The organism is Pseudarthrobacter sulfonivorans (assembly GCF_014712225.1).
GTDB classification, from domain to species: domain Bacteria; phylum Actinomycetota; class Actinomycetes; order Actinomycetales; family Micrococcaceae; genus Arthrobacter; species Arthrobacter sulfonivorans.
In genome coordinates this window covers 1-57,235 of record NZ_JACXBW010000006.1, presented here as the reverse complement: position 1 = coordinate 57,235, position 57,235 = coordinate 1, and the positions used below count along the sequence as shown (strand labels likewise).

The following is a 57,235-nucleotide window of genomic DNA, read 5'->3' as shown; positions in this document are numbered from 1 at the left end:
CGGATGACCTCGCGTCCTTCTGGGCGGGGCCGTATTCGCAGGTGAGGTCAGAGATGCGCGGACGCTATCCGCGGCACCCCTGGCCGGAGGACCCCTGGACAGCGCAGGCAACCGCCCGGACCAAAGCCAGGATGTGACGCCGGCCGCTTTTTTCCAAGCCGCAGCCGCTATTGCCGAACTGGGGCACTTTGACACGGACACGCAGCGCATTCAGCCGCTTCGGGGTCGGGTCACGGTCAATGTGCCCCACGACGGCGCTCCTTAGGTGGAGTGGAGTGCCGGGGCGGTCCAGCTGGCGAGTATCCGCATGGCGTCGGCGGTCGTGGATCCGGGTTCCACGGTGTAGACGAGCATGACGAGGCCTGGGTCTGTGGAGAGTTCGAATGATTCGTAGCCGAATTCGAGGTCGCCGACGGCCGAATGGGTGAGCATCTTCTGCCCGGACCCGTAGTTGAAGCGGTCGCGGGATCCGTCGTCAGGCAGGGAGTAGAGCGCCCGGCCGATTTTGTTGGATGCGAGGCGGTCAAGCCGCGCGTTCTGTACGAAGGCGGGGGCGTCGATGGAGGCCAGGACACTCTGGATACCTGCCCTGACCGTGGTGCGGTTGGAGGGTTTCCGGCGCGGGGCGCGCCGGAGTGTCATCCGGGCGAGGTCGATCAGGTGGTCGCGTTCGTCTTCGTCGAGCTGCAGGGCGCGGGCGATTGCTTCGATGACTTCGCGCGACGCGCCGGATATTTTGCCCCGTTCGAGGCGGGCGTAGTAGTCGGCGCTGACACCGGCCAGGTGTGCGACTTCTTCCCGGCGCAGGCCGGGTACTCGGCGTGCTCCGCTGTAGAGCGGGACACCGGCCTTCTCAGGGGTGAGCTTGGCGCGTCGGGAGGTGAGGAAGTTGCTGATCCCGGACCGGGAATCCATATCACCAAGGGTAGGCGCGGCGGTGGCGTTCACTGAACGATCTTTCGGCAGGAATGCACCATGTCAGTACCAGGCCGGACCGTGATTGACGTACGGGGCTTCGAGGTCCTTGACTTCCTCATCGCTCAGTTCCAGGGACAACGCCTCGACGGCCTGCTGAAGGTGGTGCGGCTTGGTCGCCCCGACGATGGCGGCCGAGACGTTAGGATTGCGCAGCACCCAGGCTAGGGCGATCTGGGCCATGGTGACGCCGCGGGCACCGGCCAGGGCCTGAACTGCATTGATGACGGGCTCGTCGTAATCGTTGTCGAATGCCTGGACTACCTTGTCCGTGGTGGAACGGTCGCTCTGTTCGCCCACCGGCCGCGCGAGCCGGCCTTTGCCGTTGGGCGAGTACGGCACCAGGCCAACGCCCATGTCTTCACACATCGCCATCAGCTCGCGCTCGTCCTGACGGCGCAGCAGGTTGTATTGGTTCTGCATGGACACGAACCTGGTCCAGCCACCAAGGTCCGCTGCATGCTGTAGCTTCGCGAACTGCCAGGCATACATCGAGGAAGCTCCGATGTACCGGACTTTGCCGGCCTTGATGACGTCGTGGAGGACTTCCATGGTTTCCTCCACCGGAGTCTCATCGTCGAAGCGATGGATCTGGTACAGGTCGATGTAGTCCGTGCCGAGGCGGGCCAGTGACGCGTCGATCTGTTCCAGGATGGCCTTACGGGAGAGACCTTCGCCCCCAGGACCGTCGTGCATCCTGCCACGAACCTTCGTGGCGAGGACGATGTCTTCACGCCGCGAGTACTGCGTCATGGCCCGTCCAACGAATTCCTCAGAAGTACCTGCCTGGTACACGTTGGCCGTGTCCCAGAAAGTGATGCCCAGTTCGACAGCCTGGCGAAAAAATGAACCGGCGTTTTCTTCGGTCAATGCCCACGCGTGCGCGTTCGGTGTGGTGGGGTCACCGTAGCTCATGCAGCCCAGGGCAAGCCGGCTGATCTTCAGTCCTGTGCTGCCGAGTCGGGTGTATTCCATGACAGGGGTCCTTCTTTCTGGCGGGTGTGCCGGCATCGTCTCTTCGACGCTACGAGGATCGGAAGCGGTGAAACAGGACCTGTCAGACCATGTCACAATGAGTCCTTCTCCGCGCAGGGCAGATACGGGATCGTCGAAGGGACGGAACAGGCTGGTTCCGGCGTTCAATTCCAGCGAAAGAAGCATTGCGCGAATGGTTCTCCGGTGATGACTTGGTGACCCTCCGTCTGCCGCGGCGCGATCATAGGAACCAACCTTGCCGGACGGTATGCCGACAAACACCCGGTCGCCACCTTTGCCACAGCCACGGCAGGGACCGTCGGGCTGATGGGGATGCTTTTCCCCCAGGGCGCCCACGCTGGCTGTCGCAGTTTCCGTAGCCGCCTTCAACGGTGGAACGGCAATCGGCACCTGGTCTGGCGTGTCTGCGCTCGGATCGACCCTGGGCGTCCTTGGCCCGCTGACCGTCGCAATCATCATGGCGGTCCTCGGTCGGGAGTACTGCGTGAGATGTCCGATACCTGGCCGAAACGTAGCGTCGACCCCCTGAAACATCCCGCCGTTAGGCTCGTTCCTACTTGGACAACGTGGTCCAGACACCATACGAAGGGATGCACCAATGTTGCTTTTGAGTAGCCTGAACCTCCTGTTAGATGCTGGACGCCGCGAGCGTATCGACGGGAGCGGGCAGAACGAATTTCCCACCGGACAGCTGACCTCCACGGCCTGGGAAGGCTGGTGGCACGAGGACGCGGCATAACCCGCGCGTCGGATCTACTGCTGCCTTGGGACTTGGGGGGACGTGTTCAGTCGCGGGTCCGCATTTCAGCCCCGGGTCCGAATAAAGTCCGCGACCGCCGGCGCCAGGGAAGCGCCAATCTCGGCCGCGTCACGCTTCTTGCCTGCCACGGCAAAGGAATGGTCGCCGCCGTCGATCCACTGCAGCACCGCTGACGGGCCGATCCGTGACACCACACCTTCCAGCAGCTCCGGCGTTGCGAAGGTGTCGCGCGATCCCTGCAGGAACAGCATCGGCAGCGTGAGGCCATAGAGGTGCTCGTCGCGGAGCTTGTCGGGCTTGCCCGGCGGGTGCAGCGGGTACCCGAGGTAGATGAGCCCGGCGGTGTCCATTCCCTCCGCGACAGCCATGGAAGCCATCCGGCCGCCGAATGACTTGCCCGCGGCCCAGACCGGGCCGGTGTCTCCGTGGGACTGTGCCTGCCGTGCGGCTTCGTCCATGGCAGCGCGCCAGGTGGCGATGGCCGCCGGCGGGCGGTCCGGGAACTTCCGCCCCGCCTCGCGGTAGGGGAAGTTGAAGCGCAGGGTGGCGACGCCGTCGTCGTTCAGTCCGCGGGTGAACCCGCTCATGAAGGGGTGTTCCATGCCCGCGCCAGCCCCGTGTGCCAGGACGAGCGTGGCGACGGGGTGCTCCGGGCGGGCGTAAACCCCGGAGACCTCGAGGTCGCCGGCGCGGATGGTGACAGGGGATTCAACTGCGGGCATAGGTCCATGATGCCGGATCAGCAGCTGTCCCGCGCGCCGGGTGCTGACGCGGCGGTTGGTGCAGGGTAGGTTGTCCCCATGGCGAGCGAACAGACCACCATCACTGTCCCAGGACCCAACGGCGAGCGCGAGATGCGCATTTCCAGCCCCAGCAGGGTTCTGTGGCCGGAGCTGGGACTGACCAAGCTTGACCTGGCGCGCTACATGGTTGCAGTGGGGGAGGCGTTCATCGCTGCCAACGGCGACCGGCCCGTTGCCCTTCAGCGGTACTCGGACAACGTCGAGGGCGAACAGTTCTTCTCAAAAAACCCGCCCAAGGGAACCCCGGACTTTGTCCGGTCGGTCAAGGTAACCTTTCCCAGCGCGCGCTCGCATCCCATGCTGGTCCTGGACGAGCCCGCCGCGGCCGTCTGGGCCGTCCAGATGAACACCGTTGTGTTCCATCCGTGGCCTTCGCGTGCGGGAAACACGGACAACCCGGACCAGCTCCGCATCGACCTTGATCCCCAGCCGGGCACGGACTTCGACGACGCTGTTCCCGCCGCGCTGGCGCTGAAGGAAGTACTGGCGGAGGCAGGCCTGGAGTGTTTCATCAAGACCTCCGGAAACCGCGGGCTCCACGTCTACGCGCCGATTACGCCGGCGCACGAATTCCTGGAGGTCCGGCATGCGGTGATCGCCGCGTGCCGCGAGCTGGAACGGCGCATGCCTGAGAAAGTCACCACGGCCTGGTGGAAGGAGGAACGGGGCGAGAAGGTGTTCCTGGACTTCAACCAGGCCAACCGCGACCGGACCATCGCCGGCGCGTACAGCCCCCGTGCCCTCGCCCACGCGCCCGTGTCCTGCCCCATCACCTGGGACGAACTGGAAAGCATCAGCCCGAAGGACTTCACCATCCTCACCGTCCCGGACCGGCTGAAAACAGTGGGCGATCCCTGGGCGGACATCAACGCGAACCCCGGCACCCTTGACACGTTGCTGGGCTGGTGGGACCGCGACGTGAAGTCCGGACTCGGTGAGCTGCCGTTCCCGCCCGACTATCCGAAGATGCCGGGCGAGCCGCCCCGGGTGCAGCCCAGCCGCGCCCGCAAGCAGGACTAGGGGCTATTCGAACCGGGACGGGTCGCCGGTGCCGCGGCGCACCACCTCGGCCACCCCGCTGGAGAAATCAACAACCGTGGTGGGCTCGGACCCGCAGTCGCCCGCGTCAATCACGGCGTCCACTTCATGGTCCAACCGCTCCTTGATCTCCCACCCCTGGGTCAGCGGCTCCTCTTCGTCGGGGAGCAGCAGGGTGCTGGAGAGAATCGGTTCGCCAAGCTCTGCCAGCAGGGCCTGCACCACACGGTTGTCCGGGATGCGCACGCCCACCGTCTTCTTCTTGGGATGCAGCAGCCTCCGCGGAACTTCCTTGGTGGCCGGCAGGATGAACGTGTAGCTGCCGGGCGTGACGGCCTTGATGCTGCGGAAGACATCGTTGCCGATGTTCACGAACTGGCCCAGCTGGGCGAAGTCCTTGCACACCAGCGTGAAGTGGTGCTTGCCATCCAGCTTGCGGATGGTGCGGATCCTGTCCAGTGCGTCCTTGTTGCCCAGCTGCGCGCCGAGCGCGTAGCAGGAGTCCGTAGGGTAGGCGATCAGGCCGCCGTCGAGCAGCATGCGGACAGCCTGCGTGATTGCGCGGGGCTGCGGATCGTGGGGATGAACATCAAAGTATCGGGCCATGCTCCTGAGCCTACGTCCCGGCACCGGATTAGTGCATCAAATGGTGCGAGGATGGGCTCATGACGCTTGATGGGGAATCGCTCCTGGAGGGACCTCGGGGCCGGCGGCTGTGCCTTGAGCTGGCGATGGACCTGGACCCGGACATCAGGGTGATGGTCTTCCAGCTTGGATACGATCTTGATTCCGGCCGTGGAACCTCCCGGGTGCTGCTGACCGCCGCTTCCTCGGACGACGCCGGCACTCCTCCTCCGGCTGCACCGTCACCTGAGGAGGTGGCAGTCGCCCTCGGGGACCTGAACCCTGCAGGCCTGGATGGTTCGCGCGTGCAGGCTGCCTTGGAGCGGGCGGTGGACGCCGCAAGGTACTGGCAGCCGCCCGATGGCGAAGATGTTCTGGTGGCGCTGCCGCTGGTCCGCGCCGCCCTCCGGCCTCTGGCTGACCGGGTTCCCGGGACCCAGGGCCTGCAATGGTGGGGCGACTCCCGGGGCGTTGAACAGTGGGCCGTCGACTGGCGGTCCGCGGAGGACCCGGCCCCGTTGAAGTTTCCGCAGCCAGCTCTGGCCGAATGGGCGAGGCGGGAACGCGACGGGGAGGAACGGGCGGCGCACGAACTCCCCACCGACCCGTACGCTCCCGTGTCCGGAGGCTGGTGGTCCGTTCCGCCCGGCCCCGTCCGAACTCTAGGGCGCATCCCGGCGGCCCTGAACCTCGTGGAGGACTCGCTCGGCTGGCAGGTTGCAACCACGATTCCTGTCCGCGGCGCGGGCCGGACACTGGAGATCCGCACGCCGGCCGACTGGACCTCGCTGTGCAGTGAATTTCCGCTCGACGTCACGGCGTCCCGGCGCCATGACTGGTTCCGCACGACCGGCCGCGATGGGCGATGGGTGATCCCCGATTGGGAACGTGTGGCGGAAGAGTGGGACGCCGTGCATTTGACGGTCCTCGGCTACCTCAGTGGAGCGGGGCGCGCGCTTCCGGTCAGTCCCGACACGGCGACAGTCATCGCGGGGTGGGACCCGGACAGCACCATCTGGCTCACGGATGTGGCCCGCGAGTGGGAGGGTCCGCGGCAGTCATGGCATCGCGCCCCCCACGACCGGTCCTGGCGCCATATGCATTAGCCCTTCCGGCGCGAAAAGCACCCTGTAAACCCGACTGGAATTGCGGCAGGATGGGGACTGTTCCAACACCCTTTTCGTCCAGTCTGCAAGGAGAACCGGCCATGCCCACGACCCTCAATCCTTACCTTGGTTTCCGCGACAACGCCCGGGAGGCCATGACCTTCTATCACTCTGTCTTCGGCGGCGACCTGGCCCTCAGCACGTTCGGGGAATTCCACGCAAGCGAAGATCCTGCCGAAAAAGACAAAATCATGCACGGCATGCTGACCACCACCGGCGGCCTGGTCCTGATGGGGGCTGACACTCCCAACAGCATGGACTACTCGCCCGGCAGCACCATTTCGGTCTCGCTCAGCGGCGATGATGAAGCTGAACTGCGCGGCTACTGGGACAAACTGGCCGGCGACGGCGGCACCGTGACCGTACCGCTGGAGCCCGCGCCCTGGGGCGATGTCTTTGGCATGTGCACTGACAAGTTCGGGACCGCCTGGCTGGTCAACGTCAACGGCGCAGGTGCGGCTCCCGCGTCCTAACCATGCATGAACAAGGAAGGCCCCCTCGGTTGAGGGAGCCTTACTTGTTAATGCTTGGTCCTAGATCCATTTCGGAGCAGCTGGAACGGTGTCCAGGGGTGCTCCGTCCTGGGTGGCCGTAACGCCGTCGGTACCCCTGCCGGTGGCCCACCGGGTGACTCCCGCCAGCGGGCCGGAGACCACCAGGGGAGCGTCCGGACCGGCGCTGCCGAATTCAAGCGCCGGCTGCCGGTCAGTGACCCGGACGAGCAGTCCGGTGTCGGTGCCGCGGGTCTTCCACGCTCCGGTGATGTCTTTCAGGAGACGTTCGAGCACCGGGGCGGGGATGTCGGCGAAGGTTGCGCCGTTGTCCAGGTCCACGGCGTGGGTCCAGACTTCGCGGGTGCGCATCCAGACTGTTTCCTCGGCCGGGACGATACGTCCTTGGGCGGTTTTGACCTTGTGGTGCCAGGCGTCTGCAGGAAGGTCGCGCCATTCGACGTTCAGGTGCACCGCTGAGTGGTCAAAGAGGTGCCGCAACGCGATCGGAGGGAGGGTGGCCCCGAAATTGATTTCGTGGTCCCTGATCTCCGTGGACGCGTACATGGGGGTTTCCACCCCGGTCGCGGCCCACTCAATGAGCCGGGCAATGGCCCGCGCGTTGTAGCCGATGTGCGCGGTCACGTGGCGGCGGGTCCAGCCCGGCAGCAACGACGGGCCGTCGAGGTCCGCGTCGGAAAGCTCGTTGAGCTTCCGCGCGAAGAACGCGGTCCCACGCCGGGCCTGCAGCAGCGATTCGAGCAGCTGCGGGTCCGACGTTTGGTCGTGGCGTGCGACCATCAGGATTCCTTGACCACGCGGTTGTTCAGCTGGCCCAGGCCCTCGATGGTGGTGACCAGGAGCTGGCCTTCCTGCAGGTAGCGCTTCGGGTCCTGCGCGTGGCCGACCCCGCCGGGGGTGCCGGTTGCGATGACGTCGCCCGGGTTCAGGGTGATGATGGTGGAGATGTAGGAGACCAGGAACTCCGGCGTGAAGACGACGTCGTTGGTGGGCGTCTGCTGCTGGACTTCGCCGTCGACCGCGGTGGTCATGAGGCCGCCGCTGAACTCGTCCTTGGTGACCAGGGCGGGGCCGAACGGGGTGGACTTCTCCCAGGTCTTGCCCTGCAGCCACTGGATGGTGCGGAACTGGTAGTCGCGCATGCTCACGTCGTTCAGGACGGCGTAGCCGGCGATGTGGTCCGCGGCGTCGGCTTCGGAAATGCGGCGGCCCTTCTTGCCGATGACGACGGCGAGTTCGGACTCCCAGTCGACGGTGTCCGATTCCTGCGGCAGGGCCAGGTCATCGTTCGGGCCGATCAGGGATTCCTGGTACTTGGCGAACAGGGTGGGGTACTCGGGAACTTCCCGGCCCATTTCCTTGATGTGGTTGCGGTAGTTGTGGCCTACGCAGATGATCTTGCCCGGGAACGGGACAACAGCTTCGAGGTCGGCACCTTCGAGGGGGTGCGTTGCACCGGAAGCGGCCTGCGCGATGGACTCCCAGGCAGCCTCCTTCAGGAGCGCTCCGACGTCGGAGAACCCGTCAATCTCGGTGAGGGTGTCGCCGTCCTGGCGGACAGCCTTCGTGCCTTCAGAGGTACGGAGGGTGAGAAGTTTCATGCGTTCTTGCGTCCTTCGGTGTAGGTGCGGTTAAAGTTCAGCCGTTCAAAGATGGGGGCGTCACTGAAGCGGAACAGGTCGAACTCTGTCTCGGCCTGCAGTGACCAGGAGGCCCAGGACGGGACAACGAAGAGGTCGCCCTTTTCCAGGGTCCTGGTTTCGCCGTTGAGGACCACACTGCCACGGCCTTCGAAGACCTGCCACACGCTGGAGCCGACCTCATGCAGGGGTTCGGTGGACGCGCCGGCCCGGAAACGGTGGAATTCCGCCCGGATGGTGGGCATCACGTCCCCGCCGGTGGTCGGGTTGGTGTAGCGGACGGCCGCGTGACCCTGGGAGACGGTGGCCGGGTGGCCCTCATCTTCGAGGAGAAGCTGCTCGCGAAGGGCACGGTCGGTGTGTTCCCACCGGTACGCCGCGATGGGCGAGCTGGTGGTGTCGTCCAGGCCGGAGAGGGGGCGCAGGCCGGGGTGGGCCCAGAGCCGCTCGGAGCGGGAGATGTCCGGGGTCGCTTCGTCGGTGACGCGCTCGGTGCCGAACTCGAAGAACCCGGCGTCGGCGTAGTGCACGAACGGAATGTCCAGGCCGTCGATCCAGGCCATCGGCTCGTCGGTGTCGTTATGGTGGCCGTGGAAGTTCCATCCCGGGGTCAGCAGGAAGTCGCCGCGGGACATCCGGACCGGGTCCCCGTTAACGACCGTCCAGACGCCTTCACCCTCGACCACGAAACGGAAGGCGTTCTGGGAGTGGCGGTGCTCCGGGGCGGTCTCACGGGCGCCGAGGTACTGAATCGCGGCCCACAGCGTCGGAGTCGCGTAAGCAGTCCCGGCCAGGCCCGGGTTGGCCAGGGCGATGGCGCGGCGTTCCCCGCCGCGGCCCACGGGAACCAGGTCACCGGCGCGGGCGGCCAGCGGGTACAGATCACTCCACCGCCAGACATGCGGCACAGCCTTCGGGGACGGGACCATCGGCATCAGGTCCGCGATCTGCGTCCACAGCGGGATCAGGTTCTCCCGGTCAAAATCCTTGTACAGCTTTTCGAGCTGCGCCGCCTCTTCCGGCGTGGGCTCAGGGACAGTGTGCCCCGCGGCCACTGATTCATGGGTCGTGTTCTCGGCGCTGATGGACACGTCGGCCTCCTTTAAGGTCAAACACTATTTCTGCGTAGTCAGACTCTACGGATGCGGCCTTGTGACCCCCAACATATTCTGCCAGTCAGAATTAGTGCCTCAGGTTTGCGCCCGGGTCAGTCCGGATCGGCCGGATTGGCGGCAATGTCGATCTCAAGCTGCCGGCAGGTTTCCCGCAGTGCGGGGACGAGGCCGGCGTCGAAGACCTTGCGGAAGCGCGTGGCGGGAGTGGCCACGCTGAGTGCACCGACCACGTGCCCGTGCCGGTTGTGCAGGGCCATTCCCAAAGCGCTCACACCCTCCTCGGTGCCTTCGAAATTGGCGGCAAAGCCGTTGGTGCGGATGGACTCGAGCTCCCGCAGAAATGCCGGGTAGTCCTCGGCGGCAATGGTGTCGCCGCCGATCTCCGCGTTGTTGCTGCGGAAGAGCTGCTCGATCATCTGGGGTTCAAGCTCCGCGAGCATGACCTTGCCGCCAGAGGTCTTGTCGGCCGGCATCACAGTTCCCTGCCGGTCGCCAATCCGCAACACATTGTGTCCCTCCACTGTGGCCAGGAAGCGTACCTTTGTCCCCACGCGCACCATGAGGTTGACAGTCTCGTTGAGGCGGGACGAGAGCAGTTCCATGTGCGGCTGGGCAAGCGAGCGGAGCAGCCGGGTCCAGCTCAGCCCGGCCGGACCAACCCCCATGGCGGGACCGGGAACGTACCGGCGGGTTTCATCCTGGATCGCAAAACCCCTGTAGACCAGCATCGCCAGCAGGCGGTGGGCAGTGGACGGCGCGACGCCCAGCTCCGCGGCGGCGTCCTTCAGGCGCAAGCTCCCGCCGTCGCGCAGCAGCTGCAGCAGCAGCAAAGCATTGTCGACCGCCTCGATGGAGTACGTGGGCCGCTTCTGCATGGGCTTCCGGGCTGACCTGGCAGCTGGACTGGACGCTGACCGCGCGGTGGGGTTGTTCTGCACATCAGAATTGTATTGTGGTTCACCTTTGGGTGCCATGACAGTAGTGGGATGAATCACACACTTCCCGCTGCGGCGCCGCAACGGCCTTCGCCGGGGGCCTCCGGCCTGCCTGCGGCCGACGGTCCTGTCACGCGGTTCTCCAAAGGTTCGGCCGCGGCCGTCCTCGTCTGTTGGCTTCTGGTGGTCTTCGATGGGTACGACCTCATCGTGTACGGCACCGTCCAGTCCTCCCTGATCTCCGAGACCGGCTGGGGCCTGACCAAAGCCACCGCCGGAACCATCGGGTCCATGGCCTTCGTCGGCATGATGATCGGGGCGATCTTCGCCGGCCGCATGGCCGACTCATGGGGCCGCCGCCGCACCATCCTCGGCTGCGCTGTGGTCTTCTCCGTCTTCACTGTGCTCTGCGCGTTCGCCCCCAGTGCGGCCATCTTCGGCGTCCTCCGGCTCCTTGCCGGCATCGGTCTCGGTGGCCTGGTGCCTTCCGCCAACGCGTTGGTTGCAGAACTCGTCCCGGCCAAATGGCGGTCCATCATCGCCACCTTGATGATGTCCGGTGTCCCGATCGGCGGATCCATCGCCGCCCTCGTGGGAATCCAGCTCATTCCCGCCTTCGGCTGGGAATCGATGTTCCTTGTGGCCGTGCTCGCCCTGCTGATCGTGGTGCCGCTGGGGCTGAAATACCTTCCGGAGACCCTGGCCCCGGCCAGCGCAGCGGAGAAGGCTGCCCGCAAGGCGGCCGGCAAGGACAACGCACACCAGCAGCCGGCCGGCTTCTCCTCACTGCTCCGCGCCCCCTACCTGGGCATCAGCCTGCTGTTCGCCGTGGCAACCATCGCCACCTTGTTTGCCTGGTACGGATTGGGCACCTGGCTGCCGAACCTCATGCAGCTTGCCGGCTACAACCTGGGTTCCGCACTGACCTTCGCCCTGGCCCTGAACCTGGGTGCGGTGGCCGGTTCGGTGATCACCGCCTGGGCCGGAACCCGGTTCGGGCCCGTACCCACCGCCATCGCCGCCGCCGGCGTCGCCGCCGTCGCGCTGCTGGTCCTGGTCACCGGGCCGCCAGTCGCCGTCGTGTATCTCATGCTGGTCCTCGCCGGCGTCGGAACCCACGGCACGCAGTGCCTCATCATCGCCGCAGTCGCCAGCCACTATCCCGGACACCTCCGGGGAACGGCGCTTGGCTGGGCACTCGGCACCGGCCGTATCGGGGCCGTCGCAGCTCCCCAGATCGGCGGCCTCCTGCTGGCTGCCGGGCTGGGCGTCAATTCGAACTTCCTGGCCTTCGCCGGTGCAGCCGCCATCGCCGCGGTCCTGCTGGCCGCCGTCGGCATCAATCTCAAGTCAAAAGTCGCAACATCTCAAGGAGCAAACAATGTCTGAGCACGCCACATCCACTGATGTCCTGGTCATCGGCGGAGGAATGGCCGGGCTGGCCGGCGCCCTCGCGCTGCGTGAAAACGGCGCCGAGGTGACCCTGGTGGAGCGGGCGCCTGAATTCGGTGAGGTGGGCGCGGGGCTCCAGATGGCCCCCAACGCTTCCCGCGTTCTCCAGCGCTGGGGGCTCTTGGAAAAGGCCCTTGAGATCGGTGTCCAGCCCAAGCACCTGGTGTTCCGCGATGCAGTCACCGGCGAGGAACTCACCCGCCAGACCCTCGGCGGCGAATTCGCGGAGCGCTACGGCGCCCCCTACGTCGTTATCCACCGCAGCGACCTCCACCGTGTCCTGCTCGAGGGCTGCGAGGCTGCGGGCGTCAAGCTCATCAACGACGTCATGGTCGAAAGCGTTGAAACCGTGAACGGCCGCGGCGTCGCGCACACCTCCGCAGGCGTTGACTACGAAGCTGACGTGGTGATCGGCGCCGACGGTCTCCGGTCAACCCTGCGCCCGCTCGTGGCCAACGACGAGCCCGTCTCCTCGGCCTACGTCGCCTACCGCGGCACCGTGCCGATCACCGACAACACCCCCAAGGCCGACCTTGAAGATGTCATCGTCTACCTCGGACCGGACTGCCACCTGGTGCAGTACCCGCTGCGCAAGGGCGAACTGCTGAACACCGTGGCCGTCTTCAAGTCCCCGTCCTTCGAGGCCGGCGTCGAGCAGTACGGCGGAGTGGACGAACTGGAGGCAGCCTACAAGGACTGTGTTCCGGCCGTTCAGGAAGCCCTCAAGAACCTGGCCACAGGCATCCGCTGGCCCATGTACGACCGCGACCCGATCGAGAACTGGGTAGCCGGCCGTATGGTCCTGATGGGCGATGCCGCTCACCCGATGCTTCAGTACCTCGCCCAGGGCGCCTGCCAGGCCCTCGAAGACGCTGCCGTGCTGCAGGACGCCACCAACGGAACGGTCTTTACCGCCGACGGCGTCAACCCCGAGGCCTGGGACACGGCCATCAAGGAATTCAACGGCATCCGTGCCGGCCGCACCGCCCGGGTGCAGCGGACCGCGCGCGTCTGGGGCGAGTCCTGGCACGTCTCCGGCCTGGCCCGGACGCTGCGCAACCTGCTGTTCAAGAGCCGCAAGGACGGGGATTTCCAGTACAACGACTGGCTGTACGGCCAGGACCAGCCCGGCACTCCGGAGCGCCGCGAGGCTGCCCAGCCGGCCACGGCTTCTGCCTGAGCTGAGACGCTCCCGCTGAGCTGAGCTGAGCTGAGCTGGACGAGCTGGGCCGGGCTCCGGCCAGCCGGACAGGCCGGCCCGGCGGGTCATGAGTCCTTGAGAAGGGGCTGCACGCAATGCGACCATTGATGCGTGCAGCCCCTCCTGCATTTAAGGGCCGCGTCAGGAATCTGACGGCTGGCCTTGAACGGCCGGTAAGGGGTCTTTATGAAGGGGAGTCCCCTTGCTGAATGTCACCTTGTATTTGGACGTCGACGGCGTGGTGTGCCCGTTTGGCGCGACCGGCACCACTCCGTGGGGTTCCGCCTGGAGTGTCGCGAACGCCGGCATGCTCGAAGTAGCGTACGCCGGGGAGCTGGTGGCCGGACTGAACGGCCTTGCCCGGCTTCCGGGCCTGCGCTGCGTCTGGTTGACCAGCTGGGAGGACATGGCTCCGCGGTACCTCTGCCCGGCTATCGGCCTGGCCGGCGGCCGGTGGCCCTGGCTGGCAGCCGAGGGCTCCGGCGCGGGGGAGGGCTGGTGGAAACTTGCCGCCCTTCAGGAGGATGTTGCGGCCACCACCCCGAATGGGATCGTGTGGATTGATGACCAGCTGCGGTATGAGCAGGAGGCCCAGGCCTGGGCGGGCATCCTGGGGGCGCGCATCCTTGCCATCTCGCCCGATCCGCGCCGCGGAATTTCGCCCGCCGAGTTGAACGCCATCAGCGCCTTCGTCGCGGAGCCCGTGTTTTGACGTGATGCCGCAGGCGCGTACGATCGGTAGGGTTTCAAACCGGTCCTGTTTAACACCGCACCTCACTCCACGTGAACTTCAGGTGAAATATGCTGTGCAGGGCAGGCGGGGGTTAAGGAACTGCTGAACGTCGACTCTGCAGATTGGGCAACAGGTGGATATCACCTTAATGGTGGCGCTGGTCATCGCACTGGCACTATTTTTCGACTTCACGAACGGCTTCCATGACACCGCCAACGCGATGGCCACGCCCATCGCCACCGGTGCCATTAAACCGAAGACCGCCGTGACTCTGGCCGCGATCCTGAACCTGGTGGGTGCTTTCCTGTCTACGGAAGTGGCCAAGACGGTCTCCGGCGGCATTATCCGGGAAGGTTCCGACGGCGTCCTCATCACCCCGGACATCATCTTTGCCGGCCTGATGGGTGCCATCCTGTGGAACATGATCACCTGGCTGAAAGGCCTGCCGTCGAGTTCCTCCCACGCGCTATTCGGCGGCCTGATCGGCGCAGCCATTGCAGGAATCGGCTTCCATTCCGTGAACCTGGAGACCCTCCTTCAGAAGGTCATCCTGCCGGCCGTCTTCGCCCCGCTGATTGCCGGGATTGTGGCTTATATCTGCACCAGGCTCGCCTACGCACTGACGTCCCGCCACGACCCCGAAACCGGCAGCAAGCTCACCCAGAAGCGCGGTGGTTTCCGCACCGGCCAGATCTTCACGTCCAGCCTCGTGGCCCTGGCCCACGGCACCAACGACGCCCAGAAGACCATGGGCATCATCACCCTGGTGCTGATTTCCGCCGGCACGCAGGCCCCGGGCTCCGGCCCGCAGCTATGGGTCATCGCAGCCTGCGCCCTGGCGATCGCCATTGGCACCTACGCCGGCGGCTGGCGCATCATCCGCACCATGGGCTCAGGCCTCACCGAGGTCAAGCCCGCCCAGGGCTTCGCGGCCGAGACCAGCACCGCCTCCGCCATCCTGGCATCCTCACACCTGGGCTTCGCCCTCTCCACCACGCAGGTGGCCTCGGGTTCAGTCATCGGGTCCGGCATGGGCCGCAGGGGCACAACAGTGCGGTGGAACATGGTGGGCAAGATCGCCCTCGGCTGGCTGCTCACCCTGCCGGCCGCCGGCATCGTGGGTGCGCTGACGGCGCTGCTCGTGAAGACCGGGGTGGTGGGCCTGGTGATCGCCGCCGTCGCAGGCACAGCAGCCGTGTTGTTTATGTTCGTCTATTCCCGCAAGTCCCATGTGAGCCACCACAACGCAGTGGAGGTCGAGGAGGCAGGGCAGGCCGTCCGGTTCGCCAGGAAGAAAGCCCTGGCCCGTGCACGCGCAAAGGCAAAGGCTAAGACAGAGCCTAAGGCAGAGGCCACGGACACGGCCGATGAGCAGAAGGATACTCAGCGATGAAGTGGTTGGAACTCCTCACCGTGGGCGGCGCCACCCTCGTGGCTGCAGTGACCGTGGTGGTCCTGTATTCGCTGGGTGTCCGGCTGACGGCCATTGCCGGGGACGCCCGGCAGGCCTCGCCCCGCAGCAAGCGCGCCTTTGCCAACATCTGCTTTGGCCTCTGTGGCCTGGCCGTGCTGTTCGGGCTGTACCTGATCATCCCGTACTTCAGCGCCTAGGACTCCCGTAGCAAGGCACCACCGGCACGGCTACGCTGGGTCCATGTCCAGGATCCAGTATTTTGTCGCGGCCTCCCTCGACGGCTTCATCGCCACAGCCAAGGACGATCTCGCCTGGCTGCTTGAGTTTGACGGTTTCGAGGGCGGCAAGGAAAGCTACGCGTCCTTTATGGACGACGTCGGCTGCATCGTGATGGGCGGCGAGACGTTCGCGTGGCTGATGGAGCATGAGCCCGGCAACTGGCCCTACCCCACCACGCCCTGCTACATCTTCACCCACCATGAATTCGCGGCCCCGCCGGGTTCGGACGTGACGTTCGTCCGCGGCCCGGTGCAGGAATTCATCGCAGACTTCATCGCCGACGCCGGCACGAAGAACGTCTGGGTGGTGGGCGGCGGCAACCTCGCCGCGCAGTTCGCCGCCGCCGGGCGCCTCGATGACATCATCCTGTCCGTCATCCCCGTGGTGCTGGGTGACGGCAAGCGCCTGCTGCCTGTGGAAGGCCCGACGCCGCCGCTCCAGTTGACGGCGTCCCGCACCTTGGGCCGGGGGATTGTGGAGCTCCGCTACAGTTTTGGTTCCCGGGAGGAGTCAGCCGTCTGAAGGCGGGTTGTCCCGCAGCATGTTGGTGATGCGGGCCGTCGAGAGGCGCCGGCCCTGTTCGTCGGTCATCACAATCTCATGCGTTGTCAGCGTCCGGCCCAGATGGATGGCGGTGCAGGTGCCTGTCACGGTGCCTGCCGCAACGGCGCGGTGGTGGGTGGCGCTGACTTCGATGCCCAGGGCATGCCGCCCCGCTCCCGCGTGCATCCCGGCGGAGAAGGAACCCAGGGTTTCAGCGAGGACCACGTGGGCGCCGCCGTGCAGGATGCCGGCCACCTGCGTGTTGCCGTCCACCGGCATGGTGGCCACGGTCCGTTCCGGGCTCATCTCCAGGAAGTGGATCCCCATCTTGACCACCAGGGCGCCGATGCCGAACGGGCCAAGCCAGTCATGGAGGTGCTCCGGGACGCCCGCTGTGACTAATTCCTCAGTGAAGGGGCCGGGCGTGAAATTGTCCATCATGGGAACTAGGCTGGCACCTGTGAGTGAAACTACCAAACCGGCCCCTTTCCCGTCTGAAACCGCTGTGCTTGACGCAGACGCTGCCTTGCAGGGCATCAGCGTCCCGCCGTCGGCCGGGGGCCGGGTTTCCGCCACCGAAGCTCCCGTCATCCCCCTGACAGACCAGCCACGCCTGCTGGTGCTGGATGGGCACTCGATGGCCTTCCGTGCTTTCTTCGCCCTGCCGGCGGACAAATTCTCCACCGCCAACGGCCAGCACACCAACGCGATCCACGGCTTCACGTCCATGCTGATCAACCTGATCAAGGAACAAAAGCCCACCCACGTCGCCGTCGCTTTCGATGTCTCGGATGACACCACCCACCGCAAAGCCGAATACAGCGACTACAAGGGCGGCCGCAACGAAACGCCGCGCGAGATGAGCGGCCAGATCGACCTGATTGACAAGGTCATGCAGGCCTGGGGCATCACCACCATCAAGATGCCCGGCTACGAAGCTGACGACATCCTGGCGACCCTTGCCACCATGGGTGAAAAGGCCGGCTTCGAGGTGCTCCTCGTTTCAGGCGACCGTGACGCCTTCCAGCTCATCACCGAGAACGTCTTTGTGCTCTACCCGCGGAAGGGCGTCAGCGACATCCCGCGCATGGACGCGGCGGCCATCCAGGAAAAGTACTTCGTGACCCCGCCGCAGTACTCGGACCTCGCGGCGCTCGTCGGGGAAACGTCCGATAACCTCCCCGGCGTTCCCGGCGTCGGGCCCAAGACCGCGGCAAAGTGGATCAACCTCTACGGCGGCCTCGAAGGCGTCCTTGAACACCTGGACGCGATCGGCGGCAAGGTAGGCGACGCCCTCCGCGAGAACGTCGAGGACGTCAAGCGCAACCGGCGCCTCAACAGGCTGCACACGGACCTTGAGCTTCCCGTGACGCTGGAGGACCTCGCGGACCCGCGGCCGGACGAGGCCGCGCTCGAGCAGTTGTTCGACGAGCTCGAGTTCAAGACCATTCGTGCCCGGTTGTTCGCCCTCTACGCCAGCGAGGATCTGGAACCGGCCGAACGGGAAAGTGTGGACATCCCGGAGTATGTGACGCCCTCCGACGCGGCGGAACTGGGGGCGTTCCTGGCCGCCGGAGACGGGAAACGCTCGGCAGTCGCCGTCGACCTCGTGCCGGGCAGGATCGGCGAGGACGCCGCAGCCATCGCCATTGTCCGTGACCACGCCGGTGTTTACATCGACTTGGCGGCCCAAGACGCTGAAGCCGAAAACGTCCTCGCGGGCTGGCTGCGGAATCCTGCCTCGCCAAAGGTCATGCACGGCTACAAGGCGGCCCTGAAAGCCCTGTCCAGCCGTGGCCTTGGCCTGGAAGGCGTGGTGGATGACACCTCCATATCCGGATATCTCATCCAGCCTGACCGCCGGACTTATGAGCTGGCCGAACTGGCCCAGCACTACCTCAACGTCAGCATCTCGGCCGAGACGTCCAAGGCGGGCCAGCTTGAGCTGGCGTTCGACGGGGACGACGCCGCAGCCGCGGACGCCCTGGTGCAGGTAGCGGCAGTGGTGCAGGCCCTCAGCCGGCATTTCGAATCGGAACTGATCGAGCGGAAGGCGGGCGACCTGCTCACCACGCTCGAGCTGCCCGTCAGTCGCGTTCTTGCCGACATGGAGACCGCCGGAATCGCCGTCGACATGCAGCGCATGGACGAGCAGCTCGCTGATCTGGCCAAGGTCATCGACAACGCCCAGGAGTTGGCCTTCGCTGCCATCGGCCACGAGGTCAACCTCGGATCGCCCAAGCAGCTGCAGACGGTCCTCTTCGACGAACTCCAGCTGCCCAAAACCAAGAAAATCAAATCCGGATACACCACCGATGCGGCCTCGCTGAAAAACCTGCTGGAAAAGACCGGACATGAATTCCTGGTCCAGCTGATGGCGCACCGGGAATCCTCGAAGCTGCGCCAGATGCTGGAGTCGCTCAAGAAGTCCGTGACGGAAGACGGCCGGATCCACACCACCTACGCGCAGAATGTCGCGGCGACGGGCCGGATCTCCTCCAATAACCCCAACCTGCAAAACATCCCCATCCGCAGTGAGGAAGGCCGGCGTGTCCGTGGCATCTTCGTGGTCAGCGATGGCTATGAATGCCTTCTGTCCGCGGATTACTCGCAGATCGAAATGCGCATCATGGCACACCTGTCCGGGGATGCCGGCCTGATCCAGGCGTACAGGGACGGCGAAGACCTGCACCGTTTTGTGGGCTCCAACATCTTCCACGTGCCCACGGACCAGGTCACCAGTGCCATGCGCTCCAAGGTCAAGGCCATGTCCTACGGGCTCGCCTACGGTTTGACCTCCTTCGGGCTGTCCAAGCAGCTGGAAATTTCCGTGGACGAGGCCCGCACGCTCATGAAGGACTACTTCGACCGGTTCGGCGCCGTGCGTGACTACCTTCGCGGTGTTGTGGACCAGGCCCGTATTGACGGCTACACAGCCACCATCGAAGGCCGGCGCCGCTACCTCCCGGACCTCACCAGCACGGACCGTCAGCTGCGCGAAAACGCCGAGCGCATCGCCCTGAACTCACCCATCCAGGGCTCGGCCGCAGACATCATCAAACGCGCCATGCTGGGAGTGCAGGCTGAACTGGCCGCCCAGGGCCTTAAATCGCGGATGCTCCTGCAGGTCCACGACGAACTGGTGCTTGAAGTCGCGCCCGGGGAACGGGAAGCGGTGGAGAAGCTCGTCACCGCACAGATGGGATCCGCAGCTGACCTCAGTGTCCCGCTGGACGTCCAGATCGGCGTCGGACCCAGCTGGTACGACGCCGGCCACTAGCACCGGGAGGGCGGGGCGCAGCGGGGGAGGTCGGCGTGTTGCTGCTGGCCAGGCGCCGGATTCATTGGTTAGGCTCGGCGTTGTGCCTGAACTGAGTGATGACTATGAAATCCGGCGTTTCCCCGCGGCAGTCAAGGGGGAGCCCGGCTTTCCGGAAGCGGAAAAGTGGGCCGGGGCTGTCTCGTTCGGCTTCCATGAATCCACGCGGACACCGGAACATGTAGCCAAGTCCCTGGCCACCTACCGCGCAGACCGGCGGATACTGACCGGGGCCTATCAAACGCAGGACGTCGCGCCTGGTTCCCTGCCCGCGGACGTGCCTGTGGCCACCTTCGGCACCTTGCGCAAAACTCTCAACATCGGCTTCGGCAGGATGCTGGAAACCCAGATGGTCACCGCCGTGACGGTGCGGACGTCACATCGGCGCCGCGGCCTGCTGCGCCGCATGATGTCCGAGGACCTGGCACTGGCCAAGGGCGACGGCCTGGCGATGGCCGCCCTGACAGCCTCCGAAGGATCCATCTACGGCCGCTTCGGTTACGGGGTGGCCAGCTTCGAACGCACCGTCAAAGTAGACACCACAGCCCGGTTCCGCCTCAACCACCAGGCGGTCGGCAGGGTGGACGTTGCCGAGCCAAAAGTACTTCTTGACGTCGCCCCAAGAGTTTTCAACCGCGTGCACCGGCTGACGCCAGGGTCGATCGGCCGCCAGGAGTGGTACCGCCAGATGGCCTCGGGCTCCCTTGCCCGCGACGGAAAGGAAGATCCCGCCGTCAAGGTGGCCCTGCACTACGGCCCGGACGGCGCCGTGGACGGCTACGTGTCCTACAAATTCCTGGGCTGGGAAACGGAACCCCCCACAATGCACGTCGTGGACCTGGTGGCGGCCACCCACGGGGCTTATTTGGAGCTCTGGCAGTTCCTGGCCGCCATCGATCTGGTCGAACGGATCACCTGGGAGGAAGCTCCGCTGGATGACCCCCTGACCTGGGCATTGGCCGATCCCCGCTGCATCGACTCCTCAGACAGCCGGGACATGCTTTGGCTGCGCATCCTGGACGTGGCCGAGGCGCTGGAAGCGCGGCGCTATCCCGTGGACGGCCGGCTGGTGCTGGAAGTCCTTGACCCCCTGGGCCTGACGGCAGGAACCTTCGCCCTCGCAGTCAGCGGCGGTGAGGCCGCCGTCGGACGCGTTGACGCGGAGCCGGACCTGACACTGGACGTCTCCGCGCTGTCATCAATTTACTTGGGTGCGGTCTGTCCGGTTACGCTGACGGCGGCTGGGCTGATCCGCGAACACAAGCAGGGCGCGTCGCTCCAGGCCAGGGGATTGTTCGCGGTCGAACGCGCCGCCCACTGCCTGACCCATTTCTAGGGGCCCCTGCGTCGTCGAAGGAATACCTGTGGGGGATATCCACGCGCCGGCCATGGCCGGACGCCGGTCCTTGTTGCTCGGAATGGCCGGTTTGGCGTCGGTCGCGCTCTCGGGGTGCATGGCCACCGCCGGCGCGGCCCAGGAGGAAGTGCTCCCAACACCGGCGGCATCGATCCTGGTGGACCCGGCGGCTCCCGCTCCCTCGCGCACGGCACCGGCGGAAGCCCCTGAGGTTGAGCCCCACCGGCCTACGCCACCGACGAAACAGCAGATCATGGCTGAATTCGGTGCCCGCACACCCCGCGAGTGGGGGCTGCAGGTCACTGGCACCGTGGGCAGGTCCGCGGCCCGGGACATAGCGCTGACACTGGATGCCTGCGGCGGGCCGGGCGGCACCGGATGCGATCAGCAACTGCTGACGACCTTGCGGAAGCTCAATGTTCCCGCCACCCTGTTCCTCAACGAACGGTGGATCCAGGCAAACCCGGCCCTGACGGCGGAGTTGGCCCGCGACCCCCTTTTTGAACTCGCAAACCACGGATTCCTGCACCGTCCGCTGTCCGTCACCGGGAAATCTGCCTACGGCATCGCAGGAACATCGGACGTAGGCCAGGTCTATGACGAGGTGATGGGCAACCAGGCTGCCCTCCAGGACATCACCGGCCACGTTCCGGGGTTCTTCCGGCCCGGAACGGCGTATTACGACGACGTCGCCGCCGCCATTACGCGCCGTCTGGGCGTCTTGCCGGTAAATTTCACCATCAATGGTGACGGCGGTGCCACCTTTGCACCGGCCACCGTGGCGGCCGAGGTCGGCAAGGCCCGGAACGGCGATATTGTGATCGCCCACTTCAACAAGCCAGGCAGCGGCACCGCCGCCGGGCTGGCCCAGGCCCTGCCCAGACTCCTGGACCAGGGAGCAACGTTTGCAAAACTGGGTAGGGTCCTGCCATTATGACCTGCCCTGACTTTGACCCGTGTTGGCCGCTGCGACTAGAATAAGTGGGTGCGCACTACGTGCACGTTTCTAGAATCCACAAAATCAGGATGACCCGGCGGATCTCCGTGATCCGCCGCGAACTGCGCCTGCGTTCCATGACGCGGATGCAGCGGTCGGCCTGAACAACTAACTATCCACAACGGAGCCCCTACTACATGACCATCACCTCCACCGAGAAGCCCGGTACCCCCGTAGTCGCGATTAACGACATCGGTACCGCTGAGGACTTCCTCGCAGCAGTCGACGCCACGATTAAGTACTTCAACGACGGAGACCTCGTCGAGGGTACCGTCGTCAAGGTCGACCGCGATGAAGTTCTGCTCGACATCGGTTACAAGACCGAAGGTGTCATCCCCTCCCGCGAGCTGTCCATCAAGCACGACGTTGATCCCGGAGACGTCGTCTCCGTTGGCGATCAGGTCGAAGCCCTGGTGCTCACCAAGGAAGACAAAGAAGGCCGCCTGATCCTCTCCAAGAAGCGTGCTCAGTACGAGCGCGCCTGGGGCGACATCGAGAAGGTCAAGGAAGAAGACGGTGTTGTCACCGGTACCGTCATCGAGGTTGTCAAGGGTGGTCTTATCCTCGACATCGGTCTGCGCGGCTTCCTGCCCGCATCCCTCGTCGAGATGCGCCGTGTGCGCGACCTGGCTCCGTACATCGGCCAGCAGATCGAAGCCAAGATCATCGAGCTGGACAAGAACCGCAACAACGTGGTCCTCTCCCGCCGTGCCTGGCTCGAGCAGACCCAGTCCGAGGTTCGCTCCACGTTCCTCAACAAGCTGGAAAAGGGCCAGGTCCGTCCCGGCGTCGTTTCCTCCATCGTCAACTTCGGTGCCTTCGTGGACCTGGGCGGCGTAGACGGCCTCGTTCACGTTTCCGAGCTGTCCTGGAAGCACATCGACCACCCGTCCGAGGTTGTCGAAGTTGGCCAGGAAGTCACCGTCGAGGTTCTCGAGGTGGACCTGGACCGCGAGCGCGTCTCCCTGTCGCTCAAGGCTACGCAGGAAGATCCGTGGCAGACCTTCGCCCGCACCCACGCCCTCGGGCAGGTTGTTCCGGGTAAGGTCACCAAGCTGGTTCCGTTCGGTGCGTTCGTTCGCGTCGAAGACGGCATCGAAGGCCTCGTGCACATCTCCGAGCTGGCTGTCCGCCACGTGGAGCTGGCCGAGCAGGTTGTCTCCGTTGGCGACGAGCTGTTCGTCAAGGTCATCGACATCGACCTGGAACGCCGCCGCATCTCGCTGTCCCTCAAGCAGGCCAACGAGGGCGTCGACGCCGACAGCACCGAATTCGATCCGGCACTCTACGGCATGGCCGCTGAGTACGACGAAGAGGGTAACTACAAGTACCCGGAGGGCTTCGACCCGGAGTCCAACGAGTGGCTTGAAGGCTACGAGAACCAGCGCGCCGCCTGGGAGCAGCAGTACGCTGACGCCCAGACCAAGTGGGAAGCACACAAGAAGCAGGTTGCCCAGCACGCTGCCGATGACGCTGCAGCTGCAACGTCCGGTGACAGCGATTCCGGCACCACCAGCTACTCCTCGGAGCCGGCTGCAGAGTCCAACGCCGGTGCAGGCACGCTTGCATCCGACGAGGCTCTCGCCGCTCTGCGTGAGAAGCTGACCGGCAACTAATTGCCACCAGCCCGGGTTTGCCGGGCTGACCACACAGGCCCCCGCCTTAGGCGGGGGCCTGCTGTGTTTAAGTGGCCAGCTGACTGGCACTTAACGCACTCAAACGCGCGTTTGGGTGCGTTTACTGCGAGTCAGTTGGGACTACGACGGCGGCGGTCACCGCGCCGCCGTCGTCGTGCGTCAGGACGGCGCCCGCACCTGCGAGGAGGCGCTGGGCGCCCAGGTTTCCGATCAAGGTGCGGGCGGTCACCCGGGCGATGCCGGCCGCCCTGGCCTCGGACAGGACCAGGCGAAGCGCAGCGCTTCCAATGCCCCGGGACCGGAAGCTCCTGCCGAGCCAGATGCCTGTCTCGGCAACAGCGTCCGCGCCGTTGGGTTCGCCCCTGCCTGGTTCCATGCGGCGGAGGCGGATGGAGCCAGCGAGGATCCCGCCGGCCATGATTCCCCACGTCTTTTCTCCGGCCTCCCCGTTCAGGCCATGAGAGGCAGCGCGGTGGTAGCTGAAGAACCAGGCGGTGCGCTCGAGGTTCCAGCCCGGGCCGCCCAACGGGGGAGCCACCTCGTCCGGGGAGGCATCGCGTTTAGCCAGTTCCAGGAGTTGATCCAGCACCGTTTCATCCACGTCCACCAAGCGCACGTCAGGGGAGTGGGACATCGATCCACTCCGTCCCGCCGGGCAGAAGTTCCGCCGTCCCCGCGGTAAGGGACAGCACACGCTCAGAGGCCGCGGCAATTTCCTCGGGCTCATCGGTGACGGCCACGCGCAGGACAGTGTCCAGGGCGCCGTAACTGGTTTCCGCCATGACGAATTTCGCAGCCCGCAGGTCATTCTCAAGCCGGCCCGCGGCCGAGTGTGGAACTGAAGCCGTGCAGATCCGGAGCCTGCGGCGCCGGACAAGCGGGGCGCGTTCGATGGCCGTGGACACCGACTCTGAATAGGCGCGGACCAGTCCGCCGGCCCCCAGCAGGATGCCGCCGAAATAGCGCACGACGACGGCGCTGATGTCGCTGAGGTCCGCCACTCCCGGTGTGGTTTCCCGCTTGAGGATGGCGTCCAGCATGGGGATCCCCGCCGTGCCGGACGGTTCGCCGTCGTCATTGGACCGCTGGAGGCCGCGGTCCGGGCCCAGGACAAAGGCCGAGCAATGGTGGCGCGCATCGTGGAATTCGCGCCGCAACCCTGCCACGAGCTCCCTGGCGGCATCCTCGTTGTCGGCGCGGCGCAGCACAGTAATGAATCTGGAACGCTTGATTTCGATCTCGTGCCGGAAGCCAGGTCCTGCCGCAAGGGTGGTGTAGGAGGTCGCCCGGCTCTCTTGCTCTTGCACCGCCCAAGTCTAGGTGCCACCGCCCATCGTGTGGGCGCAGGCACGCAACGGGCAGTTGGGTAGGCTGATGGCGTGCTGAAGATCGGTTTGACGGGCGGCATCGCCTCAGGGAAGTCAGTGGTGGCCTCGCGCCTGGCGGCGCTGGGTGCTGTGCTGGTGGATGCTGACGCCCTTGCCCGGGATGTGGTTGAGCCCGGTACGCCCGGACTGGCCCGGGTGGTTGAGGCTTTCGGGGCGGACATGCTCGACGGCGTCGGCAGGCTTGATCGGGCCAGGCTGGGTGCCGTGGTCTTCGGCAGCCCCGCTCAGCTGGCTGTGCTCAATGGCATCGTCCATCCGCTGGTCCGCGAGGCAGCGGCCGGCATCATTGCCACGGCTCCGGGCGGCGCCGTTGTGGTCCAGGACATCCCGCTGCTGGTGGAGACGGGGCAGGGCCCGAACTTCCATCTGGTGCTGGTGGTCGACGCGCCTGATGACGTCCGGGTTTCCCGCATGCTCAACCACCGGGGGATGACCAGGGAGGAGGCTTTGGCACGCATGGCGGCACAGGCCCCGCGTGCCGACCGGCTGGCCGCCGCGGACGTGGTTCTGGACAATTCGGGCTCCGTGGACGCGTTGCTGGCGCACGTGGACAGGCTCTGGGCCGAACGGCTGGTGCCGTTCGCGGACAACGTCCGGCGCGGTGTCAGGGCGGCCAGGGCAGGCTCAGCCGTCTTGTCAGCGCCGCAGTCGGATTGGGCGGCCCAGGCTGCGCGGCTCGGCGGCCGGATCATGGCCGCAGCACCCGATGACATTCTGTCCGTAGACCATATTGGCTCCACCGCGGTGACGGGCCTGGCAGCCAAGGACGTGATCGATCTCCAGGTCACGGTGGCAGGCCTCGACGTCGCGGACAGGATAGCGCCGCTGCTGTCGGCTGGCGGGTTCCCGGCCGTGCAGGGGGCCAATTTCGACGCCCCGAAGCCGCTCGCGCCGGACCGGGCGGACTGGGAGAAACGATTCCACGCCAACGCGGACCCCTGCCGTGCCGTGAACGTGCACGTCAGGCCGGCCGGATCGTCCGGTTGGCGCTACGCGCTGCTGTTCCGCGACTGGCTCAGGAGCGACCCCGAAGCCGCCGCGTTGTATGCGGAGCATAAACGCGCGCTGACCGAACAGTTTGCCGCCACCAAAGGCACCCATGCCTACGCCGAGGCGAAGGAGCCGTGGTTCACGGAGGTGGCCTGGCCGCGCATGGATGCGTGGGCTGCACACACAGGCTGGCAGCCGCCGTCGTACGTCTCTGAACGTCCCCGCCCCTGAACCGCATTGTTCGCCTGTAACGGATCCCGGCCTGGCTGTCGGTCCCCGGTTGTAGATTAGATGCATGAGCCTTGCGCAGGAGATCAACCGTTTCGTGGCCCCGTTTGAGGTCATCAGTGAATTCCAGCCTGCCGGTGACCAGCCCGCGGCCATCACCGAACTGACGGAGCGCATCAGGAACGGCGAAAAGGATGTTGTCCTGCTCGGTGCCACCGGTACCGGCAAGAGCGCCACCACAGCCTGGCTCATCGAACAGGTCCAGCGGCCCACCCTGGTGATGGTGCAGAACAAGACCCTCGCGGCGCAGCTCGCCAACGAATTCCGGGAACTGCTGCCCAACAACGCCGTCGAGTACTTCGTCTCCTACTACGACTACTACCAGCCCGAGGCCTATGTAGCGCAGACGGACACCTTCATCGAGAAGGACTCCTCCATCAACGAGGAAGTCGAACGGCTCCGGCACTCCGCCACCAATGCCCTGCTGACCCGGCGCGACGTCATCGTGGTTGCCACCGTGTCCTGCATCTACGGCCTGGGCACGCCGGAAGAGTACATCGCAGGAATGGTCACGCTCCGCAAGGGTGCCGAGATGAACCGCGACGACCTGCTCCGGAAATTCGTGTCCATGCAGTACGCGCGCAACGACATGGACTTCCATCGCGGCACGTTCCGGGTCCGCGGCGACACCGTGGAAATCATTCCGATGTACGAGGAACTCGCCATCCGGATCGAATTCTTCGGGGATGAGATAGAAAACATCCATACCCTCCACCCGCTGACCGGCGAAGTGATCCGGGACGAAGAGGAAATGTACGTCTTCCCGGCCTCGCACTATGTGGCCGGGCCCGAGCGGATGGCCCGCGCCATCAAGCGCATCGAGGACGAACTCGCCGAACGGCTCCAGGTACTGGAAAGCCAAAACAAGCTCGTGGAGGCCCAGCGGCTCCGCATGCGCACCACCTATGACCTTGAAATGATGCAGCAGATGGGCTTCTGCAACGGCATCGAAAACTACTCGTCGCACATCGACGGGCGGGCCCGCGGAACCGCTCCGCACTGCCTCCTGGACTACTTCCCGGACGACTTCCTGCTGGTCATCGACGAATCCCATGTCACGGTGCCGCAGATCGGCGCCATGTACGAAGGGGACATGTCCCGCAAACGGAACCTCGTGGACTTTGGCTTCCGGCTGCCGTCCGCCATGGATAACCGTCCCCTCAAATGGGATGAATTCCTCGAACGCGTAGGCCAGACCGTCTACCTGTCAGCCACGCCGGGCAAGTACGAGCTCGGCAAGGCCGACGGCTTCGTGCAGCAGATCATCCGGCCCACCGGTCTGATCGACCCCGAGGTGGTGGTCAAACCCACCAAGGGCCAGATCGATGACCTCCTCGGTGAGATCAAGACCCGGACGGCGAAGAACGAACGCGTCCTCGTCACCACCCTCACCAAGCGGATGGCGGAGGACCTGACCGACTATCTCGTGGGCCACGGCATCAAGGTGGAATACCTGCACTCCGACGTGGACACCCTGCGGCGCGTGGAGCTGCTCCGGGAACTCCGGATGGGTGTCTTCGACGTCCTGGTGGGCATCAACCTGCTCCGTGAAGGCCTGGACCTGCCTGAGGTTTCCCTCGTGAGCATCCTGGATGCGGACAAGGAAGGCTTCCTGCGCTCCGCCACGTCGCTGATCCAGACCATCGGCCGTGCCGCCCGCAACGTCTCCGGACAGGTCCACATGTATGCGGACCGGATCACCGACTCCATGGCCAAGGCCATCGACGAGACCAACCGGCGCCGCGCCATCCAGGTGGCCTACAACACGGAACGCGGCATCGATCCGCAGCCGCTGCGGAAAAAGATCGCCGACATTACGGACCAGCTGGCCAAGGAAGACGCCGATACCCAGGAACTGCTGAACAACAACCGGCTGGCCAAGGGCGCCAAGCGTGGGAAGTCCGCGGCGAAGGGCGCAGCGCAGGTCCGCAAGGACGGCCTGGCCGCGGCCCCGGCCGAGGACCTCGTTGGCCTGATCGAGCAGCTGACTGAACAAATGCACGGCGCCGCCGCCGAACTCCAGTTCGAGGTTGCCGCGAGGATCCGCGATGAAGTCAGTGAACTGAAGAAGGAACTCCGCCAGATGCAGGCGGCCGGCCACGCGTAGCTGCGGTACAGTTAACGTCACGTAGGGGAGTATCCCAAGCGCTACGATCGTCAACACGCCAGGCACAGTTGCCTCGCCGGGCGTAGCGGGTCGCCAATTCAGCACCAAGTGCACAGGCCGGCCGGAGAGACTTACACCATTTCTCTGTGCCCTGCGAAAGGCTACCTGTGCTCGATTTACCCGTATGGTTTGAGGTCGGCTCCTTTGTCGTCCTCGGCCTGATCATTCTCCTGGACCTTCTGCTCGTTGTCCGCCGCCCCCATGAACCGTCCATGAAGGAAGCCGGCCTGTGGGTGGCCTTCTACGTCAGCCTGGCCCTGGTGTTCGCCGGCGCCATGTTCGCCTTCACCGGCCCCGAATTCGGTGGCCAGTTCGTGGCAGGCTGGGTCACCGAATACAGCCTCAGCATCGATAACCTGTTTGTCTTCATCATCATCATGGCCCGGTTCTCCGTACCCCGGAAATACCAGCAGGAAGTCCTGATGGTGGGGATCATCATCGCCCTGATCCTGCGCGGCATCTTCATCCTCCTCGGCGCCATCGTGATCGAGCAGTTCAGCTGGGTCTTCTACATCTTTGGCGCGTTCCTGCTCTGGACCGCATGGAAGCAGGCCCAGGATGAGGGCGAGGACGAAGAGGACAAGGAAAACCCGCTCATCGCCCGGATCCGCAAAATCATCCCCATGTCGGAGAAGTTCGACGAAGGCAAACTGCGCACCACTGTGAACGGCAAGAAGGTCTTCACCCCCATGCTGGTCGTGTTCATCACCATCGGCCTGACCGACCTCCTCTTCGCTGTTGACTCGATTCCCGCGATCTTCGGCCTCACACAGAGCCCGTTCATCGTGTTCACTGCGAACCTGTTCGCCCTGATGGGCCTGCGCCAGCTGTACTTCCTGCTCGGCGGCCTGATGAACCGCCTCATCTACCTGAAGCATGCACTCTCCTTCATCCTGGCGTTTATCGGTGTGAAACTGGTACTGCACGCGATGCACGTGAACGAACTGCCGTTCATCAATGGCGGCAACCACATCGAATGGGCTCCGGAGATCCCCACCTTTGTCTCCCTGGCCGTTATTGTCGGCACCATCATCGTTGCCGTCATCGCCAGCCTCATGAGCTCCAAGGCCGTGACAGCCCCTGTGGACTCCCGCCTCGAGGAAGACGCCAGGAAGAGCCTCAGCGACGCCGGGTAGGCCTTCCGTCCACCCCCCTGTGTCACGGCAGTCCCGGTCGCCCAGCGGCCGGGACTGCCGGCGTTAATTCCCCTGTAGGACCAGACCGGCGAGGACTATGCTCGGACCATGGCCCGCATTCTCATGACGGAAAGGGGAGTGCGCCAGGTGCAGCGGCGCACCGTGGTGCTCCTCAGTGCGGCCCAGGTGTTCGGCGGCATCGGAACCGGCGCAACCGTGTCCATTGGTTCAATCTTGGCCGTGGAGCTCTCGGGATCCAGCGTATGGGCGGGGGCAGTGGCCACTGTCATGACCCTGGGGGCCGCCCTGGCCGCGCTGCCGTTGGCTTCCCTGGCGGACCGCCGTGGCCGACGGATAGGCCAGGTCTGGGGACTCTCCGCGGCCTTCGCGGGCACAGTGCTGATCGTGTGGGCCATCGTCTCCGGCGTTTTCGTCCTGCTGGTGCTGGGTGCGGTGGGCATCGGCGTCGGGACAGCGGCCAGCCTGCAGGCCCGGTTTGCTGCCGTGGACCTCGCAGATGGGGAACACCGGGGCAGGGCGCTGTCCGCCGTCGTGTGGGCAGTGACGGTGGGCGCCGTAGCGGGCCCAAACCTGATCCAGCCCGGCACCGTGGTGGGGCTTGCTCTTGGCCTGCCGCCCGTCGCCGGCCCTTTCGTGATCTCAGCGGCCGGACTCCTCCTGGCCATCGTGCTGCTGTCCGCCGGCCTCAGGCCCGATCCGCTGCTGTTCGCCCGCGAACTCGCCGCCCGGGAATTCGCCGCCCGGGAATTGGCCAGCGGGGACCCCGCCGGGCAGGAACCCGCCGGCCGGGAATCCAGCCATCGCTCCGCGAATCAGGAAGGCGCCGCGCCGCGCAGCGGGACGAGCGGCTCACTGGTGCGCGGGCTGCGGGCCGTTCGCCAGTCAAGGCAGGCACTCCTGGCATTGGCCGCCGTCGTCGGCGCCCACATGGTGATGGTGGGCGTGATGTCGATGACCCCACTGCATCTGCAGGAACTCGTGGCCGGACCCGCCGCATCCCACGCCGGTCATGCCGCCTCCGGGGACGTGCTGGTGATCATCGGCTTCACCATCTCCCTGCACATCGCCGGCATGTTTGCTCTCTCGCCGGTCATGGGCTGGCTGACCGACAAGGCAGGCCGGCCGGAGACCATCATCATCGGCTTCGCCACGTTGGTAATCGCTGTCGTCGTCGCGGGCTTTGGCCAGTCGTCCACCGTCGCCGTGGCCGTGGGACTTGTGCTGCTGGGCATGGGCTGGTCCGCCGCCACCATTTCCGGTTCCACCCTGCTGGCTGAGAGCGTCGGCCCGGATTCCCGCGTGGTGGTCCAGGGAGTGTCCGACATGCTGATGGGCGCCGCCGGGGCGGTGGGTGGGGCCACATCCGGCCTCATCCTCAGCTGGGCGGGCTATCTGGGGCTGAACCTGGCCGGCGCGCTGGTCGGAGCAGCCGTCCTGACTGCCGCCACAGTGGCCGTGGTGGCACGGCGGCATAGCTCAGCCGCCGCTGAAGTTGGCAGGTGAGCGACCGCCGGTGCCGTCGTCTCAGCTGCCAGCCGGGATATCAACTTAGCTGCCGGCCGGGCGCACCATCCCCAGGAGGCGGCTGAAAATGGCCTCGCCGTCGTCGGAGATGCCGTCATGGTGGAACTCCGCCGTCTCCCAGACCTGGAGGCCGCGCACGGCGGCGGCGGTTTCCAGCGACAGATCGCGGTCCACGTAAATATCGTCGCGGTAGACCGCCGCCGCTGTTGGCACGCTGTTGGCGGCCAGGCGCCGGCGGTCATACAGCGGCTTCCAGTCAGGCTTGGCGGCGAGCAGATGGGCCACCTCCCGCAGGGGTTCCAGCGCCGCGTCCTGCTCGAAGTACCACGGGTACACCATCTCGCCGGTCAGCAGCAGCGGTTCCGCGTCCGGGCGGAATTCCGGGTACTCGCCCAGAACACGCCAAGCGGCCCAATCGGTGGGCCGGCCCTGCCCATAGATGGACTCGTGCATCAGGGCATAGAGCGGATTGCCCAGGCGTGACACTAGTCCCTGCACCTGCTCCAGGAATGCATCGGACAGCCTGGGCCCGTGGGCTGTATCGGTGAAGGCTCCCTCGAGGAGGTAGTGCAGGCCGTCCACGCGGGTGTTTCCGCCGAGGAAAGCGCCCACCATCTGGAAGCGTTCCACGGTCAGCCTGCCGCCGTCGGGAAGGAACTCGTCGGCGTGGCGCAGGTGGTCAGCGATCCGGTCCACCACCAGGCGGTCCTCCGGATACCAATCGAAGTACTCGGTGTTGCGTGCGGCGACGCGCCCAAAGGTGGCGCGGTAAACGTCATCGGCATGCCCGGACAGCGGCGCCAGGCCACCGGTGATGAGGGCTTCCCTGAGGCCTTCCGGGGCAAACGAAAGGTACGTGAGCGCGCAGAATCCGCCATAGCTTTGTCCGTAGATGCTCCAAGGCCCTGAGCCGAGCGCCGCACGGATGAGCTCCGCATCGGCCACGATGGAGTCTGCGCGGAAGTGCTCCAGATAGGCGGCCTGGGCCTCGGCTGTTCCCCGTACCGGCAGGGAGTTCCGGTCGATGGGTGAGGAAAGGCCGGTGCCGCGCTGGTCCAGCATGAGGATCCGGAAGTCCCGGGCGGCTGCCTTGCTCCAGCCGCCAAGCGAAGCCAGCCTGTTGCCGCGGCCGCCCGGACCGCCCTGAAGGAAGAGCAGCCAGGGAAGGTCTTCGGCCTTTGCCCTGGAGTGGTCCGAGGAGACGTACTCCCGGGCAAAGACAGTGATGGTCTCCGGCCCTGCGCCGCTGTCACCCGTTGCCGGAGCGAAGTGGTCCAGCGGCACGGTGAAGTAGTGCTCGGCGGTGCGCATGCCCCGGAATTCGTGCCGGGCCTTGACTGTATGGCTCACTGGAGGCGCCGTGCGTGTGGTTCCGGGGGCCGCGGCCTGTTCAGGCACGTGCGGCTGCCCGCGTGTTGCTGCCAAAGCTCTCCAGCGCGTCGCCGGTCAGCCGGAACGTGGACCAGCCGTCCATGGGGTTTGCGCCGAGGCTCCGGTAGAAGTTGATGGACGGCTCGTTCCAGTCCAGGACGCTCCATTCCACCCGGGCGTAGCCGTTTTCGACGGCGGTGGCGGCCAGGTGCTTCAGGAGCGCCTTGCCGTGGCCTTCGCCGCGGGCGTGCGGGCTGACGTAGAGGTCCTCGAGGTAGATGCCGTGGACGCCTTCCCACGTGGAGTAGTTCAGGAACCAGAGCGCGAACCCCTGGACCTCGCCCCCAGTGTTTTCAGCCATGGTGGCGAACACCCGGGGATTCTCACCGAACAGGACCTCGGCCAGCATCTCCGGCGTGTTTCGGACAGCCTCGGGTTCCTTCTCGTAGATCGCAAGTTCATGGATCATCTGCAGGATGGCGGGGACGTCTTGCCGGGTGGCGGGGCGGATTACACTCATGGGTCGAGTTTACAAGGGGTCCGTTGAACCGCGTGCCGCCGGACTGCCTACCGCCAGCTGAGCTGGGAGCTGCCGTAACGGACGGGGCTGGCTGCATATTCAAGCGGCGCCCCGTCCGCCAGGATGGGCGGCCCCACGAAACGCAGGCTCCCATACGGGCTCTCCATGACGCGAAAGTCCGGTCCTGGCAGGGTGCCACCAGAGACGCGTACGTCCGGGAGCCGCAACAATTCCTCAGCGGTTCGGGCCAAGGACAGCCGGGCCACTCCGCCAATTCCGCTTTGGAGCCGCTCTGCCAGCAACGCGAGGGCTGCTGCCGCCAGGCCGTAACCGGTAGCGTGATCCAGCGCCTGCACCGGGAGCGCGCCGGGCATCCACCCGTTGCCGGCGGCGTGGCCGTACCTTTCAGCGATCCCGCACGCTGCCTGCACCAGGCTGTCGAAACCGCGCCGTCCGTTCCACGGGCCGCCGTCACCCCAGGCCCTGAGGGCGACCACCACAAGGCCGGGCCGGGCCGACAACATCGACTCAGCCCCCAGCCCGAACCGGTCGAGTACGCCGCCGCGGTATCCGGTGACCACCACGTCCGCAGAATCAACCAGGCCCCTCAGGGTCTCCAACGCCGCGGGGTTCCGGAAGTCCGCCACTGCGGTGCGTTTGTCGAAGCCCGAGTCAATGAAGGCGTCGATCAGCTCCGGAAGGTGCGGCGGGTCGATGCGCAGGACATCCGCACCGAGGGCCCCCAGCAGGCGCGTGGCGGTGGGGCCGGCGATGACGCGGGTCAGGTCCAGAACCCTGAGCCCCGCCAAAGGACTGAGGGGATCCGGCGACGGCTTCCATGACGGGAGCGGGACGTCCCGCACGGACGGCCCGGGCGGCCGGGAGACGCGGATCCACGGACCGGCACTGGCCGCCGCGTGCATGGGGGTCGCCAGCCATTCCCCGCGCCTGCGGACGGCAGCGGCCACACCGTGGTTCGCCGTGATGGCTTCCTCCGCTTCGAGGGACGTCATGCGCAGCAGGGCATGATCCACGTCCGGTGGCGTCCCGGCGGAGAGCGCGGACATGAGCCGGGCCGCGTGGTGCGGATAGTTCGCGTGCAGCCGGATCCAGCCGTCCGAGGTGGGGCGGAAGCCCGATAGCGGAGCGAAACCTTCCGGTTTCTTGCCGGCGATCCGCAGGTGCCCCAGCGAATCGAAGGCAGCGGCCGTGGAACCCGCGGCCAGGGCATATCGCCCGGGAGTCGCAGTCAGGGCGTTCAGCGCTGTGGCGGCTGCCTGGACTGCGCCAAGGGCCAGGCCCTCAACATCCAGTGGACCGTGCCACCATCTCCGTGGTCCCTCCCACGGCGCCCCGGGCTGGGCCCTCAAGGCGTCCAGGACCCGCAGGCTGGCGGTCAGGTCGGGGACGGTCTCCACGGCGCGGGCACCTAAAGCCGGTTGACGTCGGTGACCCGGACCACGGCGGTTCCGGTTTCGTCCGACGCCGCCAGGTCCACCTCGGCTGAGATGCCCCAGTCATGGTTGCGTGCCGGATCGTCGAAGATCTGCCGGACCTTCCAGAGCCCTGGTTCCTCGGTAATGATGAGCAGCCCGGGGCCGCGGGCGTCCGGCCCGGTGCCGATGTCGTTGTGTTCGTCAAAATAGTCGTCCAGGACGTCTTCCCACCGGTCGGCATCCCAGCCCGCGCCGGCGTCGAGCTCGCCCAGCGCGGCCGCGTCCTCGTCGGCGAACAGTTCCACGCGGCGGAACATTTCGTTGCGGACCATCACCCGGAAGGCACGGATGTTGGACGTCAGCGACGGCGGCGGGGGAGGAGGAGCGTCATGCGGGGTGGGTGCCGCGCCGGAGGTCAGCTCCTCCCATTCGTCCAGGAGGCTCGAATCCACCTGCCGCACCAGCTCGCCCAGCCAGGCAATGAGGTCCTCGAGATCCTCCCGCAGCATGTCCTGTGGCACCGTCTGGCGCAGGGCTTTGAAGCAGTCCGCGAGGTAACGCAGCACGATTCCTTCGGAACGGGCCAGGCCGTAGAACTGGACGAACTCGCCGAAGTTCATGGCACGTTCGTACATGTCCCGGACCACTGACTTGGGCGCCAGCTCAAAGTCGCCCACCCACGGCGCGGCCTTGCGGTAGACCTCGAACGCTTCGCCCAGCATTTCGGCGAGCGGCTGCGGGTAGGTGACCTCCTCCAGCATCGCCATCCGCTGGTCGTACTCGATGCCGTCCGCCTTCATAGCCGCGATGGCTTCCCCGCGGGCCTTCTTCTGCTGGGCGGAGAGGATCTGCCGGGGCTTTTCGAGGGTCGACTCGATCACGGACACCACGTCCAGGGCGTACGACGCCGCGTCCGGGTCAAGCAGCTCCAGCGCCGCCAGCGCAAACGGCGAGAGCGGCTGGTTCAGCGCAAAGTTGGCCTGCAGGTGGACGGTGAGCCGGACTGTCCTGCCGTCTGCACCCTGTTCCGCCGCGGGAATGCGTTCCACCACCTCGGCAGCAAGAAGCTCGCGGTATATTCCCAGGGCGCGTTTCATCAGCCGCAGCTGTGAGGACCGCGGCTCGTGGTTCTCGGTCAGCAGCAGGCGCGCTGCGGCGAACGGGTCCCCTGGCCGTTCCATCAGGTTCATCAGCATCGAGTGCGTGACGCTGAAACTCGAGCTCAGCGGATCGGGCACGGACTCGACAAGCCGCTTGAACGTTGGTTCGCCCCAGGACACGAAACCCTCGGGGGGTTTCTTCCTGACTACCTGGCGGAGCTTCTTCTGGTCATCCCCGAACTTGGCCGTGGCCTTCGCCATGGCTTTCACGTTCTCGGTCACGTGCTCCGGCGCCTGGACCACCACCGTCCCGGCGGTGTCGTACCCGGCGCGCCCGGCCCGGCCGGCAATCTGATGGAACTCCCGGGAGTTGAGCAGCCGGGTGCGTACGCCGTCGTACTTGCTCAGCGCGGTGAGCAGGACGGTACGGATGGGCACATTAATGCCCACCCCCAACGTGTCTGTTCCGCAGATCACCTTGAGCAGCCCGGCCTGGGCGAGCTGTTCCACCAACCGCCGGTACTTCGGCAGCATGCCGGCGTGATGGACGCCGATGCCGTGCCGGACAAGCCGGTTGAGGGTTTTGCCGAACCCGGCAGCGAAACGGAAATTGGCGATCAGCTCCGCGATCTTGTCCTTTTCCTCACGCGTGCAGACGTTGATGCTCATGAGCGTCTGGGCCCGGTCTATGGCCTCGATCTGACTGAAATGCACCACATAAACCGGCACCTGGCGGGTGGAGAGCAGCTCCTCAAGGGTCTCGTGGACCGGAGTCTCGTGGTAGTAGTAATGCAGCGGAATGGGGCGTTCGGCCGAACTGACAGTGGTGGTGGGACGGCCAGTGAGCTCGGTGATTCCCTCCTCAAAACGGCTGACGTCACCCAGCGTCGCGGACATCAGGAGGAACTGGGCCTGGGGGAGCTCCAACAGGGGGACCTGCCACGCCCAGCCACGCTGCGGGTCGGAGTAGAAATGGAATTCATCCATGACCACCGAGCCGAGGTCCGCGCTCCCGCCTTCGCGCAGGGCGATGTTCGCGAGGATTTCCGCCGTGCAGCAGATGATGGGCGCGTCCTGGTTGACGCCTGAATCACCGGTGATCATGCCGATGTTTTCTGCGCCGAAGATGTCACACAGGGCAAAGAACTTCTCGGAGACCAATGCTTTGATAGGGGCCGTGTAGTAGCTGCGCTGCCCCCGTGCCATGGCCTGGAAATGCGCAGCGATGGCAACCAGCGATTTACCCGACCCCGTGGGTGTAGCGAGAATGACGTTGGCGCCGGTGGCCAGTTCAATGATGGCCTCGTCCTGGGCCGCGTACAGCTCCAAGCCACGGCTTTCTGTCCACTCAAGGAACCGGGTGTAGAGCGCGTCCGGGTCGATGCCTGCGCCCGGGCGGTTCGAGGCGGACAGGACAGACAGCTGGTCAACGAGTTTCATTGATTTCCAGCTTAGTGCCCCTCAGGTGCCCGATATCCGGGCCCGACGGGGTTAGGCTCGCGGGTAGTGACCGGCAGCACAGATCATGGAGACGAACGTGAAGTGGGATCCCCTGAAGTACGTCCAGTTCGGCGACTACCGCGACAGGCCGTTTTTTGACCTCACGGGACGGATCCATGCCGACCGGCCCCGCCAGGTGGTGGATCTTGGCTGCGGTCCCGGCAACCTGACGGCCACCCTCGCCCAGCGGTGGCCGGACGCAAAAGTCGTAGGGCTCGACTCGTCTGCCGAGATGCTGACCAAGGCTGCCACGCAGGCCGGCGGGCAGCCCGGCCTGACGTTTGAACTGGCCGATATCGCCCAGTGGATGCCCGCCGCCGAAACCGACGTGGTGGTCACCAATGCTGCGCTGCAGTGGGTGCCCGGGCACCAGGAAATGCTGGGGCGATGGCTGGCGGGGCTGCGGCCCGGGGCGTGGTTTGGAATGCAGGTGGCCGGAAACTTCAACGCCCCGTCCCACACGCTGATGCGGGAGCTGGCGGCTACGGCCCGCTGGCGGCCCCTGTTGAAGGACGTCCTCCGCGGAGGCGAATCGGTGGGGGAGCCGGCCGACTATCTCCGCATCATGCTGGACGCGGGCTGCACCGCGGACACCTGGGAAACCACTTATCAGCAGGTCCTCCCAGGCGCGGATCCGGTGCTTGAGTGGGTGCGGGGGACGGCGCTGCGGCCGGTGCTGGCGGTCCTGTCAGTCGAGGAGGGACGGGCTTTTGAAGCTGAATATGCTGCGGCGCTGCGGGTTGCCTACCCGGGGACCCCCCACGGCACGGTCTTTCCCTTCCGGCGAATCTTTGCCGTAGCGCAAAAGCAACTTAGCGCCTAAACTCCATTCGATCGACGATCTTACAAGGCTCGTATAGTCACGTGACTAATAGTGGAGTTCGACACCAGGTGACGATAAGAAGGGGAATCTTGGGGATGGTCACAAGCTGCAACTTCATCGGATCCCCTGCGAATCCAGCCTCGCCACCAACCCAGGAGGTGCAGTGCTTTTCGCCCTACTGATGAGGTTGTTCGCGGCCCACAAGGGCCGGGTTGCCGCCATCGTCGCCCTCCAGCTGGTGCAGACCGCAGGCATTCTGCTCCTGCCCACCATCAACGCCGCCATCATCGATGACGGCATCGTGGCCGGCAACACCCCCGAGATTTTCCGGCTGGGCATCGATATGGCCCTGGTGGCTGCTGTCCAGGCGGGGGCCGCCGTCGCCGCCGGCTATCTCTGTGCTGTGGTGGCCACGACGGTCGGCCAACAGTTGAGGGCTGAGGTCTTCACAAAAATCCAGTCGCTTTCTTCCCAGGAGGTGGCGGCCTTTGGCACCCAGAGCCTCGTCACCAGGGCAACCAACGACACCCAGCAGATCCAGTCGTTCGCGGTCCTGGTGTTTACCATGCTGGTAGCGGCGCCTGTCATGGCCGTGGGCGGGGTTTATCTTGCCTGGCAGCAGGACATTGTGCTTTCGAGCATTGTCATCATCATCATGCCTGTGCTCCTGCTCATCATGTACCTGATCGTCCGGCGCCTGGTGCCTCTGTACCGCGACGGCCAGGAGTTGCTGGACGGTACCGGGCAGATCCTGCGCGAGCAGATCATCGGTGCCAACGTCATCCGTTCCTTCGTCAGGCAGGGACATGAAGCACGCCGTTTTGCCCGGGCAAACACAAGCCTGACAGGAAACAACCTGCAGTCGGCCCTGCTCATTGCCGCAATGCTCCCGCTGATCATGATCGTGGTGAACCTGTCATCGGTGGCCGTGGTGTGGTTCGGCGGACACCGGGTGTATTCGGGAGAAATGAACATTGGGGCCCTCACGGCCTTCATCGCCTACATCATGCAGATTCTCCTCGCCATCATGATGGCCATGTACGTACTGAGCACGGCACCGCGTGCCGCAGCGTGCGCGGAGCGGCTCAACGCGGTGCTCGACACCCAGCCGTCCGTCCGGGACAGCGGGTCCGGCGCGGACAGCGGGAACGGCAACGACGCGGCGGGCGGCGGGGGAGCCTTCGGCAGAGGCGACATCACCTTCACGGATGTCCGTTTCGCTTATCCCGGCGCCGAAACCCCGGTGCTCCAAAACATCAGCTTTACGGCAAGTCCTGGCACCACCGTTGCCATTGTCGGCTCAACCGGCAGCGGCAAATCAACGCTTCTGGGCCTGCTGCCCCGGTTCCTTGATACCACTGCTGGGACCATCACCGTCGCCGGCCGGAACATCCGCACATTGCCGTTGGACGTCCTCCGCCGGGCCATGGCTGTGGTCCCGCAGCGGTCGTATCTGTTCACCGGCACCATTGCCCATAATCTGCGGATCGGCGACCCTGCGGCCGGCGACAGTCAGTTATGGGAGGCGCTGGAAACGGCCCAGGCCGCAGGGTTCGTCCGCGAGCTGCCCCTGGGGATGGCCACTGAAGTCGGCCAAGGCGGAACGAACCTCTCCGGCGGCCAGCGCCAACGAATCTGCATCGCGCGCGCGCTGGTGCGGCGGGCACCGATCTACCTTTTTGATGACAGCTTTTCCGCGCTCGATTTCGGCACGGAGAACCGGCTGAGGGACGCCCTCGCGGACACCCTGGCCGACGCCGTAGTGATCGTGGTGGCGGAACGGATTTCCACCGTCGCGGGCGCGGACCGGATATTGGTGCTCGACGACGGCCGGCTGGTGGCGCAGGGGACCCACCGTGAATTGTTGGAAACTTCCAGAACCTACCGGGAAATCGCAGAGTCCCAATTGGCCTTGGAGGGCCTGCCGTGACGGAGCCGCTCCCGGAGGGAGTACGCAAAACGTTCTGGCCGGCGACGCGCCGATTGCTCGGCCTGCTGCACCCGTTCAGGTGGCGGATGCTTGGTGCCGTGGCAGCCACATGCTGTTTTGCCGGGCTGAATGTGGCCGCACCGAACTACCTCGGTGACGCCACGGATATCGTGGTGGACGGCGTTTACAGCGGGGTGTTCGAGCATGACCGGCTGGGACGTTTGCTGGCGGTCGTCGCCTTAATGTATGCCGGGGCGTCACTTTTCAACTGGATCCAGGGAAAGCTGACCGCGGACTCGGTCCAGGGCCTGATGTACAGCCTCCGGGCATCCGTGGAGGAAAAGCTGCACCGGCTTCCCTCCACCTACTTTCAGGAGAAGTCCCGCGGCGACGTCCTGAGCCGGGTCACCAACGACATCGATAACATCTCGCAATCGCTGAGCCAGGTCCTGACACAACTGATCATCTCTGTTCTGATGCTGTCAGGTGCCTTGGCCATGATGCTCTGGATATCTCCCCTCCTGGCGCTGATTGCCCTCGTCTCCGTGCCGGTGTCCACCTTGATAACGGTTCTGGTCGCCCGCAAATCCCAAGCACATTTCGCGAGCCAGTGGACCGAAACCGGCGCCCTGAACGCGCACGTGGAGGAATTCGTCACCGGCCACGAGGTCATTATGGCCTTCGGACACCAGGACCAGGCAGCGGCGGTCTTCCGGGCGAGCAACGGCCGCCTGGCGCGGGCCTCCGCCCTTGCCGAGTATTCGTCGGGGCTTGTCCAGCCCCTGATGATCCTGATCTCCAACCTGACGTACATTGCAGTCGCAGTGGCGGGCGCCTTCCAGGTCACCCTCGGTGCCATGACCATTGGCGGAATCCTGGCGTTTATCCAGTTCAGCCGGTTGTTCACGCAGCCCGTGAGCCAGATTGGCGGAATGTTGAACGTCATCCAGTCCTGCGCGGCTTCGGCGCACCGCGTCTTCGAACTCCTTGATGCCAAGGAAATTCCTGCTGAGCCCGCAAGAGCCGGCCAACGCGCCAGGCTGGGCGGACGGATCGTCTTCGACCACGTCACCTTTGGCTACGCCCAGGAGCCCGTCATCCGGGACCTGTCGTTCACGGTGGAGCCGGGCCAGACCGTGGCGATCGTGGGGCACACCGGCGCAGGCAAGACCACTATTGTGAATCTCCTCATGCGGTTCTACGAACCTGACGCCGGACGGATCACCATCGGCGGAACCGACATTGCCGCCATCCCCCGGGATACCCTGCGTGAGGGTTTCGGGGTAGTGCTCCAGGATGCGTGGCTGTTTGCCGGCACCATCAAGGAGAACATCGAGTACGGCCGTCCCGGGGCTACGGACGCTGAAATATCCGCGGCGGCGGAGGCCTGCCACCTGGACCACTTTGTGCGGTCGATGCCGGCCGGCTACGACTCCGTCCTGGACAGCGGCGGCGGGCCCCTGAGCCACGGGCAGCGCCAGCTCATCGCGATAGCCCGGGCACAGCTCGCGGACCGGGGGGTGCTGATCCTCGATGAGGCCACCAGCTCAGTCGATTCGCGGATCGAGGTTCTGATCCGCAAGGCCATGCAGAGATTGCGGCGGGGCAAAACAAGTTTCGTCATAGCCCACCGTTTGTCTACGGTCCGGGACGCTGATCTAATCTTGGTCATGGATCACGGACGCATCGCCGAGCAAGGAACCCACCGGAACCTGCTGGCTGCCAACGGCCACTACTCAAGGCTCTACAGGGCCCAGTTCGCCGGCCGGGCAGGAACACTGGAGGCAGGACGATGACTGCCGCGGCTGCGTTCCCCGGAACCTGGAAGCCCAACCAGGCCAGCACCGTGGCACTCTTTGAGCAGCTGCGCCTGCAGGTGATCCGGCTCGCTGACAGCGGTGACCTGCCACCCGGGACCAGGCTTCCGGCGGTCCGTGCACTGGCCGGGCTGCTCGACGTGGCCCCGCACACGGTGGCACGAGCCTATAAAGAGCTCGAGGCGGCCGGGGTGGTGTCCACCAAGGGCCGGAACGGCACCGTCGTCAGCGCGCGTGACGAGCGGGCGGACGCGCTCTCTGCCGCCGCCGGCACCTACGCGTCGGTGGCGAGGGCCCAAGGGGCCACGTTTGCGGAAGCCGTCAAGCTGCTGGCGGCCGCCTACGACGCCCACTGACCCGCCCGCATGGAAATTCGAAGAAGTTTTCGATTAGCATTAGTGGGTGCCTAAAGCCGTAGCTGAAGAATCAGCAGTCCAGTCCGTCCCCGTCACCATCGCCCGGGGCGCAGCCACGCCCGCCCGTCCTGACCTTTCCCGCCTGGTCGTCAAGGGGGCGCGGGAGCATAACCTGCGGAACGTGGACCTGGACCTGCCCCGCGACGCCATGATCGTTTTCACCGGGCTGTCCGGATCCGGGAAATCATCCCTGGCCTTCGACACGATCTTTGCCGAGGGCCAGCGGCGCTACGTGGAGTCGCTGTCGGCCTACGCCCGCCAGTTCCTGGGCCAGGTGGACAAACCGGACGTCGACTTCATCGAGGGACTCTCGCCGGCCGTATCCATCGACCAGAAGTCCACCAGCAAGAACCCCCGCTCCACCGTGGGCACCATCACCGAAATTTACGATTACATGCGCCTGCTGTGGGCGCGCGTCGGACGGCCGCACTGCCCCGTCTGTGGCGAGGTCGTCGCCAGGCAGACGCCGCAGCAGATTGTGGACCAGCTGCTCGAGCTTGAAGACGGCACGCGGTTCCAGGTCCTGGCGCCGGTAGTCAGGGGACGCAAGGGCGAATTCGTCGACCTCTTCAAGGAACTGACCGCCAAGGGCTACTCCCGCGCCCGCGTGGACGGTGAGCTCGTCCAGCTCAGTGATCCGCCGAAACTCGGGAAGCAGTTCAAACACACCATTGAAGTGGTGGTTGACCGGCTGGTGGTCAAGGAGGGCATCAGCCAGCGCCTCACCGATTCGGTCGAGACGGCGCTGGGCCTTGCCGAGGGCCGCGTGCTGGCGGAGTTCGTGGACGTGGCTGCGGACGCCCCCGAAAGGCTTCGTGCGTTTTCTGAGAACCTTGCCTGCCCCAACGAGCATCCCCTGGCCATCGACGAGATCGAGCCGCGCTCGTTCTCCTTCAACAATCCGTTCGGGGCCTGCGCGGCCTGCAGCGGCATCGGCACACGGCTCGAGGTGGATGAAGAACTGATCGTCCCCAACCCGGAGCTGTCGCTGGCTGAAGGCGCCATCGCGCCCTGGTCGCTGGGAACGGCAACCACTGAGTATTGGAACCGCCTGCTGGATGGGCTTGCCAAGGAACTGGGTTTCTCCATGGCCACGCCGTGGGAGAAGCTGGGCAAGGACGTCCGCCAGACCGTCCTGCACGGCAAGGACCATAAGGTGGTTGTGCAGTACAAGAACCGGTTCGGACGTGAACGGAAGTACAGCACCGGCTTCGAAGGTGCCATCCAGTATGTCCACCGGAAGCACGGTGAGACGGATTCGGACTGGGCCCGTGACCGCTACGAGGAGTACATGCGGCAGATCCCCTGCCCGGCCTGCAACGGCGCCCGGTTGAACCCCGCGTCCCTGTCCGTGCTGATCAACGGCAAGTCCATTGCGGACGTCGCCGCCATGCCCATGCGGGCGTGCGCAGACTTCCTGAACAACCTGGTCCTGACCGGCCGGGAAGCCCAGATCGCCCATCAGGTGCTCAAGGAAATCCAAGCCAGGCTGACCTTCCTGCTCGATGTCGGGCTCGAATACCTCAACCTCGAGCGGCCCTCCGCCACTCTGTCCGGCGGCGAAGCCCAGCGCATCCGCCTCGCCACGCAGATCGGCTCCGGCCTGGTGGGGGTCCTGTATGTCCTCGACGAGCCCTCCATCGGCCTCCACCAGCGGGACAACCGCCGGCTCATCGAAACCCTGACCCGGCTGCGGGACATGGGTAACACCCTGATTGTGGTGGAGCACGACGAAGACACCATCCATGTGGCTGACTGGATCGTGGACATCGGTCCCGGCGCCGGCGAACACGGCGGCCAGGTGGTGCATTCGGGTTCGTACAAAGAGCTTCTCGAGAACACCAACTCACTGACCGGCGATTACCTGTCCGGCCGCAAGAAAATCGAAGTTCCCAAAAAGCGCCGCAAATACGACAAGAAGCGCGAGCTCAAGGTAATCGGCGCGCGGGAAAACAACCTGGTGAACGTGGACGCGGCGTTCCCGCTGGGGCTCTTCACGGCGGTAACCGGCGTCAGCGGCTCCGGCAAGTCCACCCTGGTCAACGAAATCCTGTACAAGGTGCTGGCCAACAAGCTCAACGGCGCCAAGCAGGTTGCCGGACGCCACAAGAGCATCCAGGGCCTGGAGCACCTGGACAAGGTGGTCCACGTGGACCAGAGCCCGATCGGCCGAACCCCCCGGTCCAACCCGGCAACGTACACCGGCGTGTTTGACAACATCCGCAAGCTCTTCGCGGAGACCACCGAGGCGAAGGTCCGGGGTTACCTGCCGGGCCGGTTCTCGTTCAACGTCAAGGGCGGCCGCTGCGAAGCCTGCTCAGGCGATGGCACGCTCAAGATCGAGATGAACTTCCTGCCCGACGTTTACGTGCCATGCGAGGTCTGCCACGGTGCGCGCTACAACCGCGAAACCCTGGAGGTGCACTACAAGGGCAAAACCATTGCGGATGTCCTGAACATGCCCATCGAGGAGGGAGCGGAGTTCTTTGCGGCTTTCTCGCCCATCGCCCGGCACCTGAACACGCTGGTGGACGTTGGCCTGGGCTACGTCCGGCTGGGTCAGCCGGCCACCACGCTGTCAGGCGGCGAGGCCCAGCGCGTCAAGCTGGCAGCGGAACTGCAGAAGCGCTCCAACGGGCGCAGCGTCTACGTCCTCGACGAACCGACCACGGGCCTCCACTTCGAGGACATCCGCAAGCTCCTGATGGTGCTGCAGGGCCTCGTGGACAAGGGGAACACCGTCATCACCATCGAGCACAACCTGGACGTCATCAAGAGTGCCGACTGGATCGTGGATCTTGGCCCTGACGGCGGCTCCGGCGGCGGCCAGGTGGTGGCCACGGGCACCCCTGAACAGGTGGCGAAATCGACCACGAGCCACACTGCGTCCTTCCTTGCGGAGATTTTGGCCTAGGGCCCGTCCGCAAGGAAGTATGCCGTGTCGGGCATGCGAGTTTCTGCCATGCGCGGTGTCGTGAGAAACTAAGCCGGTGACTCAAACAACAGTGCCCGTGATCTTTGACCTGGACGGCACTCTTGTCGATCCGGCAGGCGGAATAACCGACGGCATCGCGGCGGCCCTGGCGGCCTCCGGCCTCCCGGTTCCCGACCCCGACCTGCTGGCCGCGATGATCGGCCCCAAACTCAGCGATTCGCTCCTCACTGTTGCCATGGTGCCGGCGGACAAGCTGGACGACGTCATCCGGCTGTACCGGCAGCACTACCTGGCGACGGGCATCGCGCAGAGTCGCCTGTACCCCGGGATCAAGGCCGTGCTGGAGGGGTTTGCGGAAGCGGGCAGGCCCGTGGCCGTTGCAACCCAGAAGCCCGAAGGGCTGGCGCAGATTGTGCTGCAGCACCACGGTATCGCCGCCCTGTTCCAGACCATCAGGGGTTCCGCGGATGACGAGACCTCCACGGAGGGTCCGGTTGGCAAAGCTGACATCATCGCTGCCGCCCTGGCTGACTTGTCCACCCAACACGCCGTGATGGTGGGGGACCGCGCCCAGGATGTTGCCGGCGCCATCGCGAACGGTCTCGACTGCATCGGTGTTGGTTGGGGCTTCGCCCCCGACGGCGAACTGGAGGTAGCCGGTGCCGTCACCGTAGTGGAAAACACCGCTGACATGGTCGCCGCCATCGAACGGCTCGAAGCCATCCACACTGCTGCGATGAGTGAGGTGCGCAACGATGGCATTGTTTGAGGCGGTCCGCTGGACATTTCGCGGGCTCGTCGCGGGCACCTGCCGGCCCACCGTCGTCGGCCTTGAAAACGTTCCAAAAGAGGGGCCCTTCATTGTGGCCCCCAACCATCTTTCCTTCTTTGACAGCGTCATTGTCCAGGCACTGATGCCGCGGCCCGTGGCCTTCTTCGCCAAGGCCGAGTACTTCACCACCGGTGGCGTGAAGGGGAAGGTCATGAAATCCTTCTTCGAGTCCGTCGGCTCCATCCCCGTGGAGCGCGGCGAGCAGGCAGCCAGCGTCCAGGCGCTCAAGACCCTCATGGACATCCTGGAGGCGGGCAAGGGCATCGGCATTTACCCTGAAGGCACCCGGTCGCGGGACGGCATTCTCTACCGCGGGCGCACCGGCGTGGGCTGGCTTGCCCTGGCAACCGGAGCTCCCGTGATCCCCGTTGGACTGATCGGGACGGAGAACCTGCAGCCTGCCGGTGAGAAGGGCTTTAAGCCGCATCATTTCACCATGAAGGTTGGTGAGCCGCTGTACTTCGACAAGACCGGCCCGGACCACTCACTGCCGGCACGCCGGCAGGTGACGGACCGGATCATGGACGCCATCGCCGAACTCAGCGGCCAGGAACGTTCCACCAGCTACAACCAGAGCAAGGCCACGGACTAAGGATCAGTAGACTGAAGTAGTGGCAGATCCAGCAACTTACAGGCCCCAGACGGGTGAAATTCCCACCAACCCGGGGGTGTACCGGTTCCGCGATCCTCATGGCCGGGTCATCTACGTGGGCAAGGCAAAGAACCTCCGCTCCCGCCTGAACTCCTATTTCGCGAACCCGGCAGGCCTGCTGCCGAAAACCCATGCAATGGTCTATGCCGCCAGCAGCGTGGAGTGGACCGTGGTGGGAAGCGAACTGGAGTCCCTGCAGCTCGAATACACCTGGATCAAGGAATTCAAGCCTCGCTTCAACGTGGTTTTCCGCGACGACAAAACCTATCCTTACCTGGCCCTGACCATGAGCGAAAAGCTTCCCAGGGTCCAGGTGATGCGGGGGGACCGGCGCAAGGGCACCCGGTACTTCGGCCCCTATACGGCCGGAGCCATCAGGGAAACCATGGACACGCTCCTGCGCGTCTTCCCCGTCCGAAGCTGCAGCGCTGGCGTGCTCAAACGGGCCCAAGCCAGCGGCCGCCCCTGCCTCCTGGGTTACATCGACAAATGCTCCGCGCCCTGCGTCGGCCGCGTGACCCCGGAGGAGCACCGCGCCCTGGCCGAGGACTTCTGTTCCTTCATGGGCGGCGAAGCCAAGCGCTTCATCTCAAAACTCGAAAAACAAATGGCCGAAGCAGTGTCCACCCTCGACTACGAGCGTGCGGCGCGGCTCCGGGATGACATCTCCGCCCTGCGGAAAGTCTTTGAACGCAACGCAGTAGTGCTAGCCGAAGACACCGATGCCGACGTCTTCGCCCTGCACGAGGACGAACTCGAGGCCGCAGTCCAGGTCTTCCACGTCAGGGGCGGCCGGGTCCGCGGCCAGCGGGGCTGGGTTGTGGAAAAAGTGGAAGACTCCACCACTCCCGACCTGGTGGAGCACCTGCTCCAACAGGTTTACGGCGAGGACAGCGACAGCCACGGGCGGCTGCCGCGCGAAGTCCTTGTCCCGGTTGCGCCCAGCAACGCAGCCGAGCTGACCGAATGGCTGGGCGGCCTCCGGGGAGCCAGGGTGGACGTCAGGGTGCCGCAGCGCGGCGACAAGGCCGCACTGATGTCCACTGTCCGCGAGAATGCCGAGCACGCCCTGAAACTGCACAAGACCCGGCGGGCGGGCGACCTGACAGTCCGTTCGCAGGCTCTCCAGGAGCTGCAGGAGGCCTTGGACCTGCCCGTGGCGTTGCTGCGGATTGAGTGTTATGACGTCTCCCACGTCCAGGGCACCAACGTGGTGGCCTCCATGGTGGTGGTGGAAGACGGGCTCCCCAAAAAGTCCGACTACCGCAAATTCTCTGTCACCGGGCCTGCGGCGGCAGACGACACCGCGGCCATGCACGATGTCCTGACCCGGCGTTTCCGCTATTACGTGCAGGACAAGGTGGCGCAGGTTGAGGCGGCGGCACTCACCGGGCACCAGGCGGCGCTGGATGCGGCGGCGGACGCTGCGGTCCTGGACACCACCACGGCGGCCCCGCGGGCGAAGTTCGCCTACCCGCCAAACCTGGTGGTGGTCGACGGCGGCCAGCCCCAGGTGAACGCGGCGGCCCGGGCGCTGGCTGACCTGGGCATCGATGATGTGTACGTGGTGGGCCTGGCCAAGCGGCTCGAGGAAGTCTGGCTTCCGGACAGCGACTTCCCGGTGATCCTGCCGCGGACGTCCCAGGGCCTCTACCTGCTGCAGCGGATCCGCGACGAAGCACACCGCTTCGCCATCACCTTCCACCGGCAGAAGCGCGGCAAGGCCATGACCCTCTCGGCCCTGGACGGAGTGCCGGGCCTGGGCGAGTCCAAGCGCAAGGCCCTGGTGGCCCACTTCGGCTCCATCAAGGGCGTGAAGGCAGCCACCGAGGCTGAGCTCACGGCCGCCAAGGGCATCGGTCCGTCCCTGGCCAGCGCCATCGTGTCCCACTTCAATGCCGAGGAAACTGCCGGCGGGACGGTTCCGGCGGTCAACATGACCACCGGCGAAATCATTGAAACCTAGGTAGGGTAAGACACGCAGGTTTCCGCCGACGCGGTTGCATGCTGGATCAGGACAGAAACGGGGCGGAACGAATGACAGATTCAACGGCGGAATCCGGGACGGGGCAGGACGGCTTCACGCCGATCAAGCCCCTCGAAGCGGAACTGCTGGTGGTCACAGGCATGTCCGGCGCGGGGCGCAGCACCGCCGCGGACGCGTTGGAGGACCACGGTTGGTACGTCGTCGAAAACCTGCCGCCGCAGATGCTGGGCACCCTCGCCGAACTGGTGTCCCACGCGCCGCAGTCCATTCCGCGCCTGGCCGTGGTGATGGACGTGCGCAGCAAGGGCCTCTTTGCCGACATGCGGGCCACGCTGGGCGCCTTGGCGGCCAGCGGGGTCACGTTCCGGGTCTTGTTCCTGGACGCCAATGACGACGTCCTGGTCCGCCGCTTCGAGCAGGGCCGCAGGCCCCATCCCCTCCAGGAAGGCGGCCGGATCCTCGACGGCATAGCAGCCGAGCGTGAGGTGCTTAAGGAGCTGCGGGAGAGCTCCGACGTCGTTCTGGACACTTCCGATTACAACGTCCACGGCCTGGCGACGGCCGTAACTGAACTTTTCAGCGAGACCGGGCCCGTGGCCCTGCGGCTCAACGTGATGAGCTTCGGCTTCAAGTACGGGCTGCCGGTTGATTCCAACTACGTCGCGGACGTCCGGTTCATCCCGAACCCGCACTGGGTGCCGCAGCTGCGGCCCCACACCGGCCTGGACAAGGACGTCAGCGATTACGTCCTCGAGGCCGAGGGGGTCAAGAATTTTGTGGACCGCTACGTGCTGGCGCTTGAGCCGGTCCTGGACGGCTACCGACGCGAAAACAAGCACTACGCCACCATCGCCGTGGGCTGCACCGGCGGGAAACACCGTTCGGTGGCGGTCGCCGTCGAGCTTTCCAAGAAACTTGCGCAGTATCCCCGCGTGACGGTCACCACAACACACCGGGACCTGGGCCGCGAGTAATGGGGATGCTTACCGGGCCGCTGCCGTTGATACCGCTTACCGGCGGAACGGCAGGCGGCCAGCAGGACAAGGGTCCCAACGTGGTGGCGCTCGGCGGCGGTCACGGCCTGTCAGCATCGCTGTCGGCCCTGCGGCTGCTCACCACCGAACTGACCGCCATTGTCACAGTGGCGGACGACGGCGGGTCATCCGGGCGTCTGCGCGAAGAGTACGGCGTCCTCCCGCCCGGAGACCTGCGCATGGCGCTCTCCGCATTATGCGACGACACCGACTGGGGCCGGACCTGGCGCGACGTGATGCAGCACCGCTTCCGGGCCGGGAAAGGCGGCGGCGGGTCCCTCGATGACCACGCGACCGGCAACCTCCTCATTGTCACCCTCTGGGAACTGCTCGGCGACGCCGTGGCGGGCCTCAAGTGGGCCGGTGCACTGCTGGGGGCGCGCGGGCAGGTCCTGCCGATGTCCACCGTGCCGCTCACCATCGAGGGCGACATCCGCGTCACCACACCCAGCGGCGAATCGGTCCTGCAGACGGTCCGGGGGCAGGCGCGCTGCGCCGTGGCCGGTTCGCTCGAGCACGTCAGGCTCCTGCCCGAAAAGGCACCAGCATGCACCGAGGCGCTCACGGCCATCGAACTGGCCGACTGGATCATCCTGGGGCCGGGGTCCTGGTACACCTCCGTGCTCCCGCACCTGCTGCTCCCGGAAATGCGTGACGCCCTCAGTGGAACGGCCGCGAAACGCTGCCTGACCATGAACCTGGCCACCGACACCAAAGAGACCACCGGCATGACGGCAGCCGACCACCTCCACGCCCTGCGCCGGTACGCGCCGGACTTCAGCGTCGACGTCGTCCTGGCCGATCCCGCGTCCGTGCCCGACCGGCAGGAATTCGAGAAAGCTGCCGCGATGATCGGAGCCGAGGTTGTCTTGGGTAAAGTGGGGGCGTCGGGCCGCCGACCCGTCCATGACCCTTTGCGTCTGGCAGCGGCGTACCACGACATTTTTGGGAACAGTTAGGAAGGTGCCATGGCACTGACATCATCGGTCAAGGAAGAACTGTCCCGACTGGACATCAAAAAATCCTCGGTGCGCAAGGCTGAGGTTTCGGCGATGCTCCGGTTCGCCGGCGGGCTGCACATCATCTCCGGCCGGATCGTGATCGAGGCGGAGGTGGACCTCGCGTCCACCGCCCGCCGCCTGCGCGCAGCCATCGCCGAGGTTTACGGCCACCAAAGTGAAATCATCGTGGTGTCCGCCGGTGGCCTGCGCCGCAGCAGCCGCTACGTGGTGCGCGTAGTCCGGGATGGAGAATCACTGGCCCGGCAGACCGGGCTCCTGGACGGCCGCGGGCGTCCGGTGCGGGGCCTGCCGTCAGCGGTTGTCAACGGCTCCGCCGCTGATGCGGAGGCCGTGTGGCGCGGCGCCTTCCTGGCCCACGGTTCGCTCACCGAACCGGGCCGCTCGTCCTCCATGGAGGTCACCTGCCCGGGACCCGAATCAGCCCTGGCCCTTGTGGGTGCTGCCCGCCGCCTCGGCATCCAGGCGAAGGCGCGCGAAGTCAGGGGAGTGGACCGCGTGGTCATCCGCGACGGCGACACCATCGCTGCCCTGCTCACCCGCATGGGTGCCCACGACGCCCTGATGGTCTGGGAGGAGCGCCGGATGCGCAAGGAGGTCCGTGCCACCGCCAACCGGCTCGCCAACTTCGACGACGCCAACCTGCGGCGCTCCGCCCAGGCAGCCGTGGCGGCCGGCGCCCGGGTGGACCGCGCCCTGGAGATCCTGGGCGACGACGTCCCGGACCACCTCAAATACGCCGGCGAACTCAGGGTGGCCCACAAGCAGGCCAGCCTGGATGAGCTGGGGCGCCTGGCCGATCCTGTGATGACCAAGGACGCCATCGCCGGCCGGATCCGCCGGCTGCTGGCCATGGCGGACAAACGAGCCGTCGACCTCGGCATCCCCGGCACGGACGCCAATGTGACGCCGGAAATGCTGGACGAGTAGCGGCGTCCTAGAATCAGAGCGTTCACCACGATTTTCCGGATGCCAGTCATCCGGATGCACAATCCGAGAGTTAGCAAACCGGACGAACCCGTCCACGATATTGGAGGATTTTGTGACCGAGTACGTACTGCCCGAACTTGACTACGACTACGCCGCGCTTGAGCCGCACATTTCGGCGCGCATCATGGAGCTGCACCACAGCAAGCACCATGCAACCTACGTTGCCGGCGCCAACAACGCGCTGAAGCAGCTGGCCGAAGCGCGCGACAAGGGCGACTTCGCCAACATCAACCGGCTTTCCAAGGACCTCGCGTTCCACACCGGCGGCCATGTCAACCACTCGGTGTTCTGGAAGAACCTTTCGCCGGACGGCGGCGACAAGCCCGAGGGCGAACTGGCCGCGGCCATCGACGACGCGTTCGGCTCCTTTGACGCCTTCCGCGCCCAGTTCTCAGCGGCCGCCCTTGGCCTGCAGGGATCGGGCTGGGGTTTCCTGGCCTACGAGCCGATCGGCGGCAACCTGGTCATCGAGCAGCTCTACGACCAGCAGGGCAACGTTGCACTCGGCACCACGCCACTGCTGATGCTCGACATGTGGGAGCACGCGTTCTACCTGGACTACGTCAACGTCAAGGCTGACTACGTCAAGGCCTTCTGGAACATCGTCAACTGGGCCGACGTCGCCAAGCGCTTCGACGCCGCCCGCACCAACGCCACGGGCCTCATTACCCTGCCGTAGTGACCTGCGGTACATCCGCGTGTAACAAAGTTCACATTTCGGCGTGATTTCGGCTGGATTGTGGATGGTCCGCCCCCGCACTTGCGGGGGCGGACCTACTTAAACGTAAGATGGATCACGGAAGGCGGTCAGCCTTCAGCAACGTGGCTGGTCGCCCTCCGTTCTGTTAATCATCTCTGCCCAATGGCGTGCGGGATCTGTTAGTCGGCTTCAACGCCCGCTTAACTAGTTGTGCTTCATCAAGCACCAAGGAGACTGAAAAAGTGACGACCCGTATTGGTATCAACGGCTTCGGCCGCATCGGCCGCAACTACTTCCGCGCAGCACTCGCACAGGGCGCGGACCTGGAGATCGTGGCAGTCAACGATCTCACCAGCCCAGAGGCACTGGCCCACCTGCTCAAGTACGACTCCGTCGGCGGCCGCCTGAAGGAAACCGTTGAGGTCAAGGACGGCAACATTGTTGTCGACGGCAACATCATTAAGGTTCTCGCCGAGCGCGATCCCGCCAACCTGCCCTGGGGCGAACTCGGAGTTGACATTGTCATCGAGTCCACCGGCTTCTTCACCAAGGCTGCGGCTGCGCAGAAGCACATCGATGCCGGCGCCAAGAAGGTCCTGATCTCCGCTCCCGCCTCGGATGAGGACATCACCATCGTGATGGGCGTCAATGAAGGCCTGTACGACAACGCGGCGCACAACATCATTTCCAACGCTTCCTGCACCACCAACTGCCTCGGCCCGCTGGCCAAGGTCATCAACGACACCTTCGGCATCGAGCGTGGCCTGATGACCACCATCCACGCCTACACGGCAGACCAGAACCTGCAGGACGGCCCGCACAACGACCTCCGCCGCGCCCGCGCCGCTGCCATCAACATGGTCCCCACCTCCACCGGTGCAGCCAAGGCGATCGGCCTCGTCCTGCCCGAGCTCAAGGGCAAGCTGGACGGCTACGCCATCCGCGTCCCGGTCCCCACCGGCTCCGCCACGGATCTCACCGTCACCGTCTCCCGTGAGACGACCGTTGAGGAAGTCAACGCGGCGCTGAAGAAGGCAGCCGAGTCCGACGAATTCCAGGGCATCCTGACCTACACCGATGCTCCGATCGTCTCCTCGGACATCGTCGGGGACCCGGCGTCGTCCATCTTCGACTCCGGCCTGACCAAGGTCATCGGCAACCAGGTCAAGGTTGTTTCCTGGTATGACAACGAATGGGGCTACTCCAACCGCCTGGTGGACCTGACGGAGCTTGTCGCAGCCAAGCTGGGCTAGGGTTAGACACATGACATTCCACACCCTCAACGAACTGATCGCTGAAGGTGTCCGCGGGCGGTACATTCTGGTTCGAAGTGACCTGAATGTGCCGCTCGACGGCTCTACAGTGACTGACGACGGCCGCATCAAGGCCTCACTGCCAGTGCTGACGAAGCTCACGGACGCCGGTGCCCGCGTGCTGGTAACAGCCCACCTCGGACGCCCGAAGGGCGCTCCCGAGGACAAATACTCCCTCAAGCCTGCCGTAGCGCGCCTTGCGGAACTCGCCCCGTTCAGCGTCACCCTTGCCGGTGACACGGTGGGCAGCTCTGCGAAGGAGCTCGCCGCCTCCTTGGCGGACGGCCAGGTGCTTGTGCTGGAGAACGTCCGTTTCGATGGGCGCGAAACCAGCAAGGACGACGCCGAACGCGGCGCCTTCGCGGACGAGCTGGTGGCCCTGACCGGTGACAACGGCGCGTACGTTGACGACGCCTTCGGCGCTGTGCACCGCAAGCACGCCAGCGTTTACGACGTCGCCACGCGGCTGCCGTCCTACCAGGGCGACCTCGTGCATACCGAGGTGGAGGTCCTGCGGAAGCTGACAGCTGACACGCAGCGTCCTTACGTCGTGGTACTCGGCGGGTCCAAGGTTTCCGACAAGCTGGCAGTCATCGACAACCTCATCGGCAAGGCCGACACCATCCTGGTGGGCGGCGGCATGCTCTTTACCTTCCTCGCGGCAGAAGGCCACAGCGTGGCCGGCAGCCTTTTGGAGCAGGACCAGATCCCTGTCGTCCAGGACTACCTCAAGCGGGCAGCGGACGCGGGCACGGAATTCATCGTGCCCACCGACGTTGTGGTGGCCAGCAAGTTCGCTGCCGACGCAGACCACGAAACCGTCCCCGCGGACGGCATCGAAGGCAGCAGCTTCGGGGCACAGGGCATCGGCCTGGACATCGGCCCGGACTCTGCGGCAGCCTTCGCTGACCGGATCAAGGGCGCCAAAACGGTGTTCTGGAACGGGCCCATGGGTGTCTTCGAATTCGAAGCCTTCTCCGGCGGAACCCGTGCAGTGGCCAAGGCACTCACCGAAGCTGACGCATTCACTGTTGTGGGCGGCGGAGACTCGGCAGCAGCCGTCCGGACCCTGGGCTTCGCGGATGACCAGTTCGGCCACATTTCCACCGGCGGCGGCGCCAGCCTGGAATATCTTGAAGGCAAGGAACTCCCGGGACTGAGCGTCCTGGACCGCTAGGAACCTGGACTGCCAAGTCCTCCGGCCGGCAGGGTGCCCGCGGGCACCCTGCCGGCCGCACACATATCAAGACTTATTGGAGAACATGTGACTACGTCAACGAACGGCGCTTTTGACCGCACGCCTCTCATTGCGGGCAACTGGAAGATGAACATGGACCATGTCCAGGGCATCACCCTCCTGCAGAAACTGGCCTGGACGCTGTCCGACGCCAAGCACGACTACAGCCGTGTGGAGGTTGCGGTCTTTCCGCCGTTCACCGACCTCCGTGGTGTGCAGACCCTGGTCCAGGGCGACGAACTGAACATTGCCTACGGCGGGCAGGACCTGTCCCAGTTCGACTCCGGCGCCTACACCGGCGACATCTCGGGCCAGTTCCTCAACAAGCTGGGGTGCCGGTACGTGCTGGTGGGCCACAGCGAACGCCGCACCATCCACAACGAATCAGACGAGGTGCTCAACGCCAAGGTCAAGGCAGCGTACAAGCATGCCGTCACCCCGGTCCTGTGCGTCGGCGAAGGGCTGGAAATCCGGCAGGCTGGTACACACGTTGAGCACACCCTGACCCAGTTGCGTGCCGATGTTGCCGGTCTCAGCGCCGAACAGGCTGCTGAGCTCGTAGTGGCCTACGAGCCCGTCTGGGCTATCGGCACCGGTGAAGTCGCAGGACCCGAAGACGCGCAGGAAATGTGCGCAGCCATCCGCGCCGAACTCGCCACCATCTTCGGGGACGACGTTGCGGCGAAGATCCGGCTGCTCTACGGCGGTTCAGTCAAGGCAAACAACGTTGCGGCGATCCTGAACGAACGCGACGTTGACGGCGTGTTGGTGGGCGGGGCCAGCCTGGACCCCGCGGAGTTTGCTAATATTGTCAGGTTCGAGAGTCACCTGCTGACGGAGTAGTCCGACAGCAGCATCAGGCTCCCGCAATTCCAATCTTCTGAAAGGCCGTCGTGGACGTTCTTCATGTCATTCTGCAGATTCTCCTGGGTATCACCAGCCTTCTGCTGACATTCCTTATCCTGCTTCACAAAGGACGGGGCGGCGGGCTGTCTGACATGTTCGGCGGCGGTATGAGTTCCGGCCTGAGCTCGTCAGGCGTAGCGGAGCGAAACCTCAACAGGTTCACCGTGGTCCTTGGCGTCACGTGGGGCATCGTGATCATCGCCCTGGGACTGTTGATGCGGTTCAGCGGCGCAGGCGACTCCTAGCCTCTCAACTGATCGTGGTCCGGCACTGCCGCCACGGGAATCTCCGAACTAAACTGTGGCTGTTGGGTTCCAACAGCCACAGTTTCGTTTAAGCAGCCAGGAGTCCCGATGGTACACAGTGCGTCAGCGTTCCGCGGCACCCGGGTGGGTGTTACCGAAGGTTCCGGTCCGAAGAACCAGTCCGAAGCTGCCTCGGGCGAAAGAGTACCCCGGATCCGGGTCACGTATTGGTGCGCCAAGGGCCACGAGACACACCTTGTTTTTCTCCGACTGCCCGATGAGCAGATCCCGCTCAGCTGGGATTGCCGGAGGTGCGGTGCCCCGGCGTCGCGGGACGGCCAGGAAGCTGCCCGGGACGAACAGTTCGAAGAGGGCTACAAGAGCCACCTTGAGTACGTTAAAGAGCGGCGCTCCGACCAAGACGCCGAAGATGTCCTGGCCGGAGCGCTCGAAAAACTACGCGCCAGCCGCGTCCTTCCGGACGAGCTGCTGCGGGACCCTTGATGCCGCGTTTTCGTCGATAAGCCAGAGCGTACGGGACGTTCCCCGGGGTCCTGCCGCGGGCACCTGCACCGGGTTGGCCCCGGCCAGCGCTAAGCCAACGGCGCCGGCCTTGTCCTCCCCGGCCACCACCATCCAGACCTCAGCGGCAGTGTTGATGGCGGGCAGGGTAAGGGAAATCCGCTGCGGCGGCGGCTTGGGCGAGTTGCGTACACCTACCACCGTTCGTTCCTTTTCCCGGATTCCGCCCTGCTCAGGGAACAGCGAGGCCACGTGGGCGTCCGGGCCAACACCAAGCAGCACCACGTCCAGCCGGGGGAGCTGCCCTGCCTCATCGGGCCGGTCATCCGACATGTCTGCGGCGTGTTCGGCCGCGGCTGCCTCCCGTAGCCGCCGGGCGTAGTCCTCCGCGGCTTCCTCGGGGGTGCCAAAGTCGTCCGTGGACGCAGGCTGGTTGATCCTGTCGAGGTCAACAGGAATGTGCGCGAGCAGGGCATCAAATGCCTGCCTGGTGTTCCGGTCGGGATCGTCCGCCGCAACGAAGCGCTCATCGCCCCACCAAAAATTGACCTTCGACCAGTCGACGGCGGGCGCCGCCGGCGAGTCCGCCACAGCCTTCAGCGTACCGATGCCCACTGTGCCGCCGGTCAGCACCACTGTGGCCTCACCGTACTTGTCCTGCACGTCCACCAGCTTGGTGATCAGGCGCGCCGCGATGGCGGCCATCAGGACGGACGAATCAGGGTGGATGCTTACTCTGGGCTCAACGCTCACTGGGCCGGACGCTCCTTAGATTGGTACGTGGAAGTCCAATAGTAATCACTTCGCCGAAAACTTCGTCGGGGTCGAGGCGGCGGAGTTCTTCGGCGAGGCAGTCTTTGAGGCTGCGGCGCGGGAGGGAGATGCGTTGGGCGGGCTGGCCGGGCTGGGTCAGTTCCGCGATGGACAGTCCGGGGCGGAA

Annotated in this window: 53 protein-coding genes (1 of these 53 cut by a window edge); 36 read left to right on the top strand and 17 right to left on the bottom strand. The window is 65.4% G+C overall.

The genetic code is table 11. The features are described from left to right. Positions 1-137: the end of an ATP-dependent helicase HrpB gene (hrpB, locus tag IAQ70_RS09380; RefSeq protein ID WP_317983619.1), read on the top strand. It extends 2,602 nt beyond the left edge of the window; 137 of the gene's 2,739 nt are visible here — the last part of the coding sequence; the start codon falls outside the window, past its left edge; the stop codon is at positions 135-137. A 124-nt stretch (positions 138-261) separates the two neighbouring features. Here hrpB and IAQ70_RS09375 read toward each other — a convergent pair whose 3' ends face one another. Beyond that, positions 262-948 carry an MmyB family transcriptional regulator gene (locus IAQ70_RS09375; RefSeq protein WP_317983618.1) on the bottom strand — a complete coding sequence of 229 codons (687 nt, stop codon included), beginning with the start codon at positions 946-948 and terminating at the stop codon, positions 262-264. A gap of 30 nt (positions 949-978) precedes the next feature. Continuing rightward, complete coding sequence (locus IAQ70_RS09370) at positions 979-1,950, bottom strand: aldo/keto reductase (protein WP_190989047.1); 972 nt, start codon at positions 1,948-1,950, stop codon at positions 979-981. Between the two features lie 619 nt (positions 1,951-2,569). On the opposite strand from IAQ70_RS09370, the gene IAQ70_RS09365 reads away from it, so the two are divergent. Next, positions 2,570-2,710 carry a hypothetical protein gene (locus IAQ70_RS09365; protein ID WP_190989046.1) on the top strand — a complete coding sequence of 47 codons (141 nt, stop codon included), beginning with the start codon at positions 2,570-2,572 and terminating at the stop codon, positions 2,708-2,710. 65 nt (positions 2,711-2,775) lie between these two features. On the opposite strand, the gene IAQ70_RS09360 is transcribed toward IAQ70_RS09365, so the two are convergent. Continuing rightward, positions 2,776-3,453, bottom strand: coding sequence for an alpha/beta hydrolase family protein (locus tag IAQ70_RS09360; protein ID WP_190989045.1), 678 nt, complete (start codon positions 3,451-3,453; stop codon positions 2,776-2,778). Between the two features lie 78 nt (positions 3,454-3,531). Between IAQ70_RS09360 and ligD the strand changes: the two genes are divergently transcribed. Continuing rightward, entirely contained in the window at positions 3,532-4,554 is a 1,023-nt protein-coding gene (gene ligD, locus IAQ70_RS09355) for a non-homologous end-joining DNA ligase (RefSeq protein ID WP_190989044.1), read from the top strand. Between the two features lie 3 nt (positions 4,555-4,557). Here the strand turns inward: ligD and IAQ70_RS09350 are convergent, their stop codons facing one another. After that, positions 4,558-5,178 (bottom strand): L-threonylcarbamoyladenylate synthase, encoded by a 621-nt coding sequence (locus tag IAQ70_RS09350; RefSeq protein WP_190989043.1) that lies wholly within the window; start codon positions 5,176-5,178, stop codon positions 4,558-4,560. Positions 5,179-5,237: 59 nt separating this feature from the next. Between IAQ70_RS09350 and IAQ70_RS09345 the strand changes: the two genes are divergently transcribed. Together IAQ70_RS09345 and IAQ70_RS09340 are read left to right on the top strand one after the other, a co-directional pair. Then, positions 5,238-6,302, top strand: coding sequence for a hypothetical protein (locus tag IAQ70_RS09345; protein WP_190989042.1), 1,065 nt, complete (start codon positions 5,238-5,240; stop codon positions 6,300-6,302). A gap of 101 nt (positions 6,303-6,403) precedes the next feature. Beyond that, positions 6,404-6,835 carry a VOC family protein gene (locus tag IAQ70_RS09340; RefSeq protein WP_190989041.1) on the top strand — a complete coding sequence of 144 codons (432 nt, stop codon included), beginning with the start codon at positions 6,404-6,406 and terminating at the stop codon, positions 6,833-6,835. Between the two features lie 60 nt (positions 6,836-6,895). Here IAQ70_RS09340 and IAQ70_RS09335 read toward each other — a convergent pair whose 3' ends face one another. The 4 genes from IAQ70_RS09335 to IAQ70_RS09320 all read right to left on the bottom strand — a co-directional run bounded on the left by IAQ70_RS09335 (position 6,896) and on the right by IAQ70_RS09320 (position 10,504). Continuing rightward, the gene (locus tag IAQ70_RS09335) at positions 6,896-7,654 is read right to left on the bottom strand and encodes a maleylpyruvate isomerase family mycothiol-dependent enzyme (RefSeq protein WP_190989040.1); all 759 of its coding nucleotides are present in this window, start codon (positions 7,652-7,654) and stop codon (positions 6,896-6,898) included. Beyond that, positions 7,654-8,475, bottom strand: a complete 822-nt coding sequence (locus IAQ70_RS09330; protein ID WP_190989039.1) for a fumarylacetoacetate hydrolase family protein — start codon at positions 8,473-8,475, stop codon at positions 7,654-7,656. Before IAQ70_RS09330 ends, IAQ70_RS09335 begins: the two co-directional genes overlap by 1 nt. Next, the gene (locus tag IAQ70_RS09325; RefSeq protein WP_190989038.1) at positions 8,472-9,605 is read right to left on the bottom strand and encodes a cupin domain-containing protein; all 1,134 of its coding nucleotides are present in this window, start codon (positions 9,603-9,605) and stop codon (positions 8,472-8,474) included. Before IAQ70_RS09325 ends, IAQ70_RS09330 begins: the two co-directional genes overlap by 4 nt. Before the next feature lie 116 nt (positions 9,606-9,721). Next, positions 9,722-10,504 carry an IclR family transcriptional regulator gene (locus IAQ70_RS09320; RefSeq protein WP_190989037.1) on the bottom strand — a complete coding sequence of 261 codons (783 nt, stop codon included), beginning with the start codon at positions 10,502-10,504 and terminating at the stop codon, positions 9,722-9,724. 111 nt (positions 10,505-10,615) lie between these two features. Here IAQ70_RS09320 and IAQ70_RS09315 point away from each other — a divergent pair, with 111 nt between their 5' ends. The 6 genes from IAQ70_RS09315 to IAQ70_RS09290 all read left to right on the top strand — a co-directional run bounded on the left by IAQ70_RS09315 (position 10,616) and on the right by IAQ70_RS09290 (position 16,165). Next, positions 10,616-11,953 carry an MFS transporter gene (locus IAQ70_RS09315; RefSeq protein WP_190989036.1) on the top strand — a complete coding sequence of 446 codons (1,338 nt, stop codon included), beginning with the start codon at positions 10,616-10,618 and terminating at the stop codon, positions 11,951-11,953. Then, a complete protein-coding gene (locus IAQ70_RS09310; RefSeq protein WP_190989035.1) occupies positions 11,946-13,196 on the top strand; it encodes an FAD-dependent oxidoreductase in 1,251 nt (416 codons plus the stop codon). Before IAQ70_RS09315 ends, IAQ70_RS09310 begins: the two co-directional genes overlap by 8 nt. Before the next feature lie 223 nt (positions 13,197-13,419). Then, entirely contained in the window at positions 13,420-13,929 is a 510-nt protein-coding gene (locus IAQ70_RS09305) for an HAD domain-containing protein (protein ID WP_317983617.1), read from the top strand. 154 nt (positions 13,930-14,083) lie between these two features. Beyond that, complete coding sequence (locus IAQ70_RS09300; protein ID WP_190989034.1) at positions 14,084-15,343, top strand: inorganic phosphate transporter; 1,260 nt, start codon at positions 14,084-14,086, stop codon at positions 15,341-15,343. After that, positions 15,340-15,561, top strand: a complete 222-nt coding sequence (locus IAQ70_RS09295) for a hypothetical protein (protein WP_190989033.1) — start codon at positions 15,340-15,342, stop codon at positions 15,559-15,561. Before IAQ70_RS09300 ends, IAQ70_RS09295 begins: the two co-directional genes overlap by 4 nt. A gap of 43 nt (positions 15,562-15,604) precedes the next feature. After that, a complete protein-coding gene (locus tag IAQ70_RS09290; protein ID WP_190989032.1) occupies positions 15,605-16,165 on the top strand; it encodes a dihydrofolate reductase family protein in 561 nt (186 codons plus the stop codon). On the opposite strand, the gene IAQ70_RS09285 is transcribed toward IAQ70_RS09290, so the two are convergent. Beyond that, complete coding sequence (locus IAQ70_RS09285; protein ID WP_190989031.1) at positions 16,154-16,627, bottom strand: hotdog fold thioesterase; 474 nt, start codon at positions 16,625-16,627, stop codon at positions 16,154-16,156. The two genes, IAQ70_RS09290 and IAQ70_RS09285, sit on opposite strands and share 12 nt — an antisense overlap. Before the next feature lie 196 nt (positions 16,628-16,823). On the opposite strand from IAQ70_RS09285, the gene polA reads away from it, so the two are divergent. The 4 genes from polA (at position 16,824) to rpsA (ending at position 23,475) form a co-directional block, all read left to right on the top strand. Beyond that, positions 16,824-19,466 carry a DNA polymerase I gene (polA, locus tag IAQ70_RS09280; RefSeq protein WP_407682572.1) on the top strand — a complete coding sequence of 881 codons (2,643 nt, stop codon included), beginning with the start codon at positions 16,824-16,826 and terminating at the stop codon, positions 19,464-19,466. A gap of 91 nt (positions 19,467-19,557) precedes the next feature. Further along, a complete protein-coding gene (locus tag IAQ70_RS09275) occupies positions 19,558-20,841 on the top strand; it encodes a GNAT family N-acetyltransferase (RefSeq protein WP_223859774.1) in 1,284 nt (427 codons plus the stop codon). A 28-nt stretch (positions 20,842-20,869) separates the two neighbouring features. After that, positions 20,870-21,799, top strand: a complete 930-nt coding sequence (locus IAQ70_RS09270; protein ID WP_317983616.1) for a polysaccharide deacetylase family protein — start codon at positions 20,870-20,872, stop codon at positions 21,797-21,799. 197 nt (positions 21,800-21,996) lie between these two features. Then, positions 21,997-23,475: a 30S ribosomal protein S1 gene (gene rpsA / locus IAQ70_RS09265; RefSeq protein WP_190989028.1), complete on the top strand. Its 1,479-nt coding sequence runs from the start codon at positions 21,997-21,999 to the stop codon at positions 23,473-23,475. 121 nt (positions 23,476-23,596) lie between these two features. On the opposite strand, the gene IAQ70_RS09260 is transcribed toward rpsA, so the two are convergent. Continuing rightward, positions 23,597-24,130 carry a GNAT family N-acetyltransferase gene (locus IAQ70_RS09260; protein ID WP_190989027.1) on the bottom strand — a complete coding sequence of 178 codons (534 nt, stop codon included), beginning with the start codon at positions 24,128-24,130 and terminating at the stop codon, positions 23,597-23,599. Beyond that, a complete protein-coding gene (locus tag IAQ70_RS09255) occupies positions 24,114-24,803 on the bottom strand; it encodes an IMPACT family protein (protein WP_190989026.1) in 690 nt (229 codons plus the stop codon). The genes IAQ70_RS09260 and IAQ70_RS09255 overlap by 17 nt, the downstream gene beginning before the upstream one ends. 72 nt (positions 24,804-24,875) lie before the next feature. Here IAQ70_RS09255 and coaE point away from each other — a divergent pair, with 72 nt between their 5' ends. The 4 genes from coaE (at position 24,876) to IAQ70_RS09235 (ending at position 30,989) form a co-directional block, all read left to right on the top strand. Continuing rightward, on the top strand, positions 24,876-26,105 hold the full coding sequence (coaE, locus tag IAQ70_RS09250) for a dephospho-CoA kinase (RefSeq protein WP_190989025.1): 1,230 nt from the start codon (positions 24,876-24,878) through the stop codon (positions 26,103-26,105). 64 nt (positions 26,106-26,169) lie between these two features. Continuing rightward, a complete protein-coding gene (uvrB, locus tag IAQ70_RS09245; RefSeq protein ID WP_190989024.1) occupies positions 26,170-28,269 on the top strand; it encodes an excinuclease ABC subunit UvrB in 2,100 nt (699 codons plus the stop codon). Positions 28,270-28,436: 167 nt separating this feature from the next. Beyond that, a complete protein-coding gene (locus tag IAQ70_RS09240) occupies positions 28,437-29,465 on the top strand; it encodes a TerC family protein (protein ID WP_190989023.1) in 1,029 nt (342 codons plus the stop codon). A 108-nt stretch (positions 29,466-29,573) separates the two neighbouring features. Further along, on the top strand, positions 29,574-30,989 hold the full coding sequence (locus IAQ70_RS09235; protein WP_190989022.1) for an MFS transporter: 1,416 nt from the start codon (positions 29,574-29,576) through the stop codon (positions 30,987-30,989). A 45-nt stretch (positions 30,990-31,034) separates the two neighbouring features. Here IAQ70_RS09235 and IAQ70_RS09230 read toward each other — a convergent pair whose 3' ends face one another. The 4 genes from IAQ70_RS09230 to IAQ70_RS09215 all read right to left on the bottom strand — a co-directional run bounded on the left by IAQ70_RS09230 (position 31,035) and on the right by IAQ70_RS09215 (position 36,877). Continuing rightward, positions 31,035-32,321, bottom strand: coding sequence for an alpha/beta fold hydrolase (locus tag IAQ70_RS09230; protein WP_190989217.1), 1,287 nt, complete (start codon positions 32,319-32,321; stop codon positions 31,035-31,037). Between the two features lie 79 nt (positions 32,322-32,400). Continuing rightward, complete coding sequence (locus IAQ70_RS09225) at positions 32,401-32,901, bottom strand: GNAT family N-acetyltransferase (RefSeq protein WP_190989021.1); 501 nt, start codon at positions 32,899-32,901, stop codon at positions 32,401-32,403. 47 nt (positions 32,902-32,948) lie between these two features. After that, complete coding sequence (locus IAQ70_RS09220; protein ID WP_190989020.1) at positions 32,949-34,319, bottom strand: CoA transferase; 1,371 nt, start codon at positions 34,317-34,319, stop codon at positions 32,949-32,951. Positions 34,320-34,330: 11 nt separating this feature from the next. After that, entirely contained in the window at positions 34,331-36,877 is a 2,547-nt protein-coding gene (locus IAQ70_RS09215) for a DEAD/DEAH box helicase (protein ID WP_190989019.1), read from the bottom strand. A 97-nt stretch (positions 36,878-36,974) separates the two neighbouring features. Between IAQ70_RS09215 and IAQ70_RS09210 the strand changes: the two genes are divergently transcribed. The 17 genes from IAQ70_RS09210 to IAQ70_RS09130 all read left to right on the top strand — a co-directional run bounded on the left by IAQ70_RS09210 (position 36,975) and on the right by IAQ70_RS09130 (position 56,277). Beyond that, on the top strand, positions 36,975-37,760 hold the full coding sequence (locus IAQ70_RS09210) for a trans-aconitate 2-methyltransferase (RefSeq protein WP_190989018.1): 786 nt from the start codon (positions 36,975-36,977) through the stop codon (positions 37,758-37,760). Between the two features lie 181 nt (positions 37,761-37,941). Next, a complete protein-coding gene (locus IAQ70_RS09205) occupies positions 37,942-39,690 on the top strand; it encodes an ABC transporter ATP-binding protein (protein WP_190989216.1) in 1,749 nt (582 codons plus the stop codon). Positions 39,691-39,776: 86 nt separating this feature from the next. Next, a complete protein-coding gene (locus IAQ70_RS09200; RefSeq protein WP_190989215.1) occupies positions 39,777-41,486 on the top strand; it encodes an ABC transporter ATP-binding protein in 1,710 nt (569 codons plus the stop codon). Then, on the top strand, positions 41,483-41,863 hold the full coding sequence (locus IAQ70_RS09195) for a GntR family transcriptional regulator (protein ID WP_190989017.1): 381 nt from the start codon (positions 41,483-41,485) through the stop codon (positions 41,861-41,863). Before IAQ70_RS09200 ends, IAQ70_RS09195 begins: the two co-directional genes overlap by 4 nt. A 46-nt stretch (positions 41,864-41,909) precedes the next feature. Next, a complete protein-coding gene (uvrA, locus tag IAQ70_RS09190; RefSeq protein ID WP_190989016.1) occupies positions 41,910-44,837 on the top strand; it encodes an excinuclease ABC subunit UvrA in 2,928 nt (975 codons plus the stop codon). Between the two features lie 76 nt (positions 44,838-44,913). Continuing rightward, positions 44,914-45,627 carry an HAD hydrolase-like protein gene (locus IAQ70_RS09185; protein WP_190989015.1) on the top strand — a complete coding sequence of 238 codons (714 nt, stop codon included), beginning with the start codon at positions 44,914-44,916 and terminating at the stop codon, positions 45,625-45,627. Next, a complete protein-coding gene (locus IAQ70_RS09180) occupies positions 45,614-46,282 on the top strand; it encodes a lysophospholipid acyltransferase family protein (RefSeq protein WP_190989014.1) in 669 nt (222 codons plus the stop codon). The genes IAQ70_RS09185 and IAQ70_RS09180 overlap by 14 nt, the downstream gene beginning before the upstream one ends. 19 nt (positions 46,283-46,301) lie before the next feature. Then, complete coding sequence (uvrC, locus tag IAQ70_RS09175) at positions 46,302-48,308, top strand: excinuclease ABC subunit UvrC (RefSeq protein WP_190989013.1); 2,007 nt, start codon at positions 46,302-46,304, stop codon at positions 48,306-48,308. Between the two features lie 71 nt (positions 48,309-48,379). Then, positions 48,380-49,303, top strand: coding sequence for an RNase adapter RapZ (gene rapZ / locus IAQ70_RS09170; RefSeq protein WP_190989012.1), 924 nt, complete (start codon positions 48,380-48,382; stop codon positions 49,301-49,303). Then, the gene (locus tag IAQ70_RS09165) at positions 49,303-50,322 is read left to right on the top strand and encodes a gluconeogenesis factor YvcK family protein (protein WP_190989011.1); all 1,020 of its coding nucleotides are present in this window, start codon (positions 49,303-49,305) and stop codon (positions 50,320-50,322) included. Before rapZ ends, IAQ70_RS09165 begins: the two co-directional genes overlap by 1 nt. Positions 50,323-50,331: 9 nt before the next feature. After that, a complete protein-coding gene (gene whiA / locus IAQ70_RS09160) occupies positions 50,332-51,312 on the top strand; it encodes a DNA-binding protein WhiA (RefSeq protein ID WP_190989010.1) in 981 nt (326 codons plus the stop codon). 112 nt (positions 51,313-51,424) lie between these two features. After that, complete coding sequence (locus tag IAQ70_RS09155; RefSeq protein WP_190989009.1) at positions 51,425-52,051, top strand: superoxide dismutase; 627 nt, start codon at positions 51,425-51,427, stop codon at positions 52,049-52,051. Between the two features lie 263 nt (positions 52,052-52,314). Next, a complete protein-coding gene (gap, locus tag IAQ70_RS09150; protein ID WP_190989008.1) occupies positions 52,315-53,325 on the top strand; it encodes a type I glyceraldehyde-3-phosphate dehydrogenase in 1,011 nt (336 codons plus the stop codon). A 10-nt stretch (positions 53,326-53,335) separates the two neighbouring features. Further along, positions 53,336-54,562 carry a phosphoglycerate kinase gene (locus IAQ70_RS09145; protein ID WP_190989007.1) on the top strand — a complete coding sequence of 409 codons (1,227 nt, stop codon included), beginning with the start codon at positions 53,336-53,338 and terminating at the stop codon, positions 54,560-54,562. Between the two features lie 87 nt (positions 54,563-54,649). Continuing rightward, positions 54,650-55,465 carry a triose-phosphate isomerase gene (gene tpiA, locus IAQ70_RS09140; protein ID WP_190989006.1) on the top strand — a complete coding sequence of 272 codons (816 nt, stop codon included), beginning with the start codon at positions 54,650-54,652 and terminating at the stop codon, positions 55,463-55,465. A 50-nt stretch (positions 55,466-55,515) separates the two neighbouring features. After that, positions 55,516-55,773 carry a preprotein translocase subunit SecG gene (secG, locus tag IAQ70_RS09135; RefSeq protein WP_190989005.1) on the top strand — a complete coding sequence of 86 codons (258 nt, stop codon included), beginning with the start codon at positions 55,516-55,518 and terminating at the stop codon, positions 55,771-55,773. Between the two features lie 108 nt (positions 55,774-55,881). Then, on the top strand, positions 55,882-56,277 hold the full coding sequence (locus IAQ70_RS09130) for an RNA polymerase-binding protein RbpA (protein ID WP_190989004.1): 396 nt from the start codon (positions 55,882-55,884) through the stop codon (positions 56,275-56,277). Here IAQ70_RS09130 and pgl read toward each other — a convergent pair. Then, positions 56,230-57,048 (bottom strand): 6-phosphogluconolactonase, encoded by an 819-nt coding sequence (gene pgl / locus IAQ70_RS09125; protein WP_190989003.1) that lies wholly within the window; start codon positions 57,046-57,048, stop codon positions 56,230-56,232. The two genes, IAQ70_RS09130 and pgl, sit on opposite strands and share 48 nt — an antisense overlap. Then, positions 57,038-57,235 (bottom strand): OpcA/G6PD domain-containing protein (locus IAQ70_RS09120; RefSeq protein WP_190989002.1); only part of this gene is annotated, 198 nt, incomplete at its 5' end. The genes pgl and IAQ70_RS09120, both read right to left, overlap by 11 nt.

Excerpts from the sequence above, each read along its gene's own strand:
- IAQ70_RS09370 (WP_190989047.1), bottom strand. The coding sequence starts at position 1,950 with ATGGAATACACCCGACTCGGCAGCACAGGACTGAAGATCAGCCGGCTT.
- IAQ70_RS09365 (WP_190989046.1), top strand. The coding sequence starts at position 2,570 with ATGTTGCTTTTGAGTAGCCTGAACCTCCTGTTAGATGCTGGACGCCGC.
- IAQ70_RS09360 (WP_190989045.1), bottom strand. The coding sequence starts at position 3,453 with ATGCCCGCAGTTGAATCCCCTGTCACCATCCGCGCCGGCGACCTCGAG.
- ligD (WP_190989044.1), top strand. The coding sequence starts at position 3,532 with ATGGCGAGCGAACAGACCACCATCACTGTCCCAGGACCCAACGGCGAG.
- IAQ70_RS09350 (WP_190989043.1), bottom strand. The coding sequence starts at position 5,178 with ATGGCCCGATACTTTGATGTTCATCCCCACGATCCGCAGCCCCGCGCA.
- IAQ70_RS09345 (WP_190989042.1), top strand. The coding sequence starts at position 5,238 with ATGACGCTTGATGGGGAATCGCTCCTGGAGGGACCTCGGGGCCGGCGG.
- IAQ70_RS09340 (WP_190989041.1), top strand. The coding sequence starts at position 6,404 with ATGCCCACGACCCTCAATCCTTACCTTGGTTTCCGCGACAACGCCCGG.
- IAQ70_RS09335 (WP_190989040.1), bottom strand. The coding sequence starts at position 7,654 with ATGGTCGCACGCCACGACCAAACGTCGGACCCGCAGCTGCTCGAATCG.
- IAQ70_RS09330 (WP_190989039.1), bottom strand. The coding sequence starts at position 8,475 with ATGAAACTTCTCACCCTCCGTACCTCTGAAGGCACGAAGGCTGTCCGC.
- IAQ70_RS09320 (WP_190989037.1), bottom strand. The coding sequence starts at position 10,504 with ATGCAGAAGCGGCCCACGTACTCCATCGAGGCGGTCGACAATGCTTTG.
- IAQ70_RS09315 (WP_190989036.1), top strand. The coding sequence starts at position 10,616 with ATGAATCACACACTTCCCGCTGCGGCGCCGCAACGGCCTTCGCCGGGG.
- IAQ70_RS09310 (WP_190989035.1), top strand. The coding sequence starts at position 11,946 with ATGTCTGAGCACGCCACATCCACTGATGTCCTGGTCATCGGCGGAGGA.
- IAQ70_RS09295 (WP_190989033.1), top strand. The coding sequence starts at position 15,340 with ATGAAGTGGTTGGAACTCCTCACCGTGGGCGGCGCCACCCTCGTGGCT.
- IAQ70_RS09290 (WP_190989032.1), top strand. The coding sequence starts at position 15,605 with ATGTCCAGGATCCAGTATTTTGTCGCGGCCTCCCTCGACGGCTTCATC.
- IAQ70_RS09285 (WP_190989031.1), bottom strand. The coding sequence starts at position 16,627 with ATGATGGACAATTTCACGCCCGGCCCCTTCACTGAGGAATTAGTCACA.
- polA (WP_407682572.1), top strand. The coding sequence starts at position 16,824 with ATGGCCTTCCGTGCTTTCTTCGCCCTGCCGGCGGACAAATTCTCCACC.
- rpsA (WP_190989028.1), top strand. The coding sequence starts at position 21,997 with ATGACCATCACCTCCACCGAGAAGCCCGGTACCCCCGTAGTCGCGATT.
- IAQ70_RS09260 (WP_190989027.1), bottom strand. The coding sequence starts at position 24,130 with ATGTCCCACTCCCCTGACGTGCGCTTGGTGGACGTGGATGAAACGGTG.
- uvrB (WP_190989024.1), top strand. The coding sequence starts at position 26,170 with ATGAGCCTTGCGCAGGAGATCAACCGTTTCGTGGCCCCGTTTGAGGTC.
- IAQ70_RS09235 (WP_190989022.1), top strand. The coding sequence starts at position 29,574 with ATGGCCCGCATTCTCATGACGGAAAGGGGAGTGCGCCAGGTGCAGCGG.
- IAQ70_RS09230 (WP_190989217.1), bottom strand. The coding sequence starts at position 32,321 with ATGCGCACCGCCGAGCACTACTTCACCGTGCCGCTGGACCACTTCGCT.
- IAQ70_RS09225 (WP_190989021.1), bottom strand. The coding sequence starts at position 32,901 with ATGAGTGTAATCCGCCCCGCCACCCGGCAAGACGTCCCCGCCATCCTG.
- IAQ70_RS09215 (WP_190989019.1), bottom strand. The coding sequence starts at position 36,877 with ATGAAACTCGTTGACCAGCTGTCTGTCCTGTCCGCCTCGAACCGCCCG.
- IAQ70_RS09205 (WP_190989216.1), top strand. The coding sequence starts at position 37,942 with ATGAGGTTGTTCGCGGCCCACAAGGGCCGGGTTGCCGCCATCGTCGCC.
- IAQ70_RS09200 (WP_190989215.1), top strand. The coding sequence starts at position 39,777 with ATGCTTGGTGCCGTGGCAGCCACATGCTGTTTTGCCGGGCTGAATGTG.
- IAQ70_RS09195 (WP_190989017.1), top strand. The coding sequence starts at position 41,483 with ATGACTGCCGCGGCTGCGTTCCCCGGAACCTGGAAGCCCAACCAGGCC.
- IAQ70_RS09180 (WP_190989014.1), top strand. The coding sequence starts at position 45,614 with ATGGCATTGTTTGAGGCGGTCCGCTGGACATTTCGCGGGCTCGTCGCG.
- rapZ (WP_190989012.1), top strand. The coding sequence starts at position 48,380 with ATGACAGATTCAACGGCGGAATCCGGGACGGGGCAGGACGGCTTCACG.
- IAQ70_RS09165 (WP_190989011.1), top strand. The coding sequence starts at position 49,303 with ATGGGGATGCTTACCGGGCCGCTGCCGTTGATACCGCTTACCGGCGGA.
- whiA (WP_190989010.1), top strand. The coding sequence starts at position 50,332 with ATGGCACTGACATCATCGGTCAAGGAAGAACTGTCCCGACTGGACATC.
- IAQ70_RS09145 (WP_190989007.1), top strand. The coding sequence starts at position 53,336 with ATGACATTCCACACCCTCAACGAACTGATCGCTGAAGGTGTCCGCGGG.
- IAQ70_RS09130 (WP_190989004.1), top strand. The coding sequence starts at position 55,882 with ATGGTACACAGTGCGTCAGCGTTCCGCGGCACCCGGGTGGGTGTTACC.